The organism is Elizabethkingia argenteiflava, from assembly GCF_009904105.1.
GTDB classification, from domain to species: Bacteria; Bacteroidota; Bacteroidia; order Flavobacteriales; family Weeksellaceae; genus Elizabethkingia; species Elizabethkingia argenteiflava.
Genome location: NZ_JAAABJ010000507.1, coordinates 1 through 57,671, shown reverse-complemented (window position 1 = coordinate 57,671; position 57,671 = coordinate 1). Strand labels below are relative to the sequence as shown.

At 37.2% G+C, this 57,671-nt stretch carries 48 protein-coding genes (1 of these 48 running past the window's edge); 19 read left to right on the top strand and 29 right to left on the bottom strand.

Translation table 11 applies throughout. From position 1 onward, the window contains the following. The 8 genes from GNY06_RS06955 to GNY06_RS06920 form a co-directional block, all read left to right on the top strand. On the top strand, positions 1-2,024 hold the 3' portion of the coding sequence (locus tag GNY06_RS06955) for a 3-hydroxyacyl-CoA dehydrogenase/enoyl-CoA hydratase family protein (protein WP_166519393.1). 385 nt of this gene lie to the left of the window's left edge; only the last 2,024 of its 2,409 coding nucleotides appear in the window; the start codon falls outside the window, past its left edge; it ends in the stop codon at positions 2,022-2,024. 189 nt (positions 2,025-2,213) lie between these two features. Continuing rightward, positions 2,214-3,392, top strand: coding sequence for a thiolase family protein (locus tag GNY06_RS06950; RefSeq protein ID WP_166519392.1), 1,179 nt, complete (start codon positions 2,214-2,216; stop codon positions 3,390-3,392). A gap of 89 nt (positions 3,393-3,481) precedes the next feature. Beyond that, positions 3,482-5,260, top strand: a complete 1,779-nt coding sequence (locus tag GNY06_RS06945; RefSeq protein WP_166519391.1) for an acyl-CoA dehydrogenase family protein — start codon at positions 3,482-3,484, stop codon at positions 5,258-5,260. Positions 5,261-5,505: 245 nt separating this feature from the next. After that, positions 5,506-5,946: an HD domain-containing protein gene (locus GNY06_RS06940; protein WP_166519390.1), complete on the top strand. Its 441-nt coding sequence runs from the start codon at positions 5,506-5,508 to the stop codon at positions 5,944-5,946. A gap of 404 nt (positions 5,947-6,350) precedes the next feature. Further along, the gene (locus GNY06_RS06935; RefSeq protein WP_176589990.1) at positions 6,351-7,217 is read left to right on the top strand and encodes a lysophospholipid acyltransferase family protein; all 867 of its coding nucleotides are present in this window, start codon (positions 6,351-6,353) and stop codon (positions 7,215-7,217) included. Then, positions 7,214-8,173, top strand: a complete 960-nt coding sequence (locus GNY06_RS06930) for a glycosyltransferase family 2 protein (protein ID WP_166519389.1) — start codon at positions 7,214-7,216, stop codon at positions 8,171-8,173. The genes GNY06_RS06935 and GNY06_RS06930 overlap by 4 nt, the downstream gene beginning before the upstream one ends. Positions 8,174-8,458: 285 nt before the next feature. Beyond that, positions 8,459-8,920 (top strand): Lrp/AsnC family transcriptional regulator, encoded by a 462-nt coding sequence (locus GNY06_RS06925; protein ID WP_166519388.1) that lies wholly within the window; start codon positions 8,459-8,461, stop codon positions 8,918-8,920. Between the two features lie 19 nt (positions 8,921-8,939). Beyond that, the gene (locus GNY06_RS06920; RefSeq protein ID WP_166519387.1) at positions 8,940-9,932 is read left to right on the top strand and encodes an EamA family transporter; all 993 of its coding nucleotides are present in this window, start codon (positions 8,940-8,942) and stop codon (positions 9,930-9,932) included. Between the two features lie 20 nt (positions 9,933-9,952). Here the strand turns inward: GNY06_RS06920 and apaG are convergent, their stop codons facing one another. The 16 genes from apaG to GNY06_RS06840 all read right to left on the bottom strand — a co-directional run bounded on the left by apaG (position 9,953) and on the right by GNY06_RS06840 (position 32,103). After that, on the bottom strand, positions 9,953-10,342 hold the full coding sequence (apaG, locus tag GNY06_RS06915) for a Co2+/Mg2+ efflux protein ApaG (protein WP_166519386.1): 390 nt from the start codon (positions 10,340-10,342) through the stop codon (positions 9,953-9,955). An 87-nt stretch (positions 10,343-10,429) separates the two neighbouring features. Continuing rightward, positions 10,430-11,689, bottom strand: a complete 1,260-nt coding sequence (odhB, locus tag GNY06_RS06910; RefSeq protein WP_166519385.1) for a 2-oxoglutarate dehydrogenase complex dihydrolipoyllysine-residue succinyltransferase — start codon at positions 11,687-11,689, stop codon at positions 10,430-10,432. A 56-nt stretch (positions 11,690-11,745) separates the two neighbouring features. Next, on the bottom strand, positions 11,746-14,550 hold the full coding sequence (locus GNY06_RS06905) for a 2-oxoglutarate dehydrogenase E1 component (RefSeq protein ID WP_166519384.1): 2,805 nt from the start codon (positions 14,548-14,550) through the stop codon (positions 11,746-11,748). A gap of 106 nt (positions 14,551-14,656) precedes the next feature. Beyond that, positions 14,657-15,697, bottom strand: a complete 1,041-nt coding sequence (locus tag GNY06_RS06900) for a GyrI-like domain-containing protein (protein ID WP_166519383.1) — start codon at positions 15,695-15,697, stop codon at positions 14,657-14,659. A 335-nt stretch (positions 15,698-16,032) separates the two neighbouring features. Continuing rightward, a complete protein-coding gene (locus GNY06_RS06895; RefSeq protein ID WP_166519382.1) occupies positions 16,033-16,800 on the bottom strand; it encodes a porin family protein in 768 nt (255 codons plus the stop codon). Between the two features lie 11 nt (positions 16,801-16,811). Beyond that, on the bottom strand, positions 16,812-18,101 hold the full coding sequence (locus GNY06_RS06890) for a TolC family protein (RefSeq protein ID WP_166519381.1): 1,290 nt from the start codon (positions 18,099-18,101) through the stop codon (positions 16,812-16,814). A gap of 10 nt (positions 18,102-18,111) precedes the next feature. Continuing rightward, positions 18,112-21,210, bottom strand: coding sequence for an efflux RND transporter permease subunit (locus tag GNY06_RS06885; protein WP_166519380.1), 3,099 nt, complete (start codon positions 21,208-21,210; stop codon positions 18,112-18,114). 41 nt (positions 21,211-21,251) lie between these two features. Beyond that, entirely contained in the window at positions 21,252-22,400 is a 1,149-nt protein-coding gene (locus GNY06_RS06880) for an efflux RND transporter periplasmic adaptor subunit (protein WP_244614380.1), read from the bottom strand. Between the two features lie 172 nt (positions 22,401-22,572). Beyond that, positions 22,573-25,272 carry a magnesium-translocating P-type ATPase gene (gene mgtA / locus GNY06_RS06875; RefSeq protein WP_244614379.1) on the bottom strand — a complete coding sequence of 900 codons (2,700 nt, stop codon included), beginning with the start codon at positions 25,270-25,272 and terminating at the stop codon, positions 22,573-22,575. A gap of 397 nt (positions 25,273-25,669) precedes the next feature. After that, positions 25,670-26,380 (bottom strand): MgtC/SapB family protein, encoded by a 711-nt coding sequence (locus GNY06_RS06870; protein WP_166519378.1) that lies wholly within the window; start codon positions 26,378-26,380, stop codon positions 25,670-25,672. A gap of 400 nt (positions 26,381-26,780) precedes the next feature. After that, positions 26,781-28,157, bottom strand: a complete 1,377-nt coding sequence (locus GNY06_RS06865; protein ID WP_166519377.1) for a HAMP domain-containing sensor histidine kinase — start codon at positions 28,155-28,157, stop codon at positions 26,781-26,783. Then, positions 28,154-28,852 carry a response regulator transcription factor gene (locus GNY06_RS06860; protein WP_166519376.1) on the bottom strand — a complete coding sequence of 233 codons (699 nt, stop codon included), beginning with the start codon at positions 28,850-28,852 and terminating at the stop codon, positions 28,154-28,156. Before GNY06_RS06860 ends, GNY06_RS06865 begins: the two co-directional genes overlap by 4 nt. A 452-nt stretch (positions 28,853-29,304) precedes the next feature. Beyond that, positions 29,305-30,015 carry a tRNA pseudouridine(55) synthase TruB gene (truB, locus tag GNY06_RS06855; RefSeq protein WP_166519375.1) on the bottom strand — a complete coding sequence of 237 codons (711 nt, stop codon included), beginning with the start codon at positions 30,013-30,015 and terminating at the stop codon, positions 29,305-29,307. A gap of 79 nt (positions 30,016-30,094) precedes the next feature. Then, positions 30,095-30,910: an undecaprenyl-diphosphate phosphatase gene (locus GNY06_RS06850; RefSeq protein WP_166519374.1), complete on the bottom strand. Its 816-nt coding sequence runs from the start codon at positions 30,908-30,910 to the stop codon at positions 30,095-30,097. Further along, the gene (locus tag GNY06_RS06845; protein WP_166519373.1) at positions 30,910-31,203 is read right to left on the bottom strand and encodes a DUF3098 domain-containing protein; all 294 of its coding nucleotides are present in this window, start codon (positions 31,201-31,203) and stop codon (positions 30,910-30,912) included. Before GNY06_RS06845 ends, GNY06_RS06850 begins: the two co-directional genes overlap by 1 nt. Beyond that, positions 31,204-32,103, bottom strand: coding sequence for a cell division protein FtsX (locus tag GNY06_RS06840; protein ID WP_166519372.1), 900 nt, complete (start codon positions 32,101-32,103; stop codon positions 31,204-31,206). Positions 32,104-32,194: 91 nt separating this feature from the next. On the opposite strand from GNY06_RS06840, the gene rsmA reads away from it, so the two are divergent. Together rsmA and GNY06_RS06830 are read left to right on the top strand one after the other, a co-directional pair. Then, positions 32,195-32,962, top strand: a complete 768-nt coding sequence (rsmA, locus tag GNY06_RS06835) for a 16S rRNA (adenine(1518)-N(6)/adenine(1519)-N(6))-dimethyltransferase RsmA (RefSeq protein ID WP_166519371.1) — start codon at positions 32,195-32,197, stop codon at positions 32,960-32,962. Positions 32,963-33,195: 233 nt separating this feature from the next. Next, a complete protein-coding gene (locus tag GNY06_RS06830; protein ID WP_166519370.1) occupies positions 33,196-33,915 on the top strand; it encodes a Bax inhibitor-1/YccA family protein in 720 nt (239 codons plus the stop codon). Between the two features lie 54 nt (positions 33,916-33,969). On the opposite strand, the gene GNY06_RS06825 is transcribed toward GNY06_RS06830, so the two are convergent. Genes GNY06_RS06825 through GNY06_RS06810 form a run of 4 tightly spaced genes read right to left on the bottom strand, consistent with a single transcriptional unit; the run spans position 33,970 to position 37,096 of the window. Beyond that, a complete protein-coding gene (locus GNY06_RS06825; RefSeq protein ID WP_166519369.1) occupies positions 33,970-34,734 on the bottom strand; it encodes a TIGR02757 family protein in 765 nt (254 codons plus the stop codon). Between the two features lies 1 nt (position 34,735). Continuing rightward, on the bottom strand, positions 34,736-35,650 hold the full coding sequence (locus GNY06_RS06820) for a ribonuclease Z (protein WP_166519368.1): 915 nt from the start codon (positions 35,648-35,650) through the stop codon (positions 34,736-34,738). Positions 35,651-35,681: 31 nt separating this feature from the next. Further along, the gene (gene rdgB, locus GNY06_RS06815) at positions 35,682-36,248 is read right to left on the bottom strand and encodes an RdgB/HAM1 family non-canonical purine NTP pyrophosphatase (RefSeq protein WP_166519367.1); all 567 of its coding nucleotides are present in this window, start codon (positions 36,246-36,248) and stop codon (positions 35,682-35,684) included. An 8-nt stretch (positions 36,249-36,256) separates the two neighbouring features. After that, the gene (locus GNY06_RS06810) at positions 36,257-37,096 is read right to left on the bottom strand and encodes a CPBP family intramembrane glutamic endopeptidase (RefSeq protein ID WP_166519366.1); all 840 of its coding nucleotides are present in this window, start codon (positions 37,094-37,096) and stop codon (positions 36,257-36,259) included. A gap of 108 nt (positions 37,097-37,204) precedes the next feature. Here GNY06_RS06810 and GNY06_RS06805 point away from each other — a divergent pair, with 108 nt between their 5' ends. From GNY06_RS06805 to GNY06_RS06770, 8 genes are all read left to right on the top strand, one after another. Next, the gene (locus tag GNY06_RS06805; RefSeq protein WP_166519365.1) at positions 37,205-38,803 is read left to right on the top strand and encodes a peptide chain release factor 3; all 1,599 of its coding nucleotides are present in this window, start codon (positions 37,205-37,207) and stop codon (positions 38,801-38,803) included. Positions 38,804-39,018: 215 nt separating this feature from the next. Next, a complete protein-coding gene (locus tag GNY06_RS06800; RefSeq protein ID WP_166519364.1) occupies positions 39,019-39,537 on the top strand; it encodes a TlpA family protein disulfide reductase in 519 nt (172 codons plus the stop codon). Between the two features lie 110 nt (positions 39,538-39,647). Beyond that, positions 39,648-41,318, top strand: coding sequence for a DEAD/DEAH box helicase (locus GNY06_RS06795; protein ID WP_166519363.1), 1,671 nt, complete (start codon positions 39,648-39,650; stop codon positions 41,316-41,318). Positions 41,319-41,455: 137 nt separating this feature from the next. Next, entirely contained in the window at positions 41,456-42,094 is a 639-nt protein-coding gene (locus GNY06_RS06790) for a DUF47 domain-containing protein (RefSeq protein WP_166519362.1), read from the top strand. A gap of 15 nt (positions 42,095-42,109) precedes the next feature. Then, positions 42,110-43,249: an inorganic phosphate transporter gene (locus GNY06_RS06785; protein ID WP_166519361.1), complete on the top strand. Its 1,140-nt coding sequence runs from the start codon at positions 42,110-42,112 to the stop codon at positions 43,247-43,249. A 98-nt stretch (positions 43,250-43,347) separates the two neighbouring features. Further along, on the top strand, positions 43,348-44,319 hold the full coding sequence (locus GNY06_RS06780; protein WP_166519360.1) for a polyprenyl synthetase family protein: 972 nt from the start codon (positions 43,348-43,350) through the stop codon (positions 44,317-44,319). A 4-nt stretch (positions 44,320-44,323) separates the two neighbouring features. Continuing rightward, the gene (locus tag GNY06_RS06775; protein WP_166519359.1) at positions 44,324-45,289 is read left to right on the top strand and encodes a GSCFA domain-containing protein; all 966 of its coding nucleotides are present in this window, start codon (positions 44,324-44,326) and stop codon (positions 45,287-45,289) included. Positions 45,290-45,313: 24 nt separating this feature from the next. Next, positions 45,314-46,078: a TatD family hydrolase gene (locus GNY06_RS06770; protein ID WP_166519358.1), complete on the top strand. Its 765-nt coding sequence runs from the start codon at positions 45,314-45,316 to the stop codon at positions 46,076-46,078. Positions 46,079-46,108: 30 nt separating this feature from the next. Here GNY06_RS06770 and obgE read toward each other — a convergent pair whose 3' ends face one another. The 3 genes from obgE to GNY06_RS06755 all read right to left on the bottom strand — a co-directional run bounded on the left by obgE (position 46,109) and on the right by GNY06_RS06755 (position 48,334). Further along, a complete protein-coding gene (gene obgE, locus GNY06_RS06765) occupies positions 46,109-47,092 on the bottom strand; it encodes a GTPase ObgE (protein WP_166519357.1) in 984 nt (327 codons plus the stop codon). Between the two features lie 75 nt (positions 47,093-47,167). Beyond that, positions 47,168-47,749, bottom strand: a complete 582-nt coding sequence (locus tag GNY06_RS06760; protein ID WP_166519356.1) for an adenylate kinase — start codon at positions 47,747-47,749, stop codon at positions 47,168-47,170. Between the two features lie 27 nt (positions 47,750-47,776). Then, positions 47,777-48,334, bottom strand: coding sequence for a phosphoribosyltransferase (locus GNY06_RS06755; RefSeq protein ID WP_166519355.1), 558 nt, complete (start codon positions 48,332-48,334; stop codon positions 47,777-47,779). Positions 48,335-48,488: 154 nt separating this feature from the next. Between GNY06_RS06755 and GNY06_RS06750 the strand changes: the two genes are divergently transcribed. Next, on the top strand, positions 48,489-49,436 hold the full coding sequence (locus tag GNY06_RS06750) for a glycerophosphodiester phosphodiesterase family protein (RefSeq protein WP_166519354.1): 948 nt from the start codon (positions 48,489-48,491) through the stop codon (positions 49,434-49,436). A gap of 71 nt (positions 49,437-49,507) precedes the next feature. On the opposite strand, the gene GNY06_RS06745 is transcribed toward GNY06_RS06750, so the two are convergent. The 6 genes from GNY06_RS06745 to GNY06_RS06720 form a co-directional block, all read right to left on the bottom strand. Then, complete coding sequence (locus GNY06_RS06745) at positions 49,508-51,001, bottom strand: lipopolysaccharide biosynthesis protein (RefSeq protein WP_166519353.1); 1,494 nt, start codon at positions 50,999-51,001, stop codon at positions 49,508-49,510. Beyond that, positions 50,973-51,794, bottom strand: a complete 822-nt coding sequence (locus GNY06_RS06740) for an FkbM family methyltransferase (protein WP_166519352.1) — start codon at positions 51,792-51,794, stop codon at positions 50,973-50,975. Before GNY06_RS06740 ends, GNY06_RS06745 begins: the two co-directional genes overlap by 29 nt. Positions 51,795-51,868: 74 nt before the next feature. Further along, positions 51,869-52,906, bottom strand: coding sequence for a long-chain fatty acid--CoA ligase (locus GNY06_RS06735; RefSeq protein WP_166519351.1), 1,038 nt, complete (start codon positions 52,904-52,906; stop codon positions 51,869-51,871). A 130-nt stretch (positions 52,907-53,036) separates the two neighbouring features. Next, the gene (locus tag GNY06_RS06730; protein WP_166519350.1) at positions 53,037-53,879 is read right to left on the bottom strand and encodes a glycosyltransferase family 2 protein; all 843 of its coding nucleotides are present in this window, start codon (positions 53,877-53,879) and stop codon (positions 53,037-53,039) included. A 21-nt stretch (positions 53,880-53,900) separates the two neighbouring features. After that, positions 53,901-56,714: a DNA polymerase I gene (polA, locus tag GNY06_RS06725; RefSeq protein ID WP_166519349.1), complete on the bottom strand. Its 2,814-nt coding sequence runs from the start codon at positions 56,712-56,714 to the stop codon at positions 53,901-53,903. A 668-nt stretch (positions 56,715-57,382) separates the two neighbouring features. Beyond that, a partial coding sequence (locus tag GNY06_RS06720) for a T6SS effector amidase Tae4 family protein (protein ID WP_212995093.1) occupies positions 57,383-57,671 on the bottom strand: 289 nt, incomplete at its 5' end.

Below are 57,671 nucleotides of genomic sequence, written 5' to 3'. Positions count from 1 at the left end.
GGACACTCATTTCTTCAAATACTTCGGGTATTCCGATCCATCTTCTTATTGAAGGCAGAAGTGATGATTTTAAAAAACACTTTGCAGGCACTCACTTTTTCAACCCTGTAAGATATCTCCCTCTTTTAGAAATTATTCCCACCCCTGAAACCCATGCTGATATTGTAAAATTCTATATGGAATACGGTGCGAAATTTTTAGGTAAAACCACGGTTCTAGCAAAAGATACCCCAGCATTTATAGCCAATAGAATAGGAACCTTCGGTATTATGAATATTTTTTATCTGGCAAAAAAATTAGGACTTAAAGTATGGGAAATCGATAAATTAACCGGTCCTGTTATTGGTCGTCCGAAATCGGCTACCTTCCGAACAGCCGATGTCGTAGGTTTGGATACGCTGGTACACGTAGCGAATGGTATCCGTGACAGCGGAGCGGAATCAGATCTCTTTAAAAATCTATTCGAGCTACCCGACTTCGTACAATATATGATAGAAAATAAACTACTGGGCGCTAAAACCGATGGAGGATTTTTTAAGAAAATAAAGAATACAGATGGAAAATCAGAAATTTTAGGTCTCAATCTGGAAACTTACCAATATGAAAGTCAATCTAAAACAAGTTTCGCTAGCTTAGAACTGACCAAAACCATCGAAAAGCCTATAGAGCGTTTTAAAATATTGATAGAGGGTAAGGATAAAGCTGCTGCCTTTTACAGGCATAGCCTAGGAGCCTTATTTGCCTATGCCTCTAATAAAATTCCTGGTATTTCAGACGAAATTTATAAAATAGATGATGCATTACGAGCCGGTTTTGGTTGGGAAAACGGTCCCTTTGAAATTTGGGATTCCATCGGCTTAGAAAAAGGAATTGAACTTGCCAAAGAAGCCGATTATGAAGTGGCTGAGTGGGTGAACAACATGTTACAAAAAGACCATCCGGGATTTTACAAAATCAACGAAGAAGGTCATAGAAATTTCTTTGATCTCAAAACAAAAAAATATTCAAACATCCCAGGACAGGATTCATTTATTATCTTAGATCATATTCGGAAAAATAAAACCCTTTGGCATAATAGCGGTTCTGCAATTCAAGATTTAGGAGAGGGCGTTATCAATTTTGAGATCCGTTCTAAAATGAACTCTATAGGAGGAGAGGTATTGGACGGCTTAAACAAAGCCATTGATCTGGCAGAAAAAGAATATGATGCCTTAGTGATCGCAAATCAGGGGGCTAATTTTTCTGTGGGCGCCAACTTAGCCATGATTTTAATGATGGCGGTAGATCAAGATTGGGAAGAACTTAATATGGCTATACATTATTTCCAACAATCGATGATGAGGATACGCTACTCTAGCATTCCTGTAGTAGTAGCTCCGCACGGTATGACTCTGGGAGGGGGCTGTGAAATGAGCCTACATGCGGACCGCGTGGTAGCAGCAGCAGAAACTTATATTGGACTAGTGGAATTTGGAGTAGGCGTAATCCCCGGAGGAGGAGGCTCTAAAGAGCTTAGCTTAAGAACCATGAAAGAGGTGGTTAGCGACGACGTTAAAACCAACCGATTGCGTAATGCTTTTATGAATATCGCGATGGCAAAAGTAGCCACCTCCGCTTATGAAGCTTATGATATGGGGATTCTTCAAAAATACAAAGATGTAGTGGTCGTCAATAAAAATCATCAGATTGCAGCAGCTAAGCACATCGCACTACAATTAGCCACACAGGGATATACCCAACCTATAAAAGAAAAAATAAAAGTGCTGGGACGAGAAGCCTTAGGGATGTTCTATGTGGGTACTGACCAAATGCTGGCCGGCAATTATATCTCGGAACACGATAAAAAAATAGCAGATAAGTTAGGTTTTGTGATGGCAGGTGGAAATCTTTCTGAACCTACTGAGGTTACAGAACAATATCTCCTAGACCTTGAAAGAGAAGCTTTTCTATCGCTTTGCAGTGAAAGAAAAACCTTAGAGAGAATACAATATATGTTACAAAATGGAAAACCTCTTCGCAATTAGACGGGTAACAATAGAAATGAAAATGAAATGTTTTTATTAAAAATACCCAGGTGTACTTCAATTTAAAATATAGGAAAGTAAAATTTCTCAGAAACTTAAAAACGATTTGTTTTCAATATCAATCTTAAAAATAAAATTGGAAAAACTGAGTGTATTTACGCTCACCTCTTCAAATTCAATCTCTACATTATGAAACAAGCATATATAGTTGCCGGATACCGAAGTGCTGTGGGAAAAGCTCCCAAAGGCTCGCTCCGCTTTACAAGACCAGACGTTCTAGCGGCAACAGTCATCAAAAGATTAGTCATGGATATCCCCGGATTAGATCACTCCAGAATAGATGACCTGATCGTAGGAAATGCCATGCCCGAAGCGGAACAAGGCTTAAATGTCGCTCGCCTTATTTCCCTTATGGGACTTAACACAGATAAGGTTTCCGGAGTTACCATCAATCGCTACTGCGCTTCCGGATCGGAAGCTATCGCCTTAGCCTCAGCAAAAATTAAAACCGGCATGGCCGAATGTATCATAGCAGGAGGAACCGAGTCCATGAGCTTTATTCCTATGGGCGGGTATAAACCGGTACCTGAATCTCAACTTGCAGAAAACCACCCCGACTATTATTGGGGTATGGGCTATACAGCAGAAGCAGTAGCCAAAGAATACAAAATTTCCCGAGAAGAACAGGATAGATTTGCCTTTGAGTCTCATCAGAAAGCTTTAAAAGCAATCAATGAAGATCGGTTTAAGGAGCAAATAGTCCCTGTGCCTGTAGAATACACCTTTTTAGATGAGAATCAAAAATCACAAATTAAAAAATTTGACTTTTCCATAGATGAAGGTCCGAGAAAAGATACCTCACTAGAAGGGCTCGCTAAACTAAAACCTGTATTTGCGAATGGAGGCTCCGTCACTGCGGGAAATTCTTCCCAAATGTCTGATGGTGCAGCCTTTGTCCTTGTTGTTTCTGAAGCTTTTCTAAAAGAATTTAACCTTAAGCCCATCGCTAGACTGGCTTCTTATGCCACTGTGGGTGTGCCCCCACGAATTATGGGAATAGGACCGATTTATGCCATCCCAAAAGCTTTATGTCAAGCCAATATTTCCCTGAATGACGTGGATCTGATGGAAATTAACGAAGCCTTTGCTTCTCAATCAGTAGCCATCAAAAAACAATTGGACTTAAATCCCGATATTATCAATGTGAATGGTGGTGCTATAGCACTGGGCCATCCATTGGGTTGTACGGGAACCAAATTAACCATACAACTACTGGATGAAATGAAAAAAAGAGGAAGTAAATATGGCGTGGTTTCAATGTGTGTAGGAACAGGTCAAGGAGCTGCCAGTGTATTTGAATTGCTGTAAAGGGCAAAATTTCAATATCCAAATAAATACTAAATATTCAAAACCAAGGTGTTGATTTTGAATGAAAACAATCAATAACAAAATTTAATATGAGCCATACCATCAAAGGAGGAGAATTCCTCATAAAAAATATAGAAGCCAAAAATATTTTTAGCATTGAAGAGCTTAATGAAGATCAAAAGATGTTGCAAAATTCTGCTCAAGAGTTTATTGATCGCGAAGTTTACCCCAACCGCGAGCGTTTTGAAAAGAAAGATTACTCGTATACTGAAGAAGTCATGCGCAAAATTGGCGAATTGGGCTTTTTAGGAATTGCCGTTCCAGAAGCTTATGGGGGAATGGGCATGGGGTTCGTGACAAGCGTCCTGGCCTGCGACTTTATTTCAGGGATATCTGGTTCACTGGGGACAGCTTACGGTGCCCATACCGGTATAGGTACTTTACCCGTAGTTCTATACGGGACAGAAGAACAAAAACAAAAATATCTTCCGGATTTAGCTACGGGTAATCATTTTGGAGCCTATTGTTTAACAGAACCTGATGCAGGTTCTGATGCCAATTCTGGAAAAACAAAAGCTCAACTTTCTGAAGACGGCAAACACTATATTATCAATGGCCAAAAAATGTGGATTTCCAATGCGGGATTTGCAGAGACCTTTACCTTCTTTGCTAAGATTGGTGACGACAAAAACATCACGGGCTTTGTGATCAACAAATCTGAACTCGAAGATCCAAAAAGCTTAAGCTTTGGAGAAGAAGAACATAAATTGGGAATTCGGGCCTCCTCCACCCGTCAAGTATTCTTCAACGATATGAAAGTGCCAGTAGAAAATCTCTTAGGGGAAAGAAACAATGGATTTAAAATAGCGCTGAATGCATTAAATGTAGGTCGTATAAAATTAGCAGCAGCCTGCCTGGATTCGCAAAGACGCATTTTAAAAAATTCCATAAATTACGCCAATGAAAGAAAACAATTTGGAGTGTCTATTTCTAGCTTTGGTGCTATAAGAAAGAAAATTGCTGAAATGGCAATCAGTACCTTTGTAAGTGAATCAGGCACCTACCGAGCAGCCAAAGATATTCAAGATAAGATAGAAGAACTTGTGGGTACAGGCCTTGATCATCAGCAGGCAGAACTTAAAGGCGTAGAAGAATTTGCTGTAGAGTGTTCTATACTCAAATCATATGTTTCAGATCTTGCTCAGCAAACGGCAGATGAAGGTATACAAATCTATGGAGGAATGGGATTTTCCGAGGATACTCCAATGGAAGCTGCCTGGAGAGATTCTCGAATTTCAAGAATTTATGAAGGTACGAACGAAATCAACCGTCTGCTTTCTGTAGGCATGCTGATTAAACGCTCGTTAAAAGGAGAACTCGATCTACTCTCCCCAGCTATGGCCGTGGGAAAAGAACTGATGGGTATCCCCTCCTTTGAAACGCCTGACTACTCCGCTTATATGGCTCAAGAAAAAGCTTTAATTCAGAGTTTAAAGAAAATTTTCTTAATGGTCTCTGGTTCGGCACTTCAAAAGTATAAAATCGAAATAGAGAAACAACAGCATTTATTGCTGAATGCCTCCGAAATTCTCAATCAGATTTACATGGCGGAATCTGCTATTTTAAGAGCTGAAAAGCACTTTACAGAAACCAGTATAGAAGCTGCTATCGCCCAAGTAAACCTGTATAAAGGGATTGAGAAAATTACAGTGGCCGCCAGAGAGGCTATTATTTCTTTCGCTGAAGGTGATGAACAGAAAATGCTCCTCTCTGGATTGAGAAGATTTACCAAATATACCCACTATCCTAATGTGGTGAATTTAACAGAAAAAATTGCAGCGCATTATATTGCTAAAGGAGGTTACTAAATTGGCTTGTTCTCTATATTTTGGGCGCTTCACTTAGTGTGAAGCGCTTTTATACATGAAAACCCGGGATTTTATACTCACTCGGAAAATGATCAAGAGACTAGGATTTTCAATTTTAAAGAGGTTGGATAGCATGAGTTTTCTTGTTCCGTATGGTAAAATATTCGTTCTTTAAAAAATGATACATACCTATTTGAAACATCAGTTGATTTGTTACATTTGCTATATGCTTTTTTTAATAACTTATGACAAAAGAAGAACAGTTACATCGTGCAATTAAAATAGCTGTAAAAGCTCATAAAGGACAGAAAGACAAATACGATGCTCCTTATATTAATCATGTGCTGAGGGTTTCGAATATGGGAAAAACCCTAGATGAAAAAATTGTAGGAGCTCTACACGATGTGGTAGAGGATTCACAAATTAGCCTAAGCGATTTAATAGAAAAAGGCTTCTCTCCTCATATTGTGGAAGCGGTAAGATGTATCACCAAAACCAGTGAAGAAGAAGATTATAGCCTTCTGATCCAACGTATTGAAACCAATGCCTTAGCCATTGCCGTTAAAATAAACGATCTTATAGACAATATGGATCTTAAAAGAATGCCTAGATTGCTAACCGATAACGATTTAAAGAGATTTAATAAGTATATTAAATACTATCGCTATTTGATTGCAAAATATTAGTGGTATGCAATGGACTGGAAATTTTATTGTTACTCTAAACTCCAAAAAAATCCGATCCCTTACAATATTATAAACATCTTAACTCTAAATTTTTACGAACTGAAAAGTAAACATTTACAGCAAGGCTATTTAAGGGATTCAGACAGTTTAACCACCAGCTTACTCCTTCCTATGTTTTGTTTTTTCAAACCCTAATATCCTGAATAATTTTCCTACAACACTCTCCTTACAAAAATTTTTATATGAAATAATATAATATAACAAAATATATTTACACATATATTATAATAAAGTTTTTATTTTTATCATCTATTAAATAAAAATGATATTTTATAATTTTACTCATGGGAAAAATTGTGCTATAAGAGAGGTAATGCTTAAATTTGCGGCTTAATTGCATTTTTTTGAACAGAATATTATTTCAAATTATTTTATTGTGCTCCCGATTGCCCCTGTGGTTTTTATATGGGTTATCTGATATTTTATACTATGCCAACCTCTTGTTTGTAGGCTATAGAAAAAAAGTGGTGACCGAAAACTTACGAAATTCTTTTCCTGAGAAAAGCCCTAAAGAAATCACTCAAATAAGAAGAAGGTTTTTTCGTAATTTCTTTGATTACATTTTTGAAATGCTAAAAACCTTTACCATTAGCGAAACCGAGCTAAGGGTAAGGATGCAGCATCTTAATCAGGATGTATTCCGAGAATGCTATGAAGAAAAAAAAGATATTATTTTTTTAGCAGGCCATGTATTCAATTGGGAATGGATCAATGCTTTGGCCCCTTTATTACCCCAGAAGGAAAGCCACCCGGTCTACCGAAAAGTACAAAGTACATTTTGGGAAGAAAAAATAAAATTTATAAGAAATCGTTTTGGTAATAAAGCCTTGGAAGCGAAAGAGGTTCTTCGGAGTATTCTACAGAGCGGGGAAAACGGCCAATCTGTATATATGTTTGTCGCCGATCAGACGCCTCACTTCAGTGAAATTCATTATGGCCTTGATTTTCTAAACCAAAAAACACCTGCTTTTATTGGGTATGATAAGCTATCGACTAAAAAAGATCTGGCATTTGTCTATTGCGATATGAAAAAGGTGAAGAGAGGTTATTATCAGGTAAACTACTATAGAATATATCCGGATGGAGAAAAGTTTAAGCCTTATGAAGTTGTCAATAAATTTCATGAATTACTGGAAAATACCATTAAAACACGTCCGGATAACTGGCTATGGTCTCATAGAAGGTGGAAATATAAAGATGTATTAAAATGAAGCTCGCTATCGCTATACTTAATTGGAATGGAAAATCCTGGTTAGAAAAATTTCTACCCAACATCCTCACCCACTCAACCTCGGCGGATATTTATATCATCGATAATGCCTCAACAGATGATTCTGTTCGCTTTATAAGTTCTAATTTTCCAGGAGTTGGTATTATTGAAAATGCCTATAATTATGGCTTTGCCGGGGGTTATAATGAAGGCTTAAAAAATATAGAAGCCGATATTTTTTGTCTACTAAATTCGGATGTAGAGGTCAGTCCTCATTGGTTGGAACCTATATTAAATATTTTTGAAAGATCACCCGAGGTAGCCGCGGTACAACCTAAAATCCTAGATTACAATAAGAAAAACTTTTTTGAATTTGCTGGTGCAGGAGGAGGTTTAATTGATCATTTAGGTTATCCTTATTGCCGGGGAAGAGTTTTTGAAAGTATTGAAGAGGATTGTGGTCAATACGATGATGAAACTGAGATATTCTGGGCTTCAGGTTGCTGTTTTTTTATTCGAGCTCAAGACTTTTGGCTTCAGAAGGGTTTCGATACGAGTTTTTTTGCTCACCAGGAAGAAATAGATTTATGCTGGCGATTGAAAAACAGTGGTCGTCGCATTTTTTATACGGGTAAATCAAGCGTTTACCATGTGGGAGGAGGAACACTGCATAAAGAAAATCCACAAAAAACCTATCTAAATATTCGAAACAACCTCTGCATGATGCTAAAAAATCTACCTGCGGAGAAACTTTATCTTATATTGATTCGACTGTGTTTAGATGGTGTAGCAGGTATTTATTTTTTATTCAAATATGGTTTTTCTCATACTTGGGCCGTTATAAAGGCGCATTTTGGATTTTATAGAAGATGCATTTCGACCTACAAAGGTAGACATCCTCACCCCATCAAAAACTACTATCAATCTAAATGGCTGATCATCCAACACTTTCTATAACATAGCATCATAACATTAAAATTTTCTCATTTCTTACTTTTAAGCGCTAAACAGTTTAATTCTTTGCTGTGGATAAATCATTTATACGTCTGATTATTTTTTTCAACCCATCTCTCAGCGACTAAACTGTTCGAATTTACACAAACTAATAATATTCTCCATAGCGACTAGATACAGATTAATGTTCAATATTAGATAAAATAAAAGAATTAACATCATAAAAAACGTATATACATTGAATTATATTCTTTTTGTTTGTACATTTGCAAATCAAAAGATACTGCTATGGAATATAAGCTGGATGAAATCGACTTAAAGATCGTTCGCCTCATGCAGGAAAACGCAAGGATCAATAATGTAGAGTTGGCACGTAACCTGGGAATGGCTCCATCTGCAGTGCTGGAAAGAGTGAAAAAACTGGAGCAAAAAGAAGTGCTCATGTCCTACCATGCGAAAGTTAATCCCAGCGCGGTAAATCAGAATCTTCTCTCTTTTATTTTTATTAAAGTAAACGACTTGATAGGTGACGAAGAAACAGGAAGTCTATTAGCGCAGATTCCGGAAGTATTGGAAGTGCATGATATCGCCGGTGATGATGGCTATATTATAAAAGTAAGATCATCAGACACATTAGCTTTGATGAATATGATGAAAAAATCTCTATCCAGCATTAAAGGTATTGTATCAACCCGAACTATCATTGTATTGCAAACTGTAAAAGAAGATAACCAACTTATTATAACTTAAAAAAGAACTAAAAAAAATAATGAAGAATCAATCAAAATTATCAATTATCACAGCTTACCTTATTGTGTATTTTGTGTGGGGCTCTACATTCTTTTTTATACACCGGGCCCTGAGTGATTTTAGCCCATTCTTATTGGGTTCCCTGCGTTTTCTAACCGCAAGCTTATTGCTCTTTGGCTACTGCGCTATTAAAGGCTATAAACTCTTTAGCCCTCGTATTGTAAAACAATCATGTATAATAGGTTTCTTATTGTTGTTTATCGATATGGGTGCCATTATATGGGCCGAACAATATGTATCCAGCGGGATTGCAGCTATTATGGCAGCAGCAGCAGCACTGTGGTTTGTCATCTTAGATAAACCACAATGGAAAAATAATTTTTCTAAAAAGCATATTGTCATGGGCTTACTCTCGGGATTTATTGGCGTGGTCATGCTATTTTCAGAGCAACTTTATATATCCGTGCCACCATCCCAAAAACTATTAAACCTATTCTGCATGCTTTTATTAATCCTGGGATCTATTGCTTGGACTTCGGGCTCTCTTTATTCAAAATATACCTCTACAAAAAACCAGAATCAAGGTGAAGATCTACATGTTATGGTGAAGACATCTTGGCAAATGATTACTGCCGGAGTGATGTTTACCCTTGTGGGATTATGTAATGGGGAATATGCTTCTTTTCAGCCTAAAACAGTCTCTTCAAGCGGTTGGTTTTCTCTAGGATACTTGATTGTTCTGGGTTCTATTCTTACATTTATCGCCTATATATGGCTTATTCAATCCAGACCGACAACCGAAGTAAGCACACATGTCTACATCAATCCGGTTGTGGCTATTTTTTTAAGCTATTTTTTCACCAACGATATTATTACAAACTTACAAATAAGCGGCTTAATCGTTATCTTGATGAGTGTTCTTTTAATGAATTGGAATCTTTATAAAGATTCAAAACTATTTCGAAGAGCACAAATAAAGTGGTATTACTTTAGACGCAGACTGATCTTCTAACGATGGCTATAAAGCCATCGTTAATTATAAACAACCTCTGCAATAAGCGAAAACTTAGGAATTTCTACTTCAAAAGTTTCTTTGGTATTTAAATTTCTGAGTAAATAGTGCCCCTGCATTAGCCCTATACCCGAATATAAAGATACGTTGGAAAAGTAATTAAATTCATCTCCAGGGTAAATTTCAGGACTCATACCGATCACTCCATCTCCGGCCACTTCTCTCAAGCCAAATACTACATCCTTTATTTGCCACTTCCTTTTCAAGAGCTTAATCGGTATACTCCCATTATTTTTAATCGTGATATGGTAGGTGAAAATATAGCGTTCATCAATGGGAGAACTATTTTCAGTGTCGTAAAACGTCTCGACGATAATATGAATACTATGAGTAATTGCTGAATACATCATTTTTGTTTTTTGGTCTTATATTCATTATAACAAAAATCCCGCCTAAATATATAATAGACGGGATTTTTGTTATAATATCATTTAACCTTATAATTCTAAAGCCTTTCTCTCATCTCCTTGCATCAAGAATTCTACCGGGTTATCAATCGCTTCTTTAACGGCTACCAAGAAGCCTACTGATTCTTTACCGTCAATAATTCTATGATCATAGGATAGCGCTAAATACATCATTGGCCTTATCTCTACCTGCTTATTAATGGCTACAGGACGCTCAATAATGTTGTGCATTCCTAAGATGGCACTTTGCGGAGGATTAATAATCGGCGTGGAAAGCATAGATCCAAAAGTCCCCCCATTGGTAATGGTAAAGGTACCACCTGTCATTTCATCTACCGTAATTTTACCATCTCTCACCTTTATGGCCAACTCCTTTATTCCCGCTTCAATATTTCTAAAAGACATATTCTCCGCATTCCGGAGTACCGGAACCATAAGGCCTTTGGGACCAGAAACCGCTATAGAAACATCACAAAAATCATAGTTTAGTTTCTGATTTCCATCGATAGAAGCATTCACGTCAGGATATAGCTGGAGAGCTCTTACCACTGCTTTGGTAAAAAAGGACATAAATCCTAATCCTACACCATGTTTTGTTGCAAACTCCTCTTTATATTGTTTACGAAGCCTGAAGATTTCCGACATATCTACTTCGTTGAAAGTCGTCAGCATAGCTGTTTCATTCTTTACAGAAACTAAGCGTGCCGCCAACTTCCTGCGAAGCATACTCAATTTTGTAATCTGCACCGCTCTGGAACCTCCCACAGGAGAATTTCCTAAGGCAGGAGTTCCTTTCGCCTGCACCGCGTCTTCTTTAGTGATTCTTCCACCAACACCCGTTCCCGATACCTGACTTGGCTCTATTCCTTTTTCTTCTAGAATTTTCTTCGCAGCAGGTGAAGGGGTATGAGTAGCATAAGTCTTTTCAGCAACCGGCTGAGAGGAGAGATTCGCATCTTTTTGTTGTGGCTGCTCTTTTTTTTCCGTTTCTGGCTGTGGTAACTCTTTCGCAGTTGTTTCCTTAGTTTCGCTATCTTTTGCAGGCTTAGCAGCTGAGGTATCGATTAATACTACTACCTGACCTACTTGTACAGTTTCTCCTTCCTCCGCTTTTAAGGTAATGACCCCACTTGCTTCTGCTGGCAATTCTAATGTTGCCTTATCCGAATCTACTTCGGCAATAGCCTGATCTTTTTCTACATAATCTCCATCCTTTACCAACCATGTTGCTATTTCTACTTCGGTTATAGACTCCCCTGGCGAAGGGACCTTCATTTCTAATATTGACATAGGAATTCTTTTTGTTTGGCAGTTTCTTATCTATTCTGCTTTTTCGTTAATTTATATTAAGCTATACTCACTTTATTCTCTTTCCCTTCAAAGTAAAAAACCTGATTAATAATAGTATTCTGATTAATCTCAAATTTCTTATGCGATCCAGGTGCCGGCGTTCCGCTCGCAACGGGAGCTATCACTCGAGGGTTCTTATGTCTGAAGTTCCTTAAAATATAACCCCATGCTCCCATATTTTCAGGTTCTTCCTGTGCCCAGATGAACTCCTCTGCTTTAGTATATTTTTCGAATATATCTTCGATTTGATCCATTTGTAAAGGGTATAGTTGTTCCAATCTTACTAAAGCTATATTGGTGTTCTTTAATTCCTCTTTTTTGGCTAACAACTCGTAATATAGCTTACCAGAACACATCACCAATCGCTCAACCTGATCTGCTTTAGCGGTTATATCATCAATGACTGGCTGAAAAGCACCATTCGCTAATTCCTCAATAGGAGAAACTACTTTCGGATGCCGCAAGAGCGACTTAGGCGTCATCACCACTAAAGGTTTTCTAAAGTCAGATTTCATCTGCCTTCTTAATAAGTGGAAATAATTAGCCGGTGTTGTGGCATTTGCCACAATAATATTCTGGTTAGCACAAAGCGTTAAGAAGCGTTCGAGTCTAGCCGAAGAATGTTCCGCTCCCTGTCCCTCATAACCATGGGGTAATAAAAGCACCAAGCCATTCTGTTGCTTCCATTTTTCCTCTGCAGCTACTAAATATTGATCGATAATAATCTGCGCCCCATTGGAGAAATCACCAAATTGAGCTTCCCAAATTGTCAAGCTATTCGGAGATGACATGGCATAGCCATAATCAAAACCTAATACCGCATACTCGGATAATAAAGAGTTGTAGATCTGAAACTGATTTTCTTTTTCAGTCACAGCCTTTAAAGGAATATACTCTTCTTCTGTATCTTCAGTCTTAACTACCGCATGACGGTGGGAGAAAGTGCCTCGTTCCACATCCTCACCAGATATTCTCACACTATAAGCCTCATCCAATAAGGATGCATAGGCTAAAAGCTCTCCCATCGCCCAATCGAGACTATTATTCTCCAACATTTTAAGCCTCTGCTCAAAAAGTCTCGTGATTTTTTTGATAAACTTCTTATCGGTTGGTAAGGTAGAAATACGTCTCGCCAAATCTTTCAGCTTCTCTATTGGAAATTGAGTATCTACTGCTTCTAGAACAGATTTTCTCAAGCCAAAAGGAAATTTCTTCCAATCTTCTGCCATAAAAATATCCAGCGTATTCTTTTGAATATCTTTAGATTCATCGAAGTTTTCATCTAGCAATTTCTTAAACTCAACTTCCATTTGTTTCATTACAGCATCTGAAACAATACCCTCTTCAACCAATTTATTTTTATAAATCTCCCTTGGATTAGGATGTTTGGCTATAATATTATACAGTTTAGGCTGCGTAAATTTAGGTTCATCTCCTTCATTATGCCCATATTTTCTATATCCTAGAAGGTCTATATAAACATCTTTGCCAAACTGATGGCGGAAATCGGCAGCAAAATGCATAGCATGTACCACCGCTTCTACATCATCAGCATTCACATGCATTACAGGAGAATCTGTAACTTTAGCGATATCTGTACAATAGACGGAAGAACGCCCATCCAGGTAATTGGTGGTAAAGCCCACTTGATTATTGGTTACTACATGAACCGTACCTCCTGTTTTATAACCTTCCAAAGTCATCATCTGGGCCACTTCATACACAATGCCTTGTCCTGCAATAGCAGCATCACCATGGATAACAATAGGTAAAATCTTTTTATAATCTCCTTCATAAGCATTGTCCACCTTAGCACGGCTAATTCCCTGCACCAATGCGGCTACAGTCTCTAAGTGAGAGGGATTAGGCACCAAGTTGATTTTAACCTTTTCCTGAGCTGCAGTTTCTATAACTTTGGTGGCTCCCAGGTGATATTTAACATCGCCCGAGAATACATCTTCTTCGAATTCTTTCCCTTCAAATTCACTGAAAATTTGTTTATAGGGTTTTTGGAAAATATTGGTTAATACATTGAGTCTCCCCCTATGTGCCATACCTAAAATTACCTCGTCCACTCCCAACTGTGAAGATCTGGTGATCACTTGATCTAATGCCGGTATTAAGGCCTCCAAACCTTCTAAAGAGAAACGTTTTTGCCCTACAAATTTGGTATGAAGATAGTTTTCAAAGGCTACCGCCTGATTAAGCCTTTGTAGAACATGTTTTTTTTCTTCCGGCGTCAGACGAGGATGGTTTTTATTAACCTGAATCCACTTACGAATGAAATTTCTTTCTTCTACATTTTTAATATGCGAATATTCTACCCCTATAGATTCGCAGTAAACACTTTCAAGACTTTTTATAATCTGACGAAGGCTAGCTGGGGCAGAAAATCCGACCTCTGTAGCACAATTAAAGGATCTATCTAAATCGGCAGATGTAAGTCCAAAATTCTCAATATCCAGCGTAGGTTCAAAATGCCTCCGCTCCCGTATAGGATTTGTCTTGGTAAAAAGATGCCCCCGAATACGATAGCCCTCAATAAGATTAATGACTTTGAATTCTCCGCGAATATCCTCGGAGACCTCAGAGATATTGACATTACTCTTCTGTACTTGTGAGCCAAAAGATTGAACCTCCTGCAGTGTTTTCTCATCATTGTAATTTTCCAAAGCAAAATCAAACCCTTGAAAAAAAGCTTTCCATGATGGCTCCAGACTGTCAGGATATTTTAAATATTGCTGATACATATCCTCAATAAACTGAGAATGTACTGCATTTAGGAATGAGAATCTATCCATTATTACCTTATATCTATTTTTTATAATGTTGCAAAATTACAAATAATAACGCAGTTGCCAAAGCATTTCACAAAATACAAAGAATTGATTTTGTTGCCACTTCATTTTAATAAATCTGAAGTGTAATTTTCAAAATCACTTCCTTATTTTCAGCAGGAGGCTCCATAAATATTTCTACCAATTCTCCAGTGGACATCTCCATCTTTTTTGCCTCTTCTTTTAAGTTGGTGATTGTTTTTTTTATGCCTTCATAGTCTCCTTTATAGTAGGTTGAAATGCTTTTTCCCCGTTTGATTGTTCTAAAACTAAAATTATTATCGTTAATATCAAAGGTTTTACTCACTTCCACACCACAGAAATAAGAAATTTTATTATTAGGCCCTTCGCTATTTAGCATGAGATGAAGATCTCCAAATTCATCGTCTTTTTTTTCTAAATCTTTTATCATGAAGGTGTGTAATTGATTATAATTCATCACCACAGAATTATAAAAATCTCCATTTTTACGAGTGGGAGTGCTTGCACTAATCCCTATTAACAACTTCTCCTGATTATCTTCTACAAAAATCTTATTATATTGGATAGAGTTTATGCGTTTTTCTTTATCCACTTTACTGCCTAGGACATGATCCAATGATAATATACTTTTATCTATTGCGGAAATAAAATCCTCTTCATACAATAAATTTAAAGAGCGCTTTAAATATGGAGTAGGCGGCGTTTTCACAAACCAAGTGATTTCGGTTTTATCTTCTCCAAGCTTTTCAAATTTGACATCGATATAATAAGGATGACTATCCCCGTTTCTAAATAGCTGATATTTTATTCCGCTGCCCGGCATCATATAACGTATAAACAAATCACCCCTTTGTGCAGAATCTCTTTTATTCACAAACCGCATAGAACTCCCCGTTCCTTCATAGGGTTCATAAAAAGAAAAACTAAGTTCTGATTCGCCATCCTGTACAAATTTGTTCCATCGCGATAAATTACAAAGGTTATTAAATTGTGGAAAAACTTTTTCCAAAGGATAATGAACCTCTTTCTTCACAGAAAAGCTTTTTGTTTTTTCTACAAAAAGCATGGAGATGGCATATATTCCAAATATTATGATCAGAAAAGTAATGATTAACTTAATCCACTTCATTCGTTAAAATTTGAAAACAAAGATAGTATTCTTACTTAAAATAACCTTGTTTTATTAGCGTTTCATTTATAATAATTGTTACTTTTTTAGTACTCGGAAGTACAATGTAACTTATTTAAAATTCAGTTAAAATTAATTATTGAGTCCTATTGAATATATTTAATCCTAAAAATACTATAGCCATACTCCATTACAATAAACTAGCGGCTTGAATATGCTCCTCCGTAGGATTTTTTTCTATGGTATCATATCAAAATATACATGCACAATATTTTTGAAAATCATTCGGAGTGGTAGCTTTATGTGATCTCGGTAAAAAAGATTTCACCATATTTCTATTGTCTTTTATTACTGCCAAAAGCATACCCCAACGAAAGCATATAGCCCCGATTATATATTTTAATATTATCCGTTTTGATTTCACCATTGGTATAAGTGTTGGCATATTGGAAAATATCTGTAAATCCATGCATGTATCTTGCTCCTATGGATAGCCCGAAATCAAAACCGTATTCTACTCCTACATTTACACCAAAATCGAATTTTTGCAAATAACGTGTTTGGCTTTCATCATTTTTAGGATCACCGAAAATACTTTTGTCTTTAAACATCCTGGCATTTTTATCCTTACGCTGTACACTGGCATTTAAAAGCGCGCTCAAGTAGGCCCCTGTATAGAGCTGGAAACGTCCTATATAAAAGTTTAAATTGGCGGGCATAAGATCCAAATAAAACAGGCTTAGATTTGATGTGTAATCCCCATATTGTGTGTCGGCGAGCATTACTCCGATACGCTTTTGGCTAAACAGCAATTCGTGTATCAAGCCAAACTTCTTGGATATACGTGTATCTACATATATGCCTGCCTGAAAACCATTTTTAAATTCTGTTTTATTACTGGCAAATATATCATCCAGATCCTTTCCATAGAGATTGCTATAGGTCCATCCGGCTTTAATTCCCCATTTAACCTCATTGTTCAGCAATTGTTGATCCAAGATAGAGTCTGATTTTTTTAGACTTGTGTGGAGATCGTTATACGATTGCGTATAACTGAGTTTCCAAAGAACTACAGCTATGAGTAATATTATTCTTTTATTCATCTCATTGTCTTTTAGAAATTAATATCCCAAATACCAGCAGCCTTTTCCAATTCCACAAGCGCCACAGCATGTTGATAAAGGCTCTGATAATAGTTTTGTTGGACTTCGTTGTAGGTGCGATGCGCTTCTAAAACTTCCAGTAGAGAAGTCTCCCCCCTTTTGTAACTGTATATTTTTCCATTCAAAATAGCCTTTGCTTCTGCTAATAATCCAGTATTGAAAAGTGCTAATTGTTTTTGCGCAGATTTATAATTATAGAAAGCTTGGGTTACTTCAGCCTCAATATTAAGCGCGGTTTGCTCGTATAAGACTTCTGCTTGGATTTTACCATATTCTGACGCTCTAAGTTCTCCTGATCGGTTATTGGAAAATTTAAGTGGAATGCTAATACCTGCGTTTACCGCTGTAAATGACGGTGTGGGAGCGATAACATTCTTTACATAAGAGTTATAGCTGACACTCAATGACAAACCCAAATCAAGAGCCCTGTTGGCTTTAGAGAGCTTAATGATATTTTGGGAAATATTTTTATTTTGCAAAGCGATTTTCAGATCTGTCCTATTATTTTGGGCGATAATTATTAATTCCTGTAATAAAAAATTTCTATCAAAGCCTTTAAAACCTTCTTTAGGATAAAATAAGCTAGACCTTTGTCTTTGACCTGAAAAAAGAGATAAATTAACCAATGAACTCTTTAATTCTGCTTGTGCGGCATATACTTCGCTAAGTATTGTACCTGCTTCCAATTTTGATTGTCGTGCATTTACCTGCGCAATTGCACCAAGCTTAAAACGTATGCTATCTGCTTCTGCGAGTTTTTTCATTTGTTGATACGAATTCAACTTTACATCCAGCAAATAGCGGTTATAAATACCTGTTAAATAAGCTAATGTAGCATCCGACCGTAATTTCCGAAAGTAATCTTCCAGCAATATCCGCGTAAGCTTGGCTTCATTTTGGGCCATCTCTATCCTAGCTTTTCTCTTCCCTCCAAGTTCCAATGTCCAAGAAAGTTCTGAACCAAAACCATACCCCATATTCATTCTCCGCTGCCCGTTATCTGTAAAACTGAAACCAAATTCCGGATCAGGAAATACTCTGGCACTCAATATATTCGCTTCTGCCATCTTAATTTTGAATTTCTCTGCAGAATATTCAAGATTATTTTTGCCTACAAGACCTATATAGGTGATATAGTCTATATTGCTTTTTGTAAACAGAGTGTCTATTTTCTGTGCGCTGAGCGTATAGGACAAGTTTATAATAGCCATGCTGAATCCTATTTTTATATATTTTTTCATTGGCTTTGTTTTATAATGATTTTGATTCATTGAGGTTTTTATTCCTTTTATTTTCTATAAGATAATACAGTACCGGTAAAGCAAAAAGGGTAATGGCGGTAGAGAAAAGCAATCCATAAACGATTACTGTGGCCAATGGCCGTTGCACATCTGAACCTACACCCGTAGCCAGTGATGCAGGAAATAAACCCAGCACCGCTACAGTTGCCGTCATGAGTACCGGGCGAAACCGGTGACTGGAGCCTTCTATTACGGCTCTCAGTAAATCATAACCTTTTTTTCTAAGTTCATTAATATGTGAAATCATAATTACCCCGTTCTGTATTGCCACACCAAACAAGGCTATAAAACCAACGGCAGAAGATACATTGAGCGACATACCCCTTACATTCAGTGCCAGCATCCCTCCAAAAAGAGCCAAAGGTACGATACCCATTAACAAACCTGCTTGACGAAAAGAGCCAAATGCTCCATACAACAGTATAAACATAATGCTCAATGCTAAGGGTACAATAACCGATAACCTTTGATAAGCACGGTTTTGATTTTCAAACTGCCCTCCCCATTTGATACTGAATTTATGGTGGTCGTACTGTATGTTTTTCTCAATAGCATTTTGTGCATCTGTCACTAAGGATTTTAAATCTCTGTTACGCGTATTGAACTTTACAGTTAGATGTCTTTTATTCATCTCACGTGTAATGGTACTTTCGCCAGTATTCAGTTGTACTTTCGCTACCTGAGACAAAGGTATCTTCGCCCCTGTTGAGGAGGTCAGCATTAGATTGGCAATTTTTTCTGGTGTATTACGGCTTTTTTCACTATACCGGCAAATAATATCGTATACTTTATCTCCGATAAACAATTGAGACACCGCTTTGCCACCAATGCCTACTTCGATAAGTTGAGCTACATCGGAAACATTCAAACCGTATTGAGCTATTTTTTCACGATCTGCATGTATTTGAAGTTGTGGTAAAGGCGGCTCTTGATCAATATCCAAATCTACTACACCATTTACGGTTTTTAGCGTTTTCATCACTTCTTCGGCAATTCTTCGGGTTTCCTTAAAATCATCTCCGTATATTTTTACGACAAGCTCACTATGGGCTCCGGAAATCTTATCCATAACCCCATCTATCATGGGTTGAGAAAAACCTATAGTAAATCCAGGCATTTGTTCGTATTCCTTTGCTAATTCTTCAATAAGATCATTTTTTGTTTTACCATTCTTCCATTCCCGGTAGGGTTTAATACCTATAGACACTTCAAAATGAGAAGCTGTCCAAGGGTCTGTACCATCATCATTACGCCCTGCCTGCACCATAATATAGGTAACCTCATCATACTTCATGGTCCTTGCTCTAAGTATATCACTCATCTCTTTAGCCTTTTCCACCGAGATACCTGGAGGCAATTGTACCTGTAACCAAATAGAACCTTCATCCAGTGATGGTAAAAAATCTTTTCCCACGCGAATGCTAAGCAATGATGCCCCCCCTAAAATGGCGATCAGAATAACTACCGCTATCTTAGGTCTGGTCATGATGTTAGGTAGACTCATGCGGTAATAATCCGCCCATTTTTCCAACCATCGATTGTGATAAAGTTTTTGAGGCTTACGGTATATTACATATGCCAATCCTGGGATGAGCAACAATGCCACTGCCAAGGCTCCCAATAGTGCATATCCGACAGTAAAAGCCATAGGTGAAAAGAGCCTTTTCTCCACCCTTTCAAAGGCAAAAAGCGGCAAATAAGCAGTAATAATAATAAGAGTAGCAAAGAATACAGGCTTCGCGACTTCAGCGGCGCGTTGTGCTATGTTTTTTTCACTGAGATTTTCTGCTGGATTATCTTCTCGTTTTTTCAAGATAGTTTCCATCATAACAACAGCTCCATCCACAATAATACCGAAATCTATAGCTCCAAGAGAAAGTAGGTTAGCTGGAATATTCGTGAAGTGCATGAGTATAAATGCTATAAGCAATGCGATTGGAATCGTAATGGCCACCAGCAATGCTCCTCTCCAGCTACCAAGGAATACTATCAGTACGATAACCACCAAAGTCATCCCTTCGAGCAAAGTGTGCGACACAGTATCCAAGGTGGTGCTTATCAAATCGGTTCTATCGAGGACGGTATGTATGCGTACCCCTTCAGGTAAATCTCCATTATTCAGCTCATCGACTGCTTCATGTATACCTTTCAACACGTTGGATGGATTTTGCCCTTTCAACAGGAGCACAATACCTTCTAAGCTTTCTGAATAGTTACGCTTCCGATCGGTATATCCTAATACACCTTTTCTTTCTAAGTTACCGTATTTTAATTCGCCCATATCGCTTAGGAATATAGGCACACCATTTTCAGATTTTACGACAATTTTTCCTAGATCTTTCAAGTTTTTCACCAATCCTATTCCACGGATAACATAGCCTAACTCTCCTCTTGGTAAAACACTTCCCCCCGCATTGACGTTATTATTCTCTATAGTTTCAATGATTTCGCTTAGCGTAAGTTTGTATTGTTGGAGTTTATGAGGATCAATTTCAATCTGAAACTGCGTGGTAATACCTCCGAAATTAGTCACATCAGCAACTCCTGGCACTTGCTTAATACGCGGAATAATACTAAAGTTTTGCAGATCGGTCAACTCTCGTAAATCCTGACCGCCCTGACTCTCGATAATATAACGGTAGATTTCTCCTACCGGAGATGTGAGCGGATCAAGTTCGGGAGCAGCATTATAAGGCAGTTCTACCTCATTGAGCCTTTCTTGAATCCTCATTCTCGCCCAATAATCCTCTACTCCTTCTTCAAAAACAATAGTAATTATAGATAAACCAAATGTACTTTTACTGCGCATAACATGCATTCCAGGTAAGCCATTTAATGCGCGCTCTAAAGGAATGCTTATTTGCTGTTCCACCTCTTCGGCAGCCAATCCGGGGACTTGGGTGACCACCTGTGAGGTAACATCGGCAATATCAGGATAGGCCTCTATGGAAAGCTGTTTCCACGAATAGTACCCAAAAAATGCCAAAAGGATAAACAGGGCCAGCATTAGCCAACGCTTTTCTACACTAAGATTTATTAATCTATTCATTTTATTCCATCATTTATATTATAGTGAAATTTAGTTGGCCATCAGTAATCCCTATTCATGAGAGACCCTCCTTCCGATACAATCACTTCTCCAGTTCTCAAACCAGACTTAACAATGACTTTTCCATTGGAAGTAGCACCCGTTTCAATTTGTCTTTTCTCAAAATGCGTATCATCAATTTTCACAAAAACGAATTGTTTTTCCTCTTTTTGAAATACCGACTGAGCAGGAATAAGTATGCTATTTTCAGGCATATTTTTAAATAAAACCGTCACATACATTCCTGGTTTTAAATCGCGATTTAGATTTTCACATTCTACCAATACCTCTACACTACGGCTTTGTTCATTTACCACCTCATTCACGTGATATATCTTTCCTTTGATGATTCTGTCGGGGAAAGCATCAACCTTCACTTCCACATCATCCAATGTATGAATGAAACGAATGTCTTTTTCCTTAACCTCTCCTACTATCCACACTTTGGATAATTCGGCAACAACAATAATCGGGTCTGCATCTTCTTTAAGATATTGGCCTCTAACGATTTTATTAGTAAGAACCTCTCCTCGAATGGGGGATACAATGGTGAGAGGCTTGCCTAAAACTGTTTTTTCGGGAGCAATATTAAAAATCTTTAAAGCTGCGGATGCATTGAATAAAGCCGATTTTTTAGTGATATATTCTGTTTCGGCTTCTTCAAACTCTCGTCGCACCCCTACACCATTATTGAGCAAATCCCGTTGACGCTTCAAGTTGAGTGTAGCCTGCTGAAATTCTTGCTTGGCATCAAAATATTCTTTTTGCGCATTAAAATAGTCGGGTGAACTGATATCTAATAAAGGGGATCCGGGTTGCACCTTCTGACCAAGCCTTACATAAGATTTTAATACCCTTCCCGCAAATGGTGGTGCTATTTCCGCATAAGCGGTAGGTATAGCTCTTACTATTCCGGCAGTAGTTAATTCCATTACAAAATACTGCTCGGATATAGTACTGAAATTCAGCCTGGGTTTTATATTTGAATTTCCCGCCAAAACTATAGTATCTCCTTTTAGGGTATAGCCATCAGAAAATTCTTCCTTATTTTTTTTAGAATCATTACAGGAGTACAATAGGCATGAAATTGCCACTGAAAGTAACAATAAGAATGCTATATTATTACTGAATTGATTGGATTGGGTCATCATAATATTTAATTTAGGATTAAAATCTGTGTTCTTTCACTCCTTTGTTAATGCGATGCAAAGGTCCATAGATAATCTTGCTTTAACGGTTAGAGAAACAACAGAAAAAAATTAGAATTTTATTAGAAAAGCTCTTCCAGATAGAGAAATGGGGCAAAAAGATCCATTTACCTCCCTATAACCAAGTACTGAATTTCCTGATAAACCAGTTTTTTACGGCTTGCGTCAACAAGCAATAGCTAAACAAGATGCCTATCAGCCAAGGGAAGTAAGCCAATGGCAAAGACTGCATTTTCAACGCTCCTGCAAAAGGTGAAAAAGGTAAGATGATACCTATAAGAATAATCAAAGAAGTGAGGGCTACTACGGGAGCGGCTGCCCAACTCTGTATAAATGGAATCTTACGGGTACGTATCATATATATGATAAGCGTTTGCGACAGCAGCCCTTCCACAAACCAGCCACTTTGGAAGAGTGTCTGGTGTTCCGGTGCATTTGCTTTGAACACAAAGAACATAAGCGCAAATAAGGCAAAATCAAATATGGAGCTTATTGGTCCGATGAAAAGCATAAACTTTGATACGCTCCCGACATTCCATTTCTTTGGCTTTTCCAAAAAATCCTGATCCATCTTATCCCAAGGAATGGAAATTTGCGAAATATCATACAGAAGGTTTTGTATCAGCAGATGTACAGGAAGCATGGGCAGGAAGGGTAAAAATGCACTGGCTCCAAGCATACTGAACATATTACCAAAATTACTACTGGCAGTCATCTTGATATACTTAATGATATTTCCAAAGGTTCTTCTGCCATATATCACGCCTTTACGCAGTACCATCAGATCTTTTTCCAACAGGATAATATCGGCACTTTCTTTGGTAATGTCCACGGCAGTATCTACGCTAATGCCCACATCGGCTTCTTTGAGTGCTGCCGCATCGTTGATGCCATCCCCTATAAAGCCTACGGTATGTCCCTTGCTACGCAATGCTTTTACGAGCCTTACTTTTTGCAGGGGGTTGAGCTTGGCAAAAACAGAAACATTATCAATTTTCCGGAATAGTTCATCATCAGTCATTTTTTCTAAATCACTGCCATTAATGATATGCTGAACGGGAATGCCCACATCGTTGCAAATCTTCTTGGAGACTATTCCGTTATCGCCTGTAAGCACTTTTATGCCTACGCCCAACTTTTGTAAGGCTTCAATAGCGGGCTTTGACGAGGTTTTTGCAGGGTCTAGAAACCCTATGAAGCCCGTTAGTGTTAACTGCCTTTCATCTTCAACGGAATAGGTAAGCGGGTGTGTTCCTTTAAATTCACGGATGGCCACCAGCAATACCCGAAGTCCTTCTTCATTCATCCTTTTGGATGTGTTCAATACCGTTTGGCGCACGTTGTCGTCCATAGGCACTACGGTATCATTCTCAATATGAACGCTGCGGTCTTCTCCCGGTTCAAAAGCACTGGTGCATAGTTCCAACATTTCTTCAACCGCTCCCTTGCAGATAAGCAGATGCTTGCCGTTATGTTTTTTCAGTACTACGGACATGCGCCTGCGCTGAAAATCAAATGGAATTTCGTCGACCTTAATGTATTGTTCTTCTACTTTCAGGTAGTCGTGCAAATCTACGTGTTCCAATACGGCTTTGTCCATCAGGTTTTTAAGCCCTGTTTGGTGAAAGCTATTGAGGTAAGCCCATTTCAAGACTTCATCATCTTCTACACCATCCACGTTCAGGTGTTTTTCCAATACAATTTTATCCAGTGTCAAGGTTCCGGTCTTATCGGTACATAGAATGTCCATTGCCCCGATGTTTTGAATGGAGTTTAAACGCTTTACGATGACTTTTCGTTTGCTCATATTGACAGCTCCCTTTGCTAAATTAGCCGTCACTATCATGGGCAGCATTTCAGGCGTTAAGCCCACCGCTACGGCAATGGCAAAAAGAAATGCTTCTGCCCAATTGCCTTTCAGTAAACCGTTGATGATGAAAATAAGCGGAACCATCACCAGCATGAAGCGAATGAGCAGAAAGCTGATCTTGTTAATTCCCTTGTCAAAACTGGTTTCGGGACGTTCGCCTACAATGGATTTACTGATACTGCCAAAAAATGTATAGCTGCCAGTGGCAACTACAACTGCTGTAGCAGAACCGCTTACCACGTTGGTACCCATAAAGCAGATGTTATTGAGTTCTACAGGCTGTTTTTCCACGGCATTACGTATGGGAAAATAGCTTTTTTCAACGGGCAAAGCTTCTCCTGTAAGCATACTTTCGCTAACAAACAGGTCTTTGCTTTTTAGAATGCGACAATCGGCAGGTATCATATCACCCGCAGACAGATATACAATATCGCCAGGTACAAGCTGGCTGATAGGAATTTCTTTTTTCCCTGTAAACTTCCTCAATACATTAGCAGTGGTCTTTACCATACTTTTTAGTTTTTCGGCAGCCGCATTGCTCCGATATTCCTGCACAAAACGCAAAAGCGCACTGACCAAAACCATAATGCATACCACTATAACGGTTTTGAAATCACGGTCTTCGGCAGATGCCAGCCATATGTCAATCACAAAGGACACCGCAGCGATGACCAGCAGGATATAAATAAAGGGATTGGCAAATGCCTTTAATAAATGCACATACCATTTCGGTGCTTTTTGATGCTGTAACTCATTCGCTCCGAATTTCAGGATCCGGTCATCTGCTGTTACATCAGTAATACCTTCCTCACTGGTTTCCAGCATGGCATAAACTAAATGGCCATTCTGACGGGAAGCATTCTGCAACTTGGTTACGGTTCCCATGTTCATTCCACTTGAATTAATCACTGAATGCAGCGGATTTTTTATTTTGTCTTTACGCATTGTCATAACATCTTATTTCGATTTTATGAATAGAATCTGCTTTCTATAGTAGTGTTTTTTTGATTTTATATACTTTAAAATTTGCCATAACATCACTTCTTATATTTTTAATAAATTAGTATATAAATACCCATAGGCATGATGAGGAGGACTATTTAAAGCCTAAAATTTTGTACCTTTCCTACATACACTTGAAGGCTTTTTAAGGACAATTCTAACACAAAGTATCTCCATATTTTGCATTTTCCCACTACTCCATTCTCCGTATATCCCCACTGCTGTTGCAGTTAGCATGAAAAAGGTTAATCAATATTCATTTCAACAGCAGGAAAAATATTGTCTGAAACAATGCCCTCCGAAAGTAAGCATACGGATATGTGACGGTTTAAAATCATTTTTATAATTCTGATTGTGTCCCTATAATCTCCCAACTCACTTTGATTACTTTGTCCTCAATCGTCAAGCGGCTGGCGACCCTTTCTATCAGACTATCCTGCCGGGTCACAGATTGAATAACTGCCGTTATGGTTACTTGGGTTACATCGTCCGTATCATCGCTGGTCAAAGACTTTAGCAATAGTTTCTCGTCATTCCCGAGCATTTGCATGAGCCGTACCCGGATGTGGTTTTCCACTTCGGTTTTACATTTAATCGTGAACAGATAGTCGATTTGGGTAGTCTCGGTTTTAATGAACGTAAGCAAATTCAATTTTTGTCCAACGGGACGAAGTACTATATGGGTAAGCATAATGGAGGCGGTAACCATAGCTGCTTCTACAAACAAGCCCAAACCGGAAAGCGAACCTACCGCAGCTGAACACCAAATAGTGGCAGCCGTGTTTAAGCCCTGTACACTTAATCCATCTTTCATAATCACACCTGCCCCCAAGAAACCTATACCTGTTACAATCTGCGCTGCAATGCGACTTGGGTCGCCTGTATTACCGGTAAGAGAAACCGAGATAAGGATGTAAGTCACCGCACCCAAAGACACCAGCGTATTGGTACGAAGCCCTGCGCTCTTTTGCCGCCACTGCCTTTCAATGCCTATAGCGACACCGAATAGTAATGCGGCAGATAACCTTATTGCAAATGTTAAGATTTCCATTGGTAACACATTTTAATGTAAGAATGGTACAAAGGTCTTTATCTCCTGGTGGAAACACTGTTAGAGAAGCAATAGAAAAAAATTAGAATTTTATTAGATAAGGTGCTTATTGCAGCTCATTATTTTTACCTCCTGTATTTTTTGTTGGCTTTTAATTTATCGCTTGACTTTTTTAGTTGCCCTTTCAGGGTTTATTGTGCGGCGTAAATTATCTTCATTTCAGTGACTTTTAATGATAATGGCAATAAATGTTACCGTGTGGGTGGTAACAATCATTACATAATCATGCTCAGTGTTTGTATTGCAACACCAAGAAAATAAGCTAATTCGGAAAGTGAAACCCGTTGCAAAATTTCGGGGTAAATGATTTCCAGTTATTCATTTGAATTTGGTGTTATTATTATGATGTGGGGATATGTGGTAAAATAACAGTAAAGGTTGTTCCCTGATTTTCTTTGGATAGGATGGCTATTGTGCCTTTATGCAAAGCGATAATCTTTTGGGTAAGCGAAAGACCGATGCCGTTGCCTTCGGCAAACGTTTTGTTTACGCCACGGTAAAAGGGAGTGAAAATTTTTTTCATATCACTTTCGGAAATCCCAATACCGTTGTCGGCAAACCTCAATATAATTTTTTCGTTGCCAAATGAAACGGAAACGGTGCTCTGCCTTTCATATGAAAATTTGCAGCCGTTTTCAAACAGGTTTACAAAAGCCACTTTCAAAAGGTATTCATTGCCATTTACGGAGATTTGGTTATCGTTTTCAAAATCATTTTCAAAGTGAATATCAATTTTGTAATCAGGGTTGGTTTTATGTACCTGCTGCCGTGCATCCAGCAAAACTTCATCCATACGGATCGGCTTAAAAGCAATTTCAGAAGGGTCATAGCTTGCCTTTGCCAAATCCAGCAAACTATTGGATAAGCGCGCTAATTTTCTGGCATCGGTCAGGGCATTGTTCACCGCACTTTTATACTCCGCAATCGTGCGGTCTTTGTGGGCTGATAATTCCAATTCGGTAATAATGGCTGCAAGCGGTGTCCGCAGCTCGTGGGAAATATTGGAAACGAAGTGCTTTTGGGCATCAAAAGAGTTTTCCAGTCGGTTCAGCATTTCGTTGAAAGTATCTGCCAACTCTGAAAGTTCGTCTTTGCTGCTGTTGCTTGGTAAACGCAAGTCAAGATTGGTAGCGGAGATCTCTGCTGCCTTGCTGGTCATTTCCTTTACAGGTGCAAAGGCTTTTATAGAAAAGAAATGCCCCGCTATGCAGATAACCAGTATGGAAATAATAAAAACGGTAACAATCGTCTTAAACAGATCATCTAGTTTATCATAACCATATTGATCGTACGCAGCTGCAGTAATAATAAAACTTTTATCCTTAAATTCATATTTTAGCCCTATTACCTGCCAACCCTCTTGGTAGAAATGAATTTCCCCTTTATGATTAATTTTGTTTATCATTTGAGGGGTTTCTTTTACAAAATCTATATCCACTGCATCGTGATATAAAAGCTTAAATGCTGTATCATAAATCGCTACCTCAACTTCATTTAGTATTTTTCGATTGTTGTGGTAGATGTCCTGCAAGATTTTTTTATCAACGCTAGCGTTAAAAAAAAGATTGGCTTTTGTAATGGCTTCTTTTTTGAGAAGCGTATAAAAATCCTTTTCTCGATTTTCTTTTGCCGTGTAATAAGTAACGGCAGCAAACGCTAATAAAATCGTACCAGTAATAAGGGTAAATAATATGGTTATCCTTGTCCTGATCTTCATGATTCCGCTCTTAAAATAAATCCCATACCGGCTTTGGTGTGAATGAGTTTTTTATCAAAATTTCTATCAATTTTCTTTCTTAAATAATTGATATAAACGTCGATGAAGTTAGTACCTGTATCAAAATGAGTTTCCCACACTTTTTCGGCAATTTCTACTCTTGATAAGACCCTTTCGGGGTTTTGCAGCATATATTCCAGAAGATTAAACTCTTTCGGAGTAAGACTGATTTCTATACCTTTACGCTTTACCACCTTTGTGTGCAAATTCATTTCAAGGTCCGCAAAGCGTAAGATAAAACCTGTACTGTTTGCCGTTTTATGATTACGCTTTAATAATGCACGTATGCGCACCAACAGTTCTCGCATCTCAAAGGGTTTTACCAGATAATCGTCGGCTCCTGCATCAAAACCTTCTACCTTATCATCAGTTGTTCCCAGGGCTGTGAGCATAATAATCGGCATATCGGGCTTGGTTTCTCGGAGTCGCCTGCACAGTTCTATACCATCTAATTTTGGCAGAATAATATCGGTTATAATAAGATCGTAATCATTTTGAAATGCTAGTTTCTTGCCTAAAAGCCCGTCATAGGCTAAAGTAGAGGTAAAGCCATGCTCTTCTAAACCTCTTTGTATAAGTTTAGCTACTCGTTGATCATCCTCTATAATTAAAATTGTTTTTCTTAACCCATTCATAACCAGTGCAAATTTATAAATTTATTTCAGAGGGTGTTCCGATCTGATTTCTGCTCTTACAATAATACGCTAAATCGGTGGCACTTTATAAAAATATAAGTCTTCATCATCTACAAACATCGCCTGTGTGATCTTAGATATTAGACTATATTTACTGATGGGAAATCGGCCTTTTTATTATAAAGAATAGCACTTTGCCTTTGTTATAAAATGAGAGTTCGATTGCTCCCCTAAAAGAGTATATTCTGAATTTTAACCACGAGACAACAGATATCCGTCTAGATTTAACACTTTTATAAACCTTAAATTACTGAAGAAGTGATATTGCTTTAAAATGAATGTTTATTGATTTCTTTCTATTTGAAGCTGTTAGGCATGGTTGCTAATGAAAAGCTCGCAACTATTATCACATGATTATCGGGTATTCGGTATATATTAAATTATACTAATGTTTATTCTCCCTCCGTCTCTCCAAACCTATAGTTGTTCTCCAAATAAATAGCAGAAGCTTCGTGTACGCTATAATCTCCTATACGGGTACGGCGTAGTTGGGTTAAATAGGCTCCCACGTTTAAATTCTGTCCTATATCATGGGCCAAAGAACGTATATAGGTGCCTTTTGAGCAGCCTACGTAAAAAGAGACATAAGGTAAATTAACCTCTATACGATTAATATAAAAAATTGTTGTTTTGCGACTTTTTATCTCTACACATTCTCCTGCTCTGGCAAGATCATAAGCCCTCTTACCATCTACTTTTAAAGCTGAAAAAATAGGGGGTTTTTGATCTATTTCACCTATAAATTGATCTAAAGTTGTCTGAATATGAAGAGAAGTAATATTGGAAATATCCTGTGGAAAAATTTCAGGCTTCTCGGTATCGTAGGATTCGGTTTGTACACCTATCTTAATCTCTGCCCAATATTCCTTGGGAGCATCCTGGATTTGGGGAATTTTTTTAGTGGCTTTACCAGTACAAATAACCAACAGTCCCGTAGCTTTAGGATCTAGAGTTCCGGCATGTCCCACCTTTATTTTTTTTAATTTAAATTCCCGCTTAAGCTTCCATTTAATCTTATTGACTGTATTAAAAGAAGTCCAATCCAAAGGTTTGTCCACTAGTAATATCTGTCCTGCCTGTATATCCTCTGTCGTAAAGCTCATGGTGATGGGTTTGGTTTGTAAAAAAATAAAAGGAAAATCAATATTTTCCTTTTATTTAAGTTTTCAAAAATACTAATTTTTATGCGTAATAAAAATAAATGAGCAAAGCTAATCCTATTACAATTCGGTATATCCCCCAAAATCTAAATCCATATTTATTGAGCAAAGCAATAAAAGATTTAATGGCAATAATAGCCGTAATAAAAGCAATAAGGTTACCTATGAGAAACATGAGCAGAAGTTCCTGAGAACTCATCAACATTTCATATCCCTTCAAAGCCTGGCCTGTGGCTTCTCCCCAGGTTTTAACAAAGAGAGAATATACCGTTACCGCCAACATGGTGGGTACTGCCAGAAAAAAAGAAAACTCTGCAGCGGCTTTTCGGGATAAACCTTGTGTCATCCCCCCAATAATAGAGGCTGCACTACGACTGGTACCCGGCATCATGGCTAAACACTGCCAAACTCCAATAGTAAAAGCTTTCTTGATAGAAACCTCCTTTTCATCCATCACCTTAGGCTTTTTAAACCAGTTGTCTACAAAAAGTAAGACCACTCCTCCCGCTACCAAAACAGTAGAAATTGCAATTTGATTTCCCAAAACAGCTTCGATTTTATCATCGAAAAGCTTCCCCAATATCAAGGCAGGTATAACCGCTATGGCTAGTTTAATATAAAAATTAAGATTACTAAAATCAAAAAACTTTTTCCAGTAGGCCACCACTACAGCTAATATAGCTCCGAACTGAATGGAAACCTGGAACATTTTAAGATATTCAGTTTCCTCCATTCCCATAAGCTTGGCTGCAAAGCCCATATGGGCGGTGGAAGAAATGGGTAAAAATTCTGTAAGCCCCTCGACAACGGCTAAGATAATCGTATGTAATAAGTCCATTAGTTTTTTTTACGAATTAAGATCGCATAAATTTCTATCAAAAAACCTAGGATCACCAATAGTGGGGCGATTCTGATTCTACGAATAGAATTGATACCCTCATTCCAATAATTGGGATCATAGCTCCCTTCCGGAGTGGTATTGGCATCTGATCCCATCATGAGAAAAAAACCTAGAATGATACAACCTAAGCCTATAAGCATGTATTTATAATTCTCCTTACTAAAATAGAAAGAATTTTGGTTTGAAATCTCACCTGTGGATTCCAAATGTTTTGTTTTTTTTACCCCCATTTAAGAATAATATAAATCGTCAATTTTACTTTTTAAGAATCTCCAGGTAGCAAAAATCGTACTCATAACGGTAATAAATATCCCTACCCCCAGCACTAGAATAATTAAATAAATAAATTGGGTCTGATCGGAAATGAATACAGAACCTATTTTCTTAGTAAAATAATACCACATAGAAAAGAGCACCACCAAACCTATTACAGCCCCTATTATCCCTAAAAGAATAGCCTCTCTAATAAAGGGCATTAAAATAAACCTTCGCTGCGCGCCTACCAACTGCATGGTTTTAATGGTAAACCTTTTTGAAAAAATCTTCAACCGAATAGAATTGTTGATCAATACAATGGCAACACCCAAAAATATAATAGAAAATACTAAAATCCAAGTTAGAATTCTATTGAGGTTGTTATAAACATCTATGGTAAGGCTACTGTCATTTTTAACTTCTTTTACGCCGGTTACCTGTGTCAATTGCTCAACAACACCGTCAATCTTAGTAGGATCTACATATTCTGGTTTCAGAGCTACCTCTACAGAAGGCGGAAAAATATTCTTCTCAAATAAGGCTTCACTATCTATTCCCAAAGTTTTCTTAGCTTCTTTTGAGGCTTGTTCCTGAGTGATAAAAGTAGCTTTCTGAACAAAAGGGAGCGCCTGAATAGCCCTGAAAGTCTTTTGATTCATTTGCTCGACTTTGTCTTTATTTTTTACCTCCAGATACTCCTTAAAGTAAACATTTACAACCAACTGTTCTTTAATATAATCAGAATACTTTTGTGCATTAATCAAAATTAAACCAAAAAGCCCGATTAAAAATAAAACCAAAGCAATACTAATTACTACTGTTATATTACTGGATCTTAATCTTTTCTTATTAAAATCGTCTACAGTTCTTGCCATTCAAAATTATTTTTCTGCTAAAGTAAAAAAAACTTCCGAAATTTGCACCAGATAAAGCAAAAATTGAATATTAAATTAAGACATAAATCAATTGAAAGTAACAGCAAAAAAACATCTTGGTCAGCATTTTTTAACGGATGAAAATATAGCCTCCAAAATTGCAAATGGTTTATCCGGAAAAGGATATGAATTGGTATTGGAGGTCGGTCCAGGTATGGGGGTATTGACCAAATATTTATTAGAAAAAAAACAAGAGGTATTTGTTGCTGAAATTGACCATGAATCCGTCTCTTATCTTAAGTTACACTATCCTCAATTAAAAGACCATATTTTGAGTGACTTTTTAAAATTGGATGTTCAAAGTCTCTTCAGTCAACAGATAGCCGTAATCGGAAATTTCCCTTATAATATATCCTCCCAAATTTTATTTAAGGTTATTGATCATTACACACATATTCCAGAAATGACAGGAATGTTCCAAAAAGAGGTAGCTGAGCGTACAGCTGCTGTACCCCGCACCAAAGACTATGGCATTTTATCGGTGATGGTACAGGCTTATTACGACGTTCAATATCTGTTTACGGTTCACGAAAACGTTTTTAACCCTCCCCCAAAGGTAAAATCCGGAGTCATCAGTCTTCTTCGCAATCCGAAAGAAGGATTAATAGGCAATGAAGTACTTTTTAAGCAACTTGTAAAAACTGGATTTAACCAACGCCGCAAAACACTTAGAAATGCTTTAAAATCTATAGGAATTCCTATCCATCTAGCCGATCATGAGTTTCTCAATAAAAGAGCAGAGGAGCTCAGTGTAGCTGATTTTATCCATCTTACAAAGATGTGGAAGTTACCTTCTTAAAAAGAACATCTTAAGCTTTATATAAACTTAAAAAGATTCTTTCCTATTAACTGCTGATGTATTAACCACCTAATCCCGTATAGTCCTCTCCTTGTTTTCTGAATTTTTTTAAAAAAATTCAGAAATAATAATAAATATAATCTAACGCCTATATAAAAATTTAGCTTCTGAGAAGGATGATTTTTTTTATTATAACATAATTGCTATATTTGCTAGTAATTCAAAATTAAAAGATGAGACAAAACACTTATGAAACCAATGTTATTCAGGTAGTTCCTGAAGAATTAAAGGCTAGTCAAGCAAAATACATGGCTGGGGTATACGGATGGATGGCATTAGCTTTACTCGTTACAGGTCTTGTAGCTTACTTAGTGGCAGGAAACGAATTGCTTATCACTAGTATGATCTCCAATAAGCCTCTCTTCTACGGCTTAATTATTGCAGAATTTGGTCTTGTGATTTGGTTATCTGCCAGAATTACCAAAATGTCATCTGCACTTTCCATACTGCTATTTATGGGATATGCCATATTAAACGGATTAACCCTTTCCCTTATTTTTTTAATTTATACCTTTTCTTCTATTGCATCGACCTTCTTTATTACAGCTGGAACCTTTGCTGTAATGAGTGTATATGGATATGTTACCAAGTCGGACCTCACCAAAATCGGTAAAATTTTAATCATGCTATTGGTAGGGCTCATTATTGCTTCTGTGGTAAATTTATTTTTGAAAAGTCCTCTGGTATATTGGATTACCACCTATGTGGGAGTAGCTGTATTCGTGGGATTAATTGCCTATGATACCCAAAAAATCAAAAACTACTTTTTAGAAGTAGGTGGACAGGAGTCCCTACTCGGAAGGATAGCTATTATGGGAGCTTTAACCCTTTACCTAGATTTCATCAATTTATTTTTGTTCCTTTTAAGATTATTTGGAGGAGGAAAAAAGTGATCATTAAAGTTAATATTGGCTAAAAAAGAGACTACACTGTGGTCTCTTTTTCCTTCACAATGCTTTCGTGACACCCAATCCAAAAAGTGCAAAATCATAAAGCGCTGGATCCTGTGGTTTATATTGTCGTAACTTCAGATCCAGCTCTTCTACAGCCTTCCAATCATTTTGTTTTCTATTTAATATCCCAAGATATCGCGCTATATTTCCAGAATGGACATCCAAAGGACACGATAGCTTTCGTTGATCCAAATGCTTCCATATTCCCAAATCTACCCCGCGCTTATCATATCGCACCATCCATCGTAAATACATCATCAGCCGTTTTGCTGCAGAATTTTTATAGGTGCTACTCACGTGCTTATAGCATCGGTGGGGTTTAGCTACTAAAAATGCCGTCCGGAATCTTTCCAAAGCATGATAAAAGTTAGTTTCTTCCTCTCTCGGCTGTAAGAAAAAAGCTAAAGATTCCTGCTGTTGGTATAGACGCTGTAAATTAAAAACAAACTGTTTAAAATCCTCAGCATTAAAAGTTCTGTGAATAGCTTTATTCTCAATCCCTTTAAAGTGGGTTTCTTTAGCACTCATCACAAAATCATAAGGAGATTCCCCCATAAAATGCATCATCTTATAAGCATTAGCTACAATGCTTTTTCTATTCCCCCAAGCAATAGTGGCCGCTAGAAATCCAGAGATTTCAACATCCTGCTTTCTTGAATATTGATGGGGAATTTGAAGGGGATCGCTCTCAATATACTCAGCCTGATTAAACGCATCAGCCTTCTCATCTAAGAAGTCGAAAATTTCTTTTTCTGTCATTTTATATTTTAATGGGCTCTAAGCTAATGGGTAAATAAGTATTGGGGAAATATTTTCTAGCCTCATCTATAAATACATTTAGATCGGTATACCGGTTGGAAAAATGTCCGAGAATAAGTTTTTTAACATTGGCATTTCTGGCTATAATAGCCGCTTCCTGTGCTGTAGTATGTCCTGTATAATCGGCCATTTCTTTTAAATCATGCAAAAAAGTAGCTTCGTGATACAGTACATCCACCTCTTGAATAATAGGAATGATATTCTCTTTATACCGGGTATCCGAACAAAAAGCATATGAAACGGGTGGCTCTGGATCGTTTGTTAATATTTCATTTTTCAAGGTATATCCATCGGAAAGAATAAAGTCTTCTCCCCGCTTCAGCTTATGATAATCACAAGTATCAATTTCAGTATATTTTTCAATTTCAGCAATATTCAGTCGTCGATCTTTTTGTTTTTCTTTAAAAAGATAACCATTGCAATAAATTCTGTGATCTAAAGGAATTGTCCACACTTCTAACTTGTTATCTTCGTATATACACTCGGACCCTATTCCATCCAGCTCATAATATACCACTTTAAAACCACGCTGAGTCTCGGTTATACTAAAGATGGTTTCCAACATTTTTTTTATTCCCTTTGGCCCATATACATATAAATCCTGAGTTCTCCCTAATAAACGTAATGAAGCGATTAAACCCGGTAAGCCAAAACAATGATCTCCATGCAAATGCGAAATAAAAATATGGTTAATTTTAGAAAATTTTGCTTTCGCTTTTCTCAGCTGTACCTGGGTTCCTTCGCCACAATCAATAAGAAAATAGCGTTCGCTCATTTCTAAAAGTTGAGCGGTTGGTGAAGATCTAATGGTCGGAATTGCTGAATTATACCCTAAAATTGTAAGATATGCCCCCAAAATTTAAACTTAATTTATAACAAATATACATTTATGCTTTTAAATATTCCAAAAATTGCCGTAGTGCATGGGCTCTATGGCTAATTTTATTTTTTTCCGTAGTTTTCATCTCTGCAAAGGTGAGGTTATGATGCTCCGGAATGAAAATAGGATCATAGCCAAATCCCTTTTCTCCACTTACTTCATGAGCCAACTTTCCATATACACGGCCCTCAAAATAGCGTTCCTGATCTTCTGAAATCAAACATAATACCGTAATAAAGTATGCACTGCGCTCTGCATTTCCCTGCATTTCTTCCAATACTTTTTTTATATTAGCTTTAAAATCATGATCACCTGCATATCTTGCGGAATAAATCCCAGGTCTCCCCCCCAAAGCGGGTACTACCAAACCACTATCATCCCCAAGACTGGGTTTTCCTGTTTTTTGAAAACAATACTGTGCTTTTATTTTTGCATTTTCTTGAAAAGTTTGCCCATTTTCTATTATTTCATCAAATAGCTGATAGTCGCTAAGACTGGTTATTCTGTAATCGGGTAAAATTTGCTGAATTTCTGCTTTTTTGTGTTCGTTATGAGTCGCTACTAAAATTTCCATCTTACACATTAATCTTTATAATGAATCTTATTTTTATATATAAACAGGTATCCGAAAAAGGAAATGATGACCACTCCTATAAGAAGTAAATAGATTTCGGATATCTTAAAAAAAGTGGCTAAAGATTCTTCCGAAGTATAGAGCATAAGCATGGAAGATAGAAAGTTATTAAAAGCATGCAAAAGAATAGGAAGTAACAAAGTTTTCGTCTTAAAGTACACATAACCGAAAATTAATCCTATTAGTAATGCCCCTAAAAATTGCCAAGGATTCGCGTGAACAAGACCAAAAATAACAGCAGAAATAAAAATAGATTTTGCAGGCGACACTCCTTTATTTATCATTCCCTTCTGAATAATCCCTCTAAAAATAATTTCTTCCAAAACGGGTGCAAAAAAACTAGTCATCAAAAATAGCGCCATTGGTTCCCAGGACATTTGCTTAAATAGCATCTGAAACTGTTCATACCAAGGTCCAAAAAATTTGCCCGTGGTGGGAATTAGCCCTGTTAGATATTCCACAATAAAGATTCCACCGAGCATAAGTGGAAACACAATGAAATAAGTCGAGGTCGGCACAGATTTCATATTAAAATTCAATCGGCTGCCAGTAGTAGGCTTTACAATAAATTGATCAAAAGCAAATATACACCCCAGGAAAGTTAAAACATAAGAAACCATCATAAAGAAAACTGTCATCTTTATAATCTCTACAGAGGAGATAAAGCCTTGGACAAATTCCCAAACCTGAAGCATGCCCAATTGCATGAAAAGAAAAACGCTTATTAACAAAACAGCACCTCTCCAACTCAATAAATATTCCCTGCCCGGGTGTAAATATTCTTCCATACGATATTTTAAGAGCAAAGATAATAAATAGCTGCGGCCCACACGGCATATCTTGTAGATTTGATAACTTCATAAAAAATCCCGATTTTTGCCCTCATAAAACTCAACATGTCAAACTTACTACACGAAATACAAAAACGTAAAACCTTCGGTATTATCTCCCATCCAGATGCAGGGAAAACCACACTAACAGAAAAATTACTACTTTTCGGAGGTGCTATTCAAGAGGCTGGCGCAGTAAAGAGTAATAAAATAAAAAAAGGAGCGACTTCCGATTTTATGGAAATTGAACGCCAAAGAGGAATTTCGGTGGCGACTTCCGTATTGGCTTTTGAATATAAAAATCATAAGATTAATATACTCGATACGCCCGGACATAAGGATTTTGGTGAAGATACCTATCGCACGTTAACAGCTGTCGACAGTGTAATTGTAGTTATAGACGTTGCTAAAGGGGTTGAGGAACAAACTGAAAAACTGGTAAAAGTTTGCCGGATGCGTAACATTCCTATATTGGTTTTTATCAATAAACTAGATCGAGAAGGTAAGGATGCCTTCGACTTATTGGATGAGGTAGAACAGAAATTAGGATTAAGGGTTACCCCTCTTTCATGGCCTATAGGCATGGGAGCAGAATTTCAAGGAATTTATAATATTTGGGAAAATAACATCCAGCTTTTCCTGGAAGAGAAGAAACAAAAAGTAGGGAATGCTCTTAAAATCGACAATATTCAGGACAGTAAAGTCGATGAACTTATTGGAGATCAAGCTGCAGCTATACTTCGTGATGAAATAGAATTAACCTCCTCTGTATACCCTGACTTTGACCGCGAAGCCTATATACAAGGGAAATTACAGCCTGTGTTTTTTGGATCAGCCCTCAACAATTTTGGTGTCAGGGAACTGCTTGATGCATTTATTGACATCGCTCCTATGCCACAACCTAAAGAAAGTGATAAGCGATTGGTAAAACCTGAAGAGGAAAAGTTCACTGGTTTTGTTTTTAAAATCCATGCCAATATGGACCCCAAACACCGCGATCGACTGGCCTTTGTAAAAATTGTCTCGGGAACTTTTAAGCGAAATGAAAATTACCTATTGGTAAGAGAAAATAAAAAGATGAAATTTTCCTCACCAAATGCTTTTTTTGCAGATAAAAAAGAAATCGTAGACGAAAGTTATCCAGGTGATATCGTAGGTCTACACGATACCGGAAACTTCCGTATTGGCGATACTTTGACGACTGGAGAAATCATCAACTTCCAAGGGATTCCTTCCTTCTCTCCGGAGCACTTTCGTTTTATCAATAATGAAGATCCCCTAAAGGCAAAACAATTAACAAAAGGCATAGAACAGCTGATGGATGAAGGGGTGGCTCAACTCTTCACTATGGAGATGAATGGCAGAAAAATTATCGGTACAGTAGGAGCCCTACAATATGAGGTCATTCAGTATCGTTTGGAACACGAATATGGAGCCAAATGCTCCTATGAAACTATTAATATACACAAAGCATGCTGGGTAGAAGCTGATGAAAAATCGGAAGAATTCAAGGAGTTTGCCAAACTAAAACAAAGATTTTTAGCCCGCGACAAATATAATCGATTGGTTTTCTTAGCAGATTCTTCCTTTACCATTACAATGAATCAGGAAAAATTTCCGAATATAAAACTACACTTCATTAGCGAGTTTACCCCTCAAAATTAAAAAATAAATTAAAGATAATCTCAGATGGAAAGGCTGGGATTATCTTGATTAAACCACTTAAGATCAGATTTATTTAGACATTGAAGAGACTTCCATATTTTACCAGTCTCTGGCTTTACCATTCCTTAAATCTATATTTATTTATAAATATTATTTAGATTTCTATACTCTATCTTAGATTTTTTTATCTAGTTTTGTTAGAAATATACTTCCTTATGAAAAAAGCATTTGCACTATTTCTGATTATTGCTTGCTATTTATGCTATGCCCAAGAATCACCTAGAATATTAAAAACAAAATTTTCAAAAGAAGCGCTGGCTCAGAAGATCGTGACTCCAGAGGGGAAGATACTTTCCATTGGGCAAGTTTTGAATAAACATAAAGGAAAAATTATTGTACTCGATATTTGGGCGGGCTGGTGCCAAGATTGTATTAAGGCCTTCCCCAAAGCAAAAGAATTAGAGACCAGGAACCCAAATATTCATTTTCTTTTCTTTTCATTAGACCGCACTAAAGAAAACTTTGCTCGGAGCCTTGAAAAATTCAATATGAAAGGAAAAGAGAACTACTGGTTTTCCGAAGGTTGGAAAAATAAGTTCAACAACTATATCGATCTGAATTGGATCCCTCGTTATTTAGTCATCGATCAAAAAACCGATATTGCCCACTATTATGCGATTACTCCTGATGATCCGGAACTCCAAAGAACATTAGACAGACTCACTCAAAAATAATGGTGAAGTTGCATCATTGATTTCTTCTTCGATAAATATGCAGGCTTTTTTATTTGGATAAAAAAAGTTAAGTTAAAAATTGTATCTTTGCAGCATATTATTTTTAATTAATGAATTTATTTACCGAAACCAATTTAAGTCCTGATATTCTGAAGGCTATTGGTGAACTAGGCTACGAAAGCCCAACTGAAATACAAAAGCAAACCATCCCCTTCATATCATCTGATATTAGAGATCTCATTGCTCTGGCCCAAACTGGAACTGGAAAAACGGCTGCATTTTCCCTTCCTATCCTAGATATGATAGATGATTCCAGCCGAAAAATACAATTTTTAGTTTTGTGTCCTACCCGTGAGTTATGTTTACAAATAGCCAAAGACATTAAGAACTATTCCAAATATCTTCCCAACATTAAGTCCGTTGCAGTATATGGTGGGAGCAGCATTAATGATCAAATAAGAGCACTCCGGGAAAAGCCTCAGGTAATCATCGGAACTCCAGGGCGGGTTATCGACCTGATTAATCGTAAATCGCTTGATTTTTCTAATATCCACTGGCTGGTATTGGATGAAGCCGATGAAATGCTATCCATGGGTTTTAAGGATGATTTGGAAACCATTATTAGCGAAACACCAGATACCAAACAAACCTTACTTTTCTCTGCTACGATGAGTAAAGAAGTGGAGCGTATCTCTAAAAACTATTTAACCAATCCTCATAGAATTTCTGTAGGCTCCATCAATGAAGTCAAAAAGAATATCAAACACGAATACTATGTAGTGGGTTATCGCCAGAAAAAAGAAGCTTTAAAAAGGCTAATCGATTATAATCCGAACCAATATTCTATTATCTTCTGTCGTACCCGTATGGAAACGCAAGAAGTGGCTGACTTTCTAATGCAAAACGGATACGCGGCCGATGCTCTTCACGGCGATTTATCGCAAGCACAGCGCGATACGGTAATGAAAAAGTTCCGCATGAGGAATATTGATGTATTAGTAGCAACAGACGTAGCGGCAAGGGGGCTGGATGTGGACTCTTTGACCCACGTTATCCATTATTCGCTCCCTGACGATCCGGAGGTTTTCGTACACCGAAGTGGAAGAACTGGTCGAGCAGGACGCGATGGTATTTCTATCGCCTTAATAAAACCGGAAGAAGGCCGCAAGCTAAAACAAATCAAGAGTCAAAGTAAAATAGAAATCTTTGAAAAGAAAATTCCAACCGGAAAAGATATTATCAAAGCTCAAGTGGGCGGTGTTTTTGAAAAATTATTTTCAGAGCATGAAAATTACTTTGAGTTTGATGAGTCTCTTATTCCTGATCTCTCTAACTTTACAAAAGAAGAGCTGGTAGGAAAGTTACTACAGTTCCAGCTGCGTGATTTAGCCTTGTATTATGAAAACCGCAATGATCTTGCAGAGCAAAAATTCAGCAAAGGAGAGGTGGAAAGAGATAGAGGAAACAGACGAGAACGCACCCGAGATAGAGATAGAGATAGAGACAGGGGTAGAGAGCGTAAAATAAGACGCAAAAATGAAGATATGGTGCGATTTTTCTTCAATCTCGGAAAAAGAGATGATCTAAAAAAGGTAGATGTATTGGATATCATTAACCAATCCACTAAAAAACCTGGAAAAAAAGCAGATATCGGCGATATCGAAATCTTAGAAAAATTCACCTTTTTTGAAGTAGAAAAGAGCTTTAAAAATGAAGTGTTAAGTAATATTAACAATAAGAAATTTAAAGGTCGGGATATGCGCCTTGAAGTCGCTAATTAAGTTAATTAACTTTAGTTTAAGTACTCATAAACACCACCTTAGGGTGGTGTTTTTTAATGTTAATAAAATTTAACATTTCTGCTTGATAATACCAAAGCCTTTTCCCGATATTTGTACAAAATTTAAAGATTATTATAATGGGAATTGGTAATATTTTCCAAGTATTTCAGCCAAAGGACAAAATATTCTTCGTCCTCTTCGAAAAAGTAACAGAAAATCTAGTAGCCATGTCGAACGACTTTAACCAGGGCTTACAAGATTTTGATTTAAATGATGATTCCATGCTTAAGAAAATGAGTGATTACGAGCATAAAAATGACGAAATCACGCATGAAATTTTTGTAGAGCTGGGAAAAAACTTCATCACCCCTTTTGATCGTGAAGATATTCATGAATTGGCCAGTGGGCTGGATGATATTGCAGATTATATTTACTCTTCTGCAAAATACATCTACTTGTATAAATCTCCTCAACAGAAAGCTTATACCGAGTTTTCTTTACTTATTCAAAAAGCCTGTGTTGAAATTCAACATGCCTTTCAAAACATGAAAGGTTTCAAAAATATGAAACAGGTAAAGGAAGCTTGTATCAAAATAAATTCTATAGAGAACATTGCGGATGATTTATTATCCAACTCTATGGCCGAATTGTTTGAAACCCATGATGCTATTAATATTATTAAAGTTTCCTCCGTTTTAAACTATCTTGAAATTGTTACAGACAAAGCTGAAGATGTGGCCAATGCTATTGAAAACATTCTGATCAAATACGCTTAAACTAATAAATACAAAATGGATTTTCCGATTTTATTAATTGTTATTATTGCTTTAGCGTTAATCTTCGATTATATCAATGGATTTCACGACGCGGCCAACTCAATTGCGACGATTGTCTCAACAAAAGTCTTAACCCCTTTTCAAGCCGTATTATGGGCAGCGCTGTGGAATTTCGCGGCGTTTTTTGTGGCCGCATATATTATTAAGGACTTTAAAATTGGCAATACCATTGCTAAGACGGTCAATGAAAACTTTATTAGCCTGGAAGTGATCTTTTCTGGACTTTTGGCCGCTATTGCCTGGAATTTGTTGACCTGGTGGTTTGGTATCCCCTCCTCCTCCTCTCATACACTGATCGGAGGTTTTTTAGGTGCGGCACTTACCCATGCATTTATGATCAACTACCAGCATATAACCTATGGTTACCCTGATATCAGCTTTTTTGATAGTATATTCAAAAGCTTTGACCAGCTATGGGGGCAAAACGTGGTTAAATTTGATAAAGTGATTCCTATTTTTCTTTTCATCTTTATGGCTCCCTTTATCGGGATGTTTATTTCGATCCTGATTACCCTGATTATAATTCATCTTTATAAAAGGAGCAATCCACACAAAGCGGATAAAGCTTTCAAAAGACTGCAGTTGATCTCCTCTGCTTTATTTAGCTTAGGACATGGTCTAAACGATGCTCAAAAGGTGATGGGGATTATAGGAGCCGCCTTTATCTATTATCATGTAAATATGTTACAAGACCCCGTATATGTAGATTTAGCCTCTTCTGATCGTTTTAGTTTTTTTACTGAACACTATCTCTGGGTACCTTTAGTCTCCTTCCTTGCGATTGGACTGGGCACCATGAGTGGCGGCTGGAAAATTATTAAAACCATGGGTACTAAAATTACCAAAGTAACCCCTCTGGAGGGCGTGAGTGCTGAAACAGCCGGTGCGATTACCCTTTTTATTACCGATCATTTCGGTATTCCGGTATCTACTACCCATACTATTACGGGTTCTATCATCGGTGTGGGGCTTACAAAGCGTGTTTCGGCTGTGCGCTGGGGTATCACAGTAAGTTTACTCTGGGCCTGGACCCTAACCATTCCTATTAGTGCTATTATTGCCGCCTTTATTTATAGCCTGATATCGCTATTTTAAATACAGATAAAAAAACATTAAAAACTATCCTCTTCAGGATAGTTTTTTTATATGCCATAAATACTCCAAATGAAAACTAAAAATATTATTTTTGTAATATGAAGATTTTTGACCAATATCAAACTATGGTTTCCCAAGCCATAGAACAGTATAAATTCACTAACGGCCCTTCGGAGCTATACGAACCCATCAATTATATTATCTCTCATGGGGGGAAGCGCTTGCGTCCGATGATGGTGCTTATGGCTTGTGATATTTTTGGTGGCGATATGAAAAAAGTTCTTAAGCCTGCCCTAGCTATTGAATTTTTCCATAATTTCACACTGATTCATGACGATATTATGGATGAGGCCCCTCTCCGCCGCAACCAACCGACTATCCATACTTTACACGGTATTAACACCGGCATTCTATCTGGTGATGCTCTGATGATTAAAGCTTATCAGTTTTTTGAAGACTTAGAACCTGAGTTATTTAAAAAATGTATTCAAATATTTTCTGAAACGGGAGCTCTACTGTGTGAAGGACAACAAATGGACATGAATTTTGAGAGCAGGGCCAATGTTTCTTATCGCGATTATATGCTCATGATCACCTATAAAACAGGTGTCTTAAGTGCGGCGGCACTTAAAATAGGAGCTTTAATAGCCGGTACCTCCGAAGAACAAGCACAGCTTCTTTACAACTTTGGGCTACATACAGGTATCGCCTTTCAAATTATGGATGATTACCTAGATGTATTTGGTAAACAGGAACAATTTGGTAAAAAACATGCTGGTGATATTTTTGAAAATAAAAAAACTATTTTATACCTCATCGCTTTAAAATTCGCCAACGAGGAAGAGCAAAAGGAACTGAATTTCTGGTATTCGAAAAAAACTGATAATATTGATAAAATATATGGCGTAGAAAAAATATTTCGAAGAATAAAAGTGGATGAAAAGGTACAACGTCTTATCCACAGGCATAACGAGAAAGGTCAAAACTATCTAAAAAAAATAGACTTGCCAATAGAGAAAAAGCAACCTTTCATAGCACTCACTAACTATCTTTTAAAAAGAGATTCTTAATAGCATGATGTTCAGAACTGAAATACAACTTGCCGAAAGCAAGCAAAAAATTCAGGCTAAAGATCGTATTTTCAGTATTGGAAGTTGCTTCGCTACAGAAATAGCTTCCATTTTTGCTTTGGGTGAGTTACAGACCCTTAACAATCCTTTTGGAACACTTTTTCATCCGGTAGCCATCCATACCGCATTAAAAAAAATACACCAGGGCAAAGAATACAAAGAAGAGGATTTGATCTACTATCAAAGTAAGTATATGAGTCTCGATCATCATTCTCAATTTGACGATCGATATCTCCATAAAAGCCTGGAAAGAATTAACAGTGCTCTCAATGAAACGGTAGAATTCCTGCGGGATACACGCTGGGTTATTATTACCTATGGGACCTCCTGGGTATACGAATTTACAAAACACAATAAAATTGTTGCCAATTGCCATAAAATCCCCCAACAATATTTTCGTAAAAGATTGCTATCTCATACTGAAATTATACAGGCCCTATCTGAAAGCCTGGCCATCTTAAAAGATATAGCATCCCATCCGATACAGATTTTATTTAGCATCAGCCCAGTTAGACACACCAAAGATGGAATAGTTGAAAATCAGAGAAGCAAATCTAGACTCATCAATACCATACATGAAGTTGTAGAAAATTATAGTTTCTGTGAATACCTTCCCATTTACGAAATTCTGATGGATGACCTTCGGGACTACCGATTTTATAAAGAAGATCTCATTCATCCTAATAGCCAAGCTATACAATATATATGGGAGAAATTTTCTCATGCCTATATTGAACCAGAAACTCTGGCCTTTATTAACGAAAATCTTAAAATTAATCGAGCCCTTTCCCACCGGCCTTTCGACCCTCATTCTGAAGAAACCAAACTATTCAATGCAAAGCTCCAAGAAAGAATAAGTTTACAGCAATGCAAAGTAAGACATAAAATTTTTAAAAATCAGCAAAAATAAATCATATAGAATCAATACCCTAACATGATCGATACCCACACCCACCTGTATTCGGAACAATTTGACGATGACATTGATGAGGTAATCACCCGCGCTCAAAAGGCAGGCGTTGAAAGGTTTTATCTTCCGGCTATAGACTCGGAAACCCATGATAAAATGCTCAATTTAGAAGCGAAATACCCTCATCATATTTTCTCCATGATGGGTTTGCACCCTTGTAGTGTAAAAGCCGAAACATGGCAATATGAAATGGATTTAGTGAAAAAACATATTGATACAAGACCCTTTTGTGCTATCGGGGAAATCGGAATAGATCTCTATTGGGACACCTCTACTTTAGAACTCCAAATGCAGGCTTTTGAACAACAAATCGACTGGGCGATTGAAAAAGATCTACCCATAGTCATTCATACAAGAGAAAGCTTTGAGCAGACTTTTGAAGTCCTGGAAAAAAAGAAACATCCTAAACTAAGGGGAATCTTGCATTGTTTTTCCGGAAATAAAGATCAAGCTCTTCACGCTATAAAGCTAGGTTTTGTTTTAGGAATAGGAGGTGTGCTAACATTTAAGAATGGAAAAATAGACCATTTTATACATGAAATTCCACTGGAAAAAATCGTACTGGAAACCGATTCTCCTTATCTAGCTCCTGTCCCCCATCGAGGCAAGAGAAACGAAAGCGCTTATATGGGATTAGTCTTAGACAAATTAGTAGATATTTATAAAAAGAGTTATCAAGAAATCGAAAGTATTACCACTCGCACAGCCCTCAATATATTTCATAAATAAAAAAAGCTGCCTTTCAGCAGCTTTTATTTTTTATCCGTGTAATCGTGTCCATATAGCATCTTTTAATTCTATAAGGCCTTCTCCAGTAACACCTGAGAAAAATAGTGGTTGTCGGTCTTCAGGAAATTCAGCTCTGATCTCATTCTTAAGTTCCTCATCCAATAGATCGGATTTAGAAACAGAAATAATAAAATCCTTATCCAGAAGCTCTGGATTATATTCTTTAAGTTCTTTCTCCAGTATCTTAAGCTCCTGAACATGATCTTCTGAATCGGCTGGGATTAAAAATAAAAGAATAGCATTGCGCTCAATATGCCTTAAAAAACGATGACCTAAGCCTTTACCCTCAGCAGCTCCCTCTATAATACCGGGAATATCTGCCATAACAAAGGACTTATAATTTCTATAATTGACAATACCTAAATTGGGCGTTAAAGTGGTAAAGGCATAGTTGGCAATTTTAGGTTTAGCTGCCGACACCGATGATAAAAGTGTGGACTTTCCCGCATTCGGGAAGCCTACTAAACCTACATCGGCGAGTACCTTCAATTCAAATACGATATAACCTTCTTCACCAGGCAGACCGGGCTGAGCATATCTAGGCGTCTGGTTGGTAGCAGATTTAAAATGTTCATTCCCTAAGCCACCTTTGCCCCCACGCATCAAAATAATCTCCTGCCCATCTTCAAGAATCTCACCAATGATCTCTCCTTCTTCATTTTTGGCAATGGTCCCAATTGGAACCTCCAAGTATACATCTTCTCCATCTGCACCTGTCAATTGGCTTTTTCCGCCATTTTCGCCTCGCTGTGCTTTTATATGACGTGTGTAACGGAGCGGTAATAAGGTCCACTCCTGTGCATTCCCCTTCATAATTACGTGGCCTCCACGTCCACCATCCCCCCCATCAGGTCCTCCTTTGGGAATATATTTTTCTCTCCGAAGGTGTGCGGATCCTGCACCTCCATGACCAGATTGACAATGAATTTTAACGTAATCTACAAAATTGGACATACTGGAATACTCTATGTTCTAAAGCTATGAGTGTAGAGTGCATATTAAGCGACCCTCCCACCTGATAGACTTTCTTTAATTTATAATTTTATCAACTTCTGTAAAGAGTTTCTGTGAAATATCTTCAATTTCACCCACACCGCTTATCTCTACATATTTGCCTTGCTTTTTATACAATTCGGCTACTTCTGCGGTTTTTGCGTAATACTCTTGAATGCGATTTCTAATAATCTCTTCATTGCTATCATCAGTTCTCCCGCTGGTTTCTCCTCTTTTTAAGATACGCTCTACCAAAATCTCGTCATCTACCACCAACGAAAGACATAAATCTATAGGACGATTAAGTTGCTCTTCTACAATATGCTCTAGCGCCTCGGTCTGTCCTGCTGTTCTAGGAAAGCCATCAAAAATAAATCCATTTGTTGAGGTTGGTACCTTCAACTCATTGATTAGCATATTAATGGTTACCTGATCCGGAACCAATTGCCCTCTATCAATATAGGTCTTAGCTAATTCTCCTAATTCTGTATTGTTTTTTATATTATATCGGAATAAATCACCTGTAGATACTTGCTTCAGATTATATTTCTCTATTAACTTCTGAGCTTGGGTACCTTTACCACTCCCCGGAGGACCAAATAATACAAGATTAATCATTTTTTACTCTTTAATTAGATTTCTTTTTTATTTATCATTAATTTTTCCTTCCTCTAACTGGTAAAGATCTTTAAAATTACGCCCCAATTCATCATAATCTAACCCGTACCCCAATACAAATTTATTTGGGATTTCTTTCCCTATATAATCTATTTTGAAGTCTTTTGTATAAATCTCAGGTTTTAGAAAAAGGCTGGCTAATTTTACGGATTTAGGTCTCTGGGTATTCTGAAAATATTCAAATAGCGACTCTATGGTATTCCCTGTATCTACAATATCCTCAACTAAGATAATATGGCGATCCTTCACCTCTTTTGTCAAGTCCATTTTCTTGTAAACAATGCCCGTAGACTTTGTTCCTATATAGGAACTCATTTGCAGAAAAGCGATCTCACAATTTCCAGGATAGTGCTTTAGTAAATCTGAAAAGAACATAATAACACCGTTGAGAACCCCTACAAACACAGGCACCTCATCTTTATAATCTTCATAAATCTTAAGGGCTACATTTTTTACAATTTCTTGTAATTCTTCATCCTTCAGATACGGCACGAATATTTTATCGTGAAGCTTTATACTCTCCATAAAATTTTGAAAACGCAAAGATACGTTTTTTCATACTTTTTTCTTTACTTTTTGGTATTAAAAGTATCTCATTGCCTATTTAAAAAAATGTAACATATATTTAGCATCAAATGTACAGCTTAATTTTAACTTCGCTAAAACTATTTTTTTTAATATGAAAAGCTTATATCTCCTAGGATGCTACTTTATATTCGCCAGTAGCTTAAGTGCACAAAAATTTGATACCCAAGCCCACAGAGGGGGCAGATCTCTCTATCCCGAGAATACCATACCCGCCATGAAAAACGCCTTAAGAATGGGTGTAAAAACATTGGAAATGGATTTGGCTATCACTAAAGATAAAAAAGTAATTCTTTCGCATGACCCCTTTTTCTCGGCTCTCTTCACCACAAAACCAGACGGCAGCTATATTCCGCAGGACTCCACATTTTATTATAAAATCTACCGTATGACTTATGCCGAAATTCGCAGGTTTGACGTTGGCTTGAAAAACTATCCTAACTTCCCGAAACAAAAGAAAATAAAAGTAAACAAACCCCTACTGTCTACAGTTATAGATAGCTGTGAACACTACGCTCGCAAATTGAACCGCCCCCTGCCTTTTTACAATATAGAAACCAAAACTATGCCCTATTCAGATGGAGTTTTACATCCTGCACCTAGGGAATTCGTTCGTTTAATGATGAAGATTATCCTTGAAAAGGGCATTCAAAATCGTGTCATTATTCAGTCTTTTGATCCACGCACACTGGAAATCATTCATATTAAATACCCCAAAATCGCTACCGCATTATTGGTGGAAAAGGCAGACGATAAAAGCATCGCCGAACAAAGAGCTTTGTTTAAAACAGTTTCCCCAAATAAATTTGAACAATATCCACGTCATCAAAATGGTATAAAGGGAGATCTTAAATATTTAAGTTTTACACCGAATATTTATAGCCCGGATCACACCTTGGTTACCCCAGCCTTAATAAAAGAATGCCATGCTTTAGGAATGAAAATCATTCCGTGGACTGTCAACGACAAAAAACGTTACCTTGAGTTAAAATCATGGGGTGTAGATGGAGTCATCAGTGATGATCCTCATATTTTTGAATAGTAACCGCAGATACTATACTGAAGGCTCAAGACTCATTATTTGCATTTTCAAATAAAAAGCATTCCAAACTCCTATTTAAATTTAAAAATACTTCGTAAAAAATCTTTATTTAAATAGGAATTTGTGGGAAGAATTTTAATATAGTAATTACCTATGCCAACGATCAAAAGCACACCCAAGGGCTTATAAAAGAGATTCAAAAGACTGTATGCTGAATCGGGTAAAAGGTTCACTAAGCATATTGCAAAACCGCACAACAATAGGGCAAAAAACATGGCCCATGAAAAAGGCTGTACTCCAAACTTCCTATAATTAAATAATACTTTTACCATATTATAGAGTACCAATGATAAGGTAGTGGCTAAAGCGACTCCTGAAAGACCTAAATTGGTATATTTTAGAAAATAAAAATTAAGCCCCACATTTAAAATAGCTAAAAATAAGGTCACTACTATATTATAACGATAGTATCGTGACATGGATATAATCTGCCCATTAAAACCTGTAGCCAACTCAAACATCAAGCCTATTCCTGTAATCCATAAAACAGGAGTCGCATCTTTTAGAGCGCTGCCGTTTTTCATCAAATCGGTAAGGTAGTTATATCCTACTAATACACAAGAAAATAAGACCAGGCCCAGAAATAATAAGGAAAGTGAGGTTTTGCGGTAAAAACTGTTCAGCGCTTGCATATCTTTGTTTTCCAGCTGTTTGTTCACAATAGGCGCCGCAATATTATACAAACCCATCTGAGGCACTGTTAAAATAGAGGTAATGGCGATAATAATTCCATATACCCCATTGTCTTTAAAATCTAAATAGCCGGGAATCATCACTCCTGCTATTCTAAAAGAGAGATAATTTCCTATATTGCCTAAAAAGCCATAGAAACCATAATTGAGCACCTCCTTCCAAAAATGACCTTTTTTAATATAGGCAAATGAAAAATCGGGTCTTAAGGGTTCTAGCTTATTTAAATAGAGATGATACCCCAGTAAGGCGATTCCTAAGACTAGTATAAAAAACAACAGCGACGGCTTCTCAGGCAAGCCCATAAAAAAAAATAAGATAAACGCGCCCAAATTAGCAATTTTAGGAAAGACATTTTCAAATATATTGGGAATGACTATACGTTTGTAATTGGATATATACCGGTTGTATACTTGGCTGATTGCCAAAATTAAGACCAGAGGAATAATAACAGATTTATAATTCCAAAAATCTTTAAAAATTCCCCAATTTTTTAAATCTTGATTAATAAAATTCGCTAAGAATAAAATCACTAAAAACAATATAAAATTCATTAAGATCATCAAAAGGGAGAGACTTAATAAATTCTGGTGTTTATTTTCCTTCTGGGCCTGCAAAAAGAATTTAACATTGGCGTAAGATAGCCCGAAAACAATAAAGGGTAACACCACTTCTGCAGCAGATAGAATATACCTGAGCTTACCATAGAATTCCATATCATAAGGAAACACAAAAAAGGCAGAAACTGTTCCTAATAAAAAACCGAAATATCCTATAATTGAATATTTAAAACTTTGTCTTGCTACTACACTCATTACTTTTGGGTAGAAATATTATATTGTTGATATACTTCTGCTTATCTTTTTCATTAGCTTCAGATTGCTGCTTTAGTATGTTCTGCGTGAGCGGCATAAGTATATGCTTTTTTCGATCCAAGTAATAAACGTCATAGCCATAACGCTCAAAATAACAAATATAATCCCATATAGGTCTAGTATGATGTCGCTGTTCTATTTCTATCATTAAGACGGGTTTCATGCGTAAGATAATATCTATCATTCCATCTACAGTGTAAGTTTCATTACCTTCTACATCTATTTTAATAAAATCTATACGATCGATCACATTTTGCTCTGCCCAATCATCTAATCGCTTTACAATAACCGTCTGCAGAATGGCTTTTTCTTCTCCCTTTTCTTTTAGACGAATTTTTAAAGTTCCTCTGGCCATTACTTTGCGACCTTTAATTATCGGTATTTTCAACCGGGACTTGGCATTCTTATTGGATAAAGCATACGGTAATATATTCACTTTAGGAAACAGCTTCTTCAATCGCTTAAACAACTGAGGATTAGGCTCAAAAGCATATATATTTTCTGGTTTTAGATGATTCTCTAATATATAGATATAGGCTCCTACATTGGCTCCTACATCAAAGAAAACAGCGTCCTTAGGTAAAAAATTCTTAATCCATACTAACTCAGGTTCAATGCCTCTTTCAAGGGCATTTTCTATATTGACATTTTTTAATTTCTTGAAGAACCTCTGCTTATAAAACGAAGGTGAGATATACATTAAATTTTCTGCAAGCTGACCGTATAAACTCATTTTTAGGAAATATCAACAAATATAATCGAATTTTATTTTATTTTCACCTTTTTTAGAGGAAGCTTATATAAGAATTAGAGATTGCGCAGCAATTCTCCCAATTTTCTTTTAACCAGCTCTTTTTTAAAGCTATCGAAGTCGTATATTTTGTTCTTAAGATCTGAAATTTGTTTTTCTATGTCTCTTCTTTCTTTAAAAATAAAAGAATAGTCTGTAAGATAGCTACTAGGAAAGATCGCAGGTTTGGCATATTTTATGGCATCCCCTATATTACCAGACATTTTTGTTTTTCCATAGATTTCTGCAATACTAAAAAAAGAGGTTCCCTTCTGTATAGGACACCACAAAACACCTGCCTGCTGTATTTTTTGTTCAAATTCCTGTCGTGAAACACGCGTATCATAATACTCAATTTCTATATGCTTGGGGAGGCTTTGTGAAAGATCCTGTAGGGCATGTAACTCCTTCCCCTGAGCCCTTCCTAAAAAAGTAAAAATAAAATTGCCTTTAAAATATTTAATTTTATTAAAAATACGCCTATAATTACGCCTATGCTGATCAACCGTTCCAGCGATAACAACTCTTTCCGGATCAGCTTTTACAGAAGAATATTTGGTATATAACAGTGGCAGCCATTCTAAGCGATAAGGATAGTGGGGAGGATACATGTTTTCATCGACTACAAACAGAAACTTTGCTAGGCTATAAAGTCTATCTTTCCTAAACAAACCCTCCTTAAACCAAAGTTTTAGTCGGTATGCCATGTCTTTTTTAAAAATACTTCTAAAAAGATCCGTCTTAGATGCTTTTATAAAATTAAGATTATGGGCTATAATAAAAGTGGTATAATTTCTAGCCACTTCTTCAAAAACGTTAAAATACCGATGAGCAGTCCCTATGATAATAGCATCATACCTACGCCCTTCGAGCTTTTTCAAAAGATCAGAAGCTTCTGCTATATAAATGTTATTGCCGCCTTCATTAATTCTATCCGATACTTTCCGAGAAAAGAAATAATCTATATGTAAAAAATTAATATCTCTGGTAAGCTCTATAAAATTAACCGCAAGTTCGGCATGGGTGTCTAATTCAATATAGGCTATTTTCTTCAATGCAGATTAATTTCAATACCACAAAATTAATAAATTAAGCCCTTTATTAAAATCATTTGGCTGTTTTTTTAGCCTTTTAGCTTTAAGAATAAGGCTCATTTACAGTGATATGATAGATTTTTTATGGATTTTAAATATTTTTTCTTCGGAATAGCTTCTTCCAGCGCAAGGCTCTGATATAAGAAATTTCTTCGGCTGAGAGTTTTCTTTCCGAGTCCTGCTTCAGAAAAGTAGTTATGCTCATCATAAACTCTGTTAAAGATTTATTTCTCCATGAAGATTTAGCCGATGCCATTAGAGCCAAGGGAAAATTGAGGCCTATATTATAAAAATACTGCCCTAACTTTTGGGCCTTTTGATTTTTATATTTATAAGCCGTAGGGCGTAGGTGCTTTACCCATAATGCAGGAAGTGTAAGCACCTGCCATGTATGCATCTGCGCCAACATCACATCTATATTATCCCAACCTAAAACAGGTCTGAGTCCACCTATATCTTTGAAGCAAGATAGCCTATAGGATTTTATAGGCCCCCGAACATGTCGCCTGGAAGACAGGTTTTCAAATTCCCACTTTCCTTTTTTTTGAATATATACTAAACCAGATACCATACCCGCCTTAGGATTTCTTTCATAACATTGATTTACTTCTTGCAGATAGTTCGAAGGAAATACGATATCGGCATCAAACTTACATATCACATCAAAATCCTCCAAGGAATGGGCCTCCAAGCCCTGATTAAAAGTATGAACGACTTTTGCACCCGGTTGATGCTTTGAAGGAGGAAGATTTTGAAGTCGAAATTTCGAATGGGTACCGATAAAATTTTCTACTTTCTGTTGTGTACTATCAGTAGAACCGTCGTTTACTATTCTGCATACAAAATTCTGAAAACTTTGTTTTTCTAATGAGTCTAAACATGGGAGAATATTTTCTTCCTCATTATGGCAGGGAATAATAATTAAGAACCTCATAATATATAGACCGCTTTGATTTTAGTGAGCTTCCAACCAATTATCTCCCACCCCTATTTCTACCACCAACGGGACTTTTGTAGAGTAAGCACTCTCCATTTCGGTTTTAATGAGTTGGGATACTCGCTTTACCTCTTCCTGAGGGGCTTCAAACACCAATTCATCATGTACTTGCAACAGCATTCTAGTCTTAAGTTTTTGAGTTTTCAGTTGTTGATCGATTTTGATCATGGCTAACTTGATAATATCAGCAGCACTCCCCTGTATCGGAGCATTAACCGCATTTCGCTCAGCATGCCCTCTCACCACAAAATTATTGGAATTAATATCGATTAAATGCCGTTTTCTCCCCATAATGGTCTCCACATAACCTAAGTCCCGGGCTTTCTTCACCTGTTCATCCATATATTCCCGAAGCCTAGGATAGGTCTCAAAGTAGGTATCGATCATCGCTTTGGCTTCCGTGCGAGAAAGACCTGTTTGCTCTGCCAACGCAAAAGCTCCTTGCCCGTAGATAATACCAAAGTTTACGGTTTTTGCCTGACTCCTTTGCGTTTTAGAAACTTCTTCAATGGGAATTTTAAACAAGCGGGCCGCAGTAGAAGAATGAATATCTGCACCGCGATCAAAAGCTTCCAACATATTATTTTCACCGCTAATTTCAGCAATCAACCTCAACTCTATCTGAGAATAATCGGCTGCAATAAGTTTATGCCCTTCTCCAGCAACAAAAGCACCTCTAATCTGTTGCCCACGCAGTGTCCTAATCGGAATATTCTGCAGGTTAGGGTTTACACTGGATAAGCGCCCTGTAGCTGCAGTGGTTTGAGAGAAATGGGTATGTACTCTGTGGTCACGACTGTTAAGCTGTGCAGGTAAGGCATCTACATAAGTGGATTTAAGCTTCTGTAACTGCCTGTATTCCAGTATATACTTGATAACCTCATGTTTGGATGCTAATTTTTGCAAAATATCTTCCGAGGTAGCATACTGTCCTGTTTTTGTTTTTTTTGCCTTAGGATCCAACTTCAATTTTTCAAATAAAATCTCTCCCAACTGACGTGGAGAATTCATATTAAATGCTTCACCACAAAGCTTGAAAACTTCCTGCTCCAAATTTTGTAAGTCGTTTTCTAAATCTACACTTTCCTGAGCCAACCAATTTTTATCCAAAGCGACTCCAGCAATTTCCATATGGGCTAATATCTTAACCAAAGGCAGCTCAATGTCTTCAAAAAGTTTCTCTAGATTTTCTGTTTTTAACTGAGGTGCAAATAATTGGTATAACTGATAGGTTACATCGGCATCTTCTGCAGCATAAGCGGTTTGTTGTTCAAGATTGATCTCCCGTAAGCTCACTTGCTTCTTTCCTTTTTTCCCAATCAGTGTTTCAATAGGAACAGGTTTATAGTCCAAATACATCTCGGAGAGGTAATCCATACCGTGACGCCCATCTGGACTGAGTAAATAATGTGCAACCATGGTATCAAAAAGCCTTCCCTTTAATTCAATTCCGTGCTGGTAGAGCACTTTATAATCGAATTTTAGATTATGTCCAATTTTAATCTGCTCTTCTTTTTCAAAAATTGGACGCATTATCTGTAAAAACTCCGCTGCCTGGACTTTATCTTCGGGTATGGGAATATAATAAGCCAAACCTTTCTTATAGGAAAACGAAATACCTATAAGTTCTGCTTCAAGCTCATTTAAAGAAGTGGTCTCTGTATCAAAAGCCAACACAGCCTTTTCCAGTAGGTTTTTCACCAATATAGAAAGCGCTTTTGGGGTATGTACATATTGATAAAGATGGTCAGTACTCTTAATATCTTTTTTGGAGGAAACAGCAGGCTCTACCGAATCGAAACCTGAAAATAAGCTGAGTTGCTCCGCCTGTGGCGAAACTTTCTTTAGGTTGGCAGTTTCCTCCTGTACGCCTTCTGTTTTAGATGCAAAAGCCCTATACATGGTTTCGTACAGCCTTCGGAATTCGAGCTCTTCAAAAATCTCTTTTACCTTTTCAAAATCAGGAATATCTACATCATACTCTTCCTGATGAAATTCTATGGGAGCATCTGTTAAGATGGTTGCCAACTTCTTAGACAACAACCCTCTTTCGGCACTTGCCTCTACTTTCTCTTTTAGTTTTCCTTTGAGGTTCGCGGTATTGGTCAGCAAGTTCTCAATACTACCATATTCCTGTAGGAATTTTTTGGCGGTTTTTTCACCTACACCTTCTAGCCCTGGAATATTATCTACGCTATCCCCCATCATAGCCAAGAAATCGATCACTTGCTTAGGGTCTTGGATTTGATATTTTTCCTTTACCTCCTCAACACCTATAATTTCAATATCACCGCCTTTAAGTCCGGGCTTATAAATCTTCACACGCTGTGTCACCAACTGCCCAAAATCTTTATCAGGCGTTACCATAAAAACAAAATAACCTTCTTTTTCGGCCTTATGGGATAAGGTCCCTATAATATCATCGGCTTCATAGCCTTCTAGTCCCAAAATTGGAATGTGCATGGCCTGCAAAATTCTATGGATGTAGGGAATGGCAATTTTAATTGCCTCAGGCGTCTCAGAGCGATTCGCCTTATAGTCTTCAAAATCATCATGACGAAGTGTCTTTCCTCCTACGTCAAAAACAACAGCAAGATGAGTAGGCTTTTCTCTTTTGATTAATTCTATCAAAGAGTTGGTAAATCCAAAAATAGCTGAAGTATTTATTCCTTTACTGGTCAACCTAGGACTTCTTATTAAAGCGTAATAACCTCTAAAAATCATCGCATAGGCATCAATCAGAAAGAGCCTTTTATCTTGTGTCACATCCATACCGCAAAGATAAGAAATAGTTGTTAGGTATAAAGGATCAGCATAAAGGGGTCGGCATGCATACAGAAAATATATAATGCCATTATACTGGCCAAGACCTTCAATATACAACTGATTTATAGGTGATATTCTAAAAAAATTAATAACAAAAGATCCATCGTAAACGGTTAATAAAAATATTCTTTTTTGTAGGCTGGTACAACAACGAGACCTTTACTGGATTGATACGTCCGTAAACAGGCCTGGCAAGGGCAAAGAAAATAAGGTGTAGAAATTGAGGTTTAACCTTCTATCCGGTAGAGTTAAACTATGTTCTGGCATAAAACATATCGCTGCGCTATACATAAGAGACAAAAAATACGTCCGGAAAACAGGCTTCTTCTTATCACTAAGCTTGTATGCATATTTAAAACCGCTTAATTGAGACTTGTAAGGAATGCTTCCCTTTAAAAGCAGTATTAGGGATATGTTTGTTGTGAAAAAAAATCATTCTTTCTATGGGCTAGAAAACTAAATATCTAAAATAAAGAATAAATAAAAAAGGCTACTTACATGGTTCTACTTCAATTTTTAGGATTCAATAGAAGTTTGAATATTATGTTAAATACACCAAGTTTACTATCCGTATCGCTTTATTTGAAGGGTACTCATCGTCTCAGGCATCCACTTCACGATAATCGCCAAAACCATATTTCTACTCCTCTGCTTAAAAATCCAGAAGTTCCACCTTGCATTTTGTAGCCGTTCCATAAATCAATATGGTCTGTTGGTCCCCAACCATCTTTTATAAAAACAATGCCTTTCTTTCCGCAAAAATCGCTACTTGACATCTTTGGGTGATCTTTTCTTTTGTACACTCTCTTTATTCCAAATATTGTGTATTTTTTTGAAATCCAGTCCGCAAGCTCCTGTGCCCGCAAAATATGTCTTGGATTATGGTCAAACCAACAGCGGGCT

Coding starts and splice junctions, on each gene's coding strand:
- GNY06_RS06950 (WP_166519392.1), top strand. CDS start 2,214: ATGAAACAAGCATATATAGTTGCCGGATACCGAAGTGCTGTGGGAAAA.
- GNY06_RS06945 (WP_166519391.1), top strand. CDS start 3,482: ATGAGCCATACCATCAAAGGAGGAGAATTCCTCATAAAAAATATAGAA.
- GNY06_RS06940 (WP_166519390.1), top strand. CDS start 5,506: ATGACAAAAGAAGAACAGTTACATCGTGCAATTAAAATAGCTGTAAAA.
- GNY06_RS06930 (WP_166519389.1), top strand. CDS start 7,214: ATGAAGCTCGCTATCGCTATACTTAATTGGAATGGAAAATCCTGGTTA.
- GNY06_RS06925 (WP_166519388.1), top strand. CDS start 8,459: ATGGAATATAAGCTGGATGAAATCGACTTAAAGATCGTTCGCCTCATG.
- GNY06_RS06920 (WP_166519387.1), top strand. CDS start 8,940: ATGAAGAATCAATCAAAATTATCAATTATCACAGCTTACCTTATTGTG.
- apaG (WP_166519386.1), bottom strand. CDS start 10,342: ATGATGTATTCAGCAATTACTCATAGTATTCATATTATCGTCGAGACG.
- odhB (WP_166519385.1), bottom strand. CDS start 11,689: ATGTCAATATTAGAAATGAAGGTCCCTTCGCCAGGGGAGTCTATAACC.
- GNY06_RS06905 (WP_166519384.1), bottom strand. CDS start 14,550: ATGGATAGATTCTCATTCCTAAATGCAGTACATTCTCAGTTTATTGAG.
- GNY06_RS06900 (WP_166519383.1), bottom strand. CDS start 15,697: ATGAAGTGGATTAAGTTAATCATTACTTTTCTGATCATAATATTTGGA.
- GNY06_RS06895 (WP_166519382.1), bottom strand. CDS start 16,800: ATGAATAAAAGAATAATATTACTCATAGCTGTAGTTCTTTGGAAACTC.
- GNY06_RS06890 (WP_166519381.1), bottom strand. CDS start 18,101: ATGAAAAAATATATAAAAATAGGATTCAGCATGGCTATTATAAACTTG.
- GNY06_RS06885 (WP_166519380.1), bottom strand. CDS start 21,210: ATGAATAGATTAATAAATCTTAGTGTAGAAAAGCGTTGGCTAATGCTG.
- GNY06_RS06880 (WP_244614380.1), bottom strand. CDS start 22,400: ATGATGACCCAATCCAATCAATTCAGTAATAATATAGCATTCTTATTG.
- mgtA (WP_244614379.1), bottom strand. CDS start 25,272: ATGCGTAAAGACAAAATAAAAAATCCGCTGCATTCAGTGATTAATTCA.
- GNY06_RS06870 (WP_166519378.1), bottom strand. CDS start 26,380: ATGGAAATCTTAACATTTGCAATAAGGTTATCTGCCGCATTACTATTC.
- GNY06_RS06865 (WP_166519377.1), bottom strand. CDS start 28,157: ATGAAGATCAGGACAAGGATAACCATATTATTTACCCTTATTACTGGT.
- GNY06_RS06860 (WP_166519376.1), bottom strand. CDS start 28,852: ATGAATGGGTTAAGAAAAACAATTTTAATTATAGAGGATGATCAACGA.
- truB (WP_166519375.1), bottom strand. CDS start 30,015: ATGAGCTTTACGACAGAGGATATACAGGCAGGACAGATATTACTAGTG.
- GNY06_RS06850 (WP_166519374.1), bottom strand. CDS start 30,910: ATGGACTTATTACATACGATTATCTTAGCCGTTGTCGAGGGGCTTACA.
- GNY06_RS06845 (WP_166519373.1), bottom strand. CDS start 31,203: ATGGGGGTAAAAAAAACAAAACATTTGGAATCCACAGGTGAGATTTCA.
- GNY06_RS06840 (WP_166519372.1), bottom strand. CDS start 32,103: ATGGCAAGAACTGTAGACGATTTTAATAAGAAAAGATTAAGATCCAGT.
- GNY06_RS06830 (WP_166519370.1), top strand. CDS start 33,196: ATGAGACAAAACACTTATGAAACCAATGTTATTCAGGTAGTTCCTGAA.
- GNY06_RS06825 (WP_166519369.1), bottom strand. CDS start 34,734: ATGACAGAAAAAGAAATTTTCGACTTCTTAGATGAGAAGGCTGATGCG.
- rdgB (WP_166519367.1), bottom strand. CDS start 36,248: ATGGAAATTTTAGTAGCGACTCATAACGAACACAAAAAAGCAGAAATT.
- GNY06_RS06810 (WP_166519366.1), bottom strand. CDS start 37,096: ATGGAAGAATATTTACACCCGGGCAGGGAATATTTATTGAGTTGGAGA.
- GNY06_RS06805 (WP_166519365.1), top strand. CDS start 37,205: ATGTCAAACTTACTACACGAAATACAAAAACGTAAAACCTTCGGTATT.
- GNY06_RS06800 (WP_166519364.1), top strand. CDS start 39,019: ATGAAAAAAGCATTTGCACTATTTCTGATTATTGCTTGCTATTTATGC.
- GNY06_RS06795 (WP_166519363.1), top strand. CDS start 39,648: ATGAATTTATTTACCGAAACCAATTTAAGTCCTGATATTCTGAAGGCT.
- GNY06_RS06790 (WP_166519362.1), top strand. CDS start 41,456: ATGGGAATTGGTAATATTTTCCAAGTATTTCAGCCAAAGGACAAAATA.
- GNY06_RS06785 (WP_166519361.1), top strand. CDS start 42,110: ATGGATTTTCCGATTTTATTAATTGTTATTATTGCTTTAGCGTTAATC.
- GNY06_RS06780 (WP_166519360.1), top strand. CDS start 43,348: ATGAAGATTTTTGACCAATATCAAACTATGGTTTCCCAAGCCATAGAA.
- GNY06_RS06775 (WP_166519359.1), top strand. CDS start 44,324: ATGATGTTCAGAACTGAAATACAACTTGCCGAAAGCAAGCAAAAAATT.
- GNY06_RS06770 (WP_166519358.1), top strand. CDS start 45,314: ATGATCGATACCCACACCCACCTGTATTCGGAACAATTTGACGATGAC.
- obgE (WP_166519357.1), bottom strand. CDS start 47,092: ATGTCCAATTTTGTAGATTACGTTAAAATTCATTGTCAATCTGGTCAT.
- GNY06_RS06760 (WP_166519356.1), bottom strand. CDS start 47,749: ATGATTAATCTTGTATTATTTGGTCCTCCGGGGAGTGGTAAAGGTACC.
- GNY06_RS06755 (WP_166519355.1), bottom strand. CDS start 48,334: ATGGAGAGTATAAAGCTTCACGATAAAATATTCGTGCCGTATCTGAAG.
- GNY06_RS06750 (WP_166519354.1), top strand. CDS start 48,489: ATGAAAAGCTTATATCTCCTAGGATGCTACTTTATATTCGCCAGTAGC.
- GNY06_RS06745 (WP_166519353.1), bottom strand. CDS start 51,001: ATGAGTGTAGTAGCAAGACAAAGTTTTAAATATTCAATTATAGGATAT.
- GNY06_RS06740 (WP_166519352.1), bottom strand. CDS start 51,794: ATGAGTTTATACGGTCAGCTTGCAGAAAATTTAATGTATATCTCACCT.
- GNY06_RS06730 (WP_166519350.1), bottom strand. CDS start 53,879: ATGAGGTTCTTAATTATTATTCCCTGCCATAATGAGGAAGAAAATATT.
- polA (WP_166519349.1), bottom strand. CDS start 56,714: ATGGATGTGACACAAGATAAAAGGCTCTTTCTGATTGATGCCTATGCG.